The organism is Allobosea sp. BE125 (genome assembly GCF_031456075.1).
Lineage (GTDB): Bacteria > Pseudomonadota > Alphaproteobacteria > Rhizobiales > Beijerinckiaceae > Allobosea.
The window spans coordinates 167619-223195 of sequence record NZ_JAVDTY010000004.1; the positions used below are offsets into that span (position 1 = coordinate 167619).

52 protein-coding genes and 1 tRNA gene (2 of these 53 cut by a window edge) are annotated in these 55577 nt (G+C 66.4%); 24 read left to right on the top strand and 29 right to left on the bottom strand.

Features of this window, described 5'->3' with window-relative positions:
- A protein-coding gene (tcuC, locus tag J2Y55_RS11580; RefSeq protein ID WP_310152529.1) for an MFS transporter crosses the window boundary here: on the bottom strand, positions 1-497 show its start. The gene continues 826 nt to the left of window position 1, outside the view; the window shows 497 of its 1323 coding nt (coding positions 1-497); the start codon lies at positions 495-497; its stop codon lies beyond the left edge, outside the window.
- Between the two features lie 100 nt (positions 498-597).
- Positions 598-1638, bottom strand: a complete 1041-nt coding sequence (locus tag J2Y55_RS11585; protein WP_310152532.1) for a polyprenyl synthetase family protein — start codon at positions 1636-1638, stop codon at positions 598-600.
- A gap of 166 nt (positions 1639-1804) precedes the next feature.
- Between J2Y55_RS11585 and J2Y55_RS11590 the strand changes: the two genes are divergently transcribed.
- Both J2Y55_RS11590 and J2Y55_RS11595 read left to right on the top strand, forming a co-directional pair.
- Positions 1805-2029 carry a putative signal transducing protein gene (locus J2Y55_RS11590; protein ID WP_069690176.1) on the top strand — a complete coding sequence of 75 codons (225 nt, stop codon included), beginning with the start codon at positions 1805-1807 and terminating at the stop codon, positions 2027-2029.
- Positions 2022-2807 (top strand): tRNA1(Val) (adenine(37)-N6)-methyltransferase, encoded by a 786-nt coding sequence (locus J2Y55_RS11595; protein WP_310152537.1) that lies wholly within the window; start codon positions 2022-2024, stop codon positions 2805-2807. The genes J2Y55_RS11590 and J2Y55_RS11595 overlap by 8 nt, the downstream gene beginning before the upstream one ends.
- On the opposite strand, the gene J2Y55_RS11600 is transcribed toward J2Y55_RS11595, so the two are convergent.
- Both J2Y55_RS11600 and J2Y55_RS11605 read right to left on the bottom strand, forming a co-directional pair.
- Positions 2801-3112, bottom strand: a complete 312-nt coding sequence (locus J2Y55_RS11600; protein ID WP_310152540.1) for a hypothetical protein — start codon at positions 3110-3112, stop codon at positions 2801-2803. The two genes, J2Y55_RS11595 and J2Y55_RS11600, sit on opposite strands and share 7 nt — an antisense overlap.
- Before the next feature lie 156 nt (positions 3113-3268).
- Positions 3269-3586, bottom strand: coding sequence for a hypothetical protein (locus J2Y55_RS11605; protein WP_310152543.1), 318 nt, complete (start codon positions 3584-3586; stop codon positions 3269-3271).
- A gap of 337 nt (positions 3587-3923) precedes the next feature.
- Here J2Y55_RS11605 and J2Y55_RS11610 point away from each other — a divergent pair, with 337 nt between their 5' ends.
- The 6 genes from J2Y55_RS11610 to upp all read left to right on the top strand — a co-directional run bounded on the left by J2Y55_RS11610 (position 3924) and on the right by upp (position 11314).
- Positions 3924-4844, top strand: coding sequence for a glycine--tRNA ligase subunit alpha (locus J2Y55_RS11610; protein ID WP_404978899.1), 921 nt, complete (start codon positions 3924-3926; stop codon positions 4842-4844).
- Positions 4844-7303 (top strand): glycine--tRNA ligase subunit beta, encoded by a 2460-nt coding sequence (gene glyS / locus J2Y55_RS11615; protein WP_310152546.1) that lies wholly within the window; start codon positions 4844-4846, stop codon positions 7301-7303. The genes J2Y55_RS11610 and glyS overlap by 1 nt, the downstream gene beginning before the upstream one ends.
- Positions 7304-7672: 369 nt before the next feature.
- Positions 7673-7834, top strand: a complete 162-nt coding sequence (locus J2Y55_RS11620) for a Thivi_2564 family membrane protein (protein WP_092169472.1) — start codon at positions 7673-7675, stop codon at positions 7832-7834.
- 228 nt (positions 7835-8062) lie between these two features.
- Positions 8063-9325 (top strand): GTP cyclohydrolase II, encoded by a 1263-nt coding sequence (locus J2Y55_RS11625; protein ID WP_310152551.1) that lies wholly within the window; start codon positions 8063-8065, stop codon positions 9323-9325.
- Between the two features lie 8 nt (positions 9326-9333).
- A complete protein-coding gene (locus tag J2Y55_RS11630; RefSeq protein WP_310152553.1) occupies positions 9334-10551 on the top strand; it encodes a URC4/urg3 family protein in 1218 nt (405 codons plus the stop codon).
- Between the two features lie 121 nt (positions 10552-10672).
- Positions 10673-11314: a uracil phosphoribosyltransferase gene (upp, locus tag J2Y55_RS11635; RefSeq protein WP_310152556.1), complete on the top strand. Its 642-nt coding sequence runs from the start codon at positions 10673-10675 to the stop codon at positions 11312-11314.
- Positions 11315-11427: 113 nt separating this feature from the next.
- Here the strand turns inward: upp and J2Y55_RS11640 are convergent, their stop codons facing one another.
- The 7 genes from J2Y55_RS11640 to J2Y55_RS11670 all read right to left on the bottom strand — a co-directional run bounded on the left by J2Y55_RS11640 (position 11428) and on the right by J2Y55_RS11670 (position 17937).
- Positions 11428-11847 (bottom strand): DUF1236 domain-containing protein, encoded by a 420-nt coding sequence (locus J2Y55_RS11640; RefSeq protein ID WP_310152561.1) that lies wholly within the window; start codon positions 11845-11847, stop codon positions 11428-11430.
- A gap of 214 nt (positions 11848-12061) precedes the next feature.
- Positions 12062-13036: a tripartite tricarboxylate transporter substrate-binding protein gene (locus tag J2Y55_RS11645; RefSeq protein ID WP_310152563.1), complete on the bottom strand. Its 975-nt coding sequence runs from the start codon at positions 13034-13036 to the stop codon at positions 12062-12064.
- A gap of 64 nt (positions 13037-13100) precedes the next feature.
- Positions 13101-14600 (bottom strand): tripartite tricarboxylate transporter permease, encoded by a 1500-nt coding sequence (locus J2Y55_RS11650; protein ID WP_310152564.1) that lies wholly within the window; start codon positions 14598-14600, stop codon positions 13101-13103.
- 4 nt (positions 14601-14604) lie between these two features.
- Positions 14605-15123 (bottom strand): tripartite tricarboxylate transporter TctB family protein, encoded by a 519-nt coding sequence (locus J2Y55_RS11655; protein ID WP_310152566.1) that lies wholly within the window; start codon positions 15121-15123, stop codon positions 14605-14607.
- Positions 15123-16112, bottom strand: coding sequence for a LysR family transcriptional regulator (locus tag J2Y55_RS11660; RefSeq protein WP_310152569.1), 990 nt, complete (start codon positions 16110-16112; stop codon positions 15123-15125). The genes J2Y55_RS11655 and J2Y55_RS11660 overlap by 1 nt, the downstream gene beginning before the upstream one ends.
- Before the next feature lie 137 nt (positions 16113-16249).
- Positions 16250-17185 carry a DMT family transporter gene (locus J2Y55_RS11665; protein ID WP_310152573.1) on the bottom strand — a complete coding sequence of 312 codons (936 nt, stop codon included), beginning with the start codon at positions 17183-17185 and terminating at the stop codon, positions 16250-16252.
- 89 nt (positions 17186-17274) lie between these two features.
- Positions 17275-17937 carry a glutathione S-transferase family protein gene (locus tag J2Y55_RS11670; RefSeq protein ID WP_310152576.1) on the bottom strand — a complete coding sequence of 221 codons (663 nt, stop codon included), beginning with the start codon at positions 17935-17937 and terminating at the stop codon, positions 17275-17277.
- Between the two features lie 396 nt (positions 17938-18333).
- Between J2Y55_RS11670 and mgtE the strand changes: the two genes are divergently transcribed.
- Positions 18334-19737, top strand: coding sequence for a magnesium transporter (mgtE, locus tag J2Y55_RS11675; protein WP_310152579.1), 1404 nt, complete (start codon positions 18334-18336; stop codon positions 19735-19737).
- 36 nt (positions 19738-19773) lie between these two features.
- Here the strand turns inward: mgtE and J2Y55_RS11680 are convergent, their stop codons facing one another.
- Positions 19774-21732: a M23 family metallopeptidase gene (locus tag J2Y55_RS11680; RefSeq protein ID WP_310152582.1), complete on the bottom strand. Its 1959-nt coding sequence runs from the start codon at positions 21730-21732 to the stop codon at positions 19774-19776.
- A 107-nt stretch (positions 21733-21839) separates the two neighbouring features.
- Positions 21840-24983, bottom strand: a complete 3144-nt coding sequence (locus tag J2Y55_RS11685; protein WP_310152585.1) for an ATP-binding protein — start codon at positions 24981-24983, stop codon at positions 21840-21842.
- Between the two features lie 232 nt (positions 24984-25215).
- On the opposite strand from J2Y55_RS11685, the gene J2Y55_RS11690 reads away from it, so the two are divergent.
- From J2Y55_RS11690 to J2Y55_RS11710, 5 genes are all read left to right on the top strand, one after another.
- Positions 25216-25611: a phasin gene (locus J2Y55_RS11690; protein WP_310152588.1), complete on the top strand. Its 396-nt coding sequence runs from the start codon at positions 25216-25218 to the stop codon at positions 25609-25611.
- A gap of 162 nt (positions 25612-25773) precedes the next feature.
- Positions 25774-26919 (top strand): hypothetical protein, encoded by a 1146-nt coding sequence (locus J2Y55_RS11695; RefSeq protein ID WP_310152593.1) that lies wholly within the window; start codon positions 25774-25776, stop codon positions 26917-26919.
- Between the two features lie 149 nt (positions 26920-27068).
- Positions 27069-27145 (top strand) — tRNA-His (locus tag J2Y55_RS11700).
- 193 nt (positions 27146-27338) lie between these two features.
- A complete protein-coding gene (locus J2Y55_RS11705; RefSeq protein WP_310152596.1) occupies positions 27339-27767 on the top strand; it encodes an Hsp20 family protein in 429 nt (142 codons plus the stop codon).
- Positions 27768-27861: 94 nt separating this feature from the next.
- Positions 27862-28128 (top strand): BQ00720 family protein, encoded by a 267-nt coding sequence (locus J2Y55_RS11710; protein WP_244546373.1) that lies wholly within the window; start codon positions 27862-27864, stop codon positions 28126-28128.
- A gap of 41 nt (positions 28129-28169) precedes the next feature.
- On the opposite strand, the gene J2Y55_RS11715 is transcribed toward J2Y55_RS11710, so the two are convergent.
- Complete coding sequence (locus tag J2Y55_RS11715) at positions 28170-28946, bottom strand: alpha/beta hydrolase (protein ID WP_310152604.1); 777 nt, start codon at positions 28944-28946, stop codon at positions 28170-28172.
- Positions 28947-29055: 109 nt separating this feature from the next.
- On the opposite strand from J2Y55_RS11715, the gene J2Y55_RS11720 reads away from it, so the two are divergent.
- From J2Y55_RS11720 to J2Y55_RS11730, 3 genes are all read left to right on the top strand, one after another.
- Positions 29056-30273 carry a glycosyltransferase family 4 protein gene (locus J2Y55_RS11720; protein WP_310152607.1) on the top strand — a complete coding sequence of 406 codons (1218 nt, stop codon included), beginning with the start codon at positions 29056-29058 and terminating at the stop codon, positions 30271-30273.
- Between the two features lie 140 nt (positions 30274-30413).
- Entirely contained in the window at positions 30414-30956 is a 543-nt protein-coding gene (gene infC / locus J2Y55_RS11725) for a translation initiation factor IF-3 (protein WP_092171296.1), read from the top strand.
- Between the two features lie 117 nt (positions 30957-31073).
- On the top strand, positions 31074-31805 hold the full coding sequence (locus J2Y55_RS11730; RefSeq protein WP_310152610.1) for an aldolase: 732 nt from the start codon (positions 31074-31076) through the stop codon (positions 31803-31805).
- A gap of 8 nt (positions 31806-31813) precedes the next feature.
- On the opposite strand, the gene J2Y55_RS11735 is transcribed toward J2Y55_RS11730, so the two are convergent.
- From J2Y55_RS11735 to J2Y55_RS11760, 6 genes are all read right to left on the bottom strand, one after another.
- Positions 31814-32443: an aspartate/glutamate racemase family protein gene (locus J2Y55_RS11735; protein WP_310152613.1), complete on the bottom strand. Its 630-nt coding sequence runs from the start codon at positions 32441-32443 to the stop codon at positions 31814-31816.
- Between the two features lie 207 nt (positions 32444-32650).
- Positions 32651-33679, bottom strand: coding sequence for an amino acid ABC transporter substrate-binding protein (locus J2Y55_RS11740; RefSeq protein ID WP_310152617.1), 1029 nt, complete (start codon positions 33677-33679; stop codon positions 32651-32653).
- A 35-nt stretch (positions 33680-33714) separates the two neighbouring features.
- Positions 33715-34647, bottom strand: coding sequence for a LysR family transcriptional regulator (locus J2Y55_RS11745; RefSeq protein ID WP_310152619.1), 933 nt, complete (start codon positions 34645-34647; stop codon positions 33715-33717).
- A 1-nt stretch (position 34648) separates the two neighbouring features.
- A complete protein-coding gene (gene cuyB, locus J2Y55_RS11750; protein ID WP_310152624.1) occupies positions 34649-35362 on the bottom strand; it encodes a cysteate racemase in 714 nt (237 codons plus the stop codon).
- Positions 35363-35423: 61 nt separating this feature from the next.
- A complete protein-coding gene (locus J2Y55_RS11755) occupies positions 35424-36773 on the bottom strand; it encodes an aspartate aminotransferase family protein (RefSeq protein ID WP_310152627.1) in 1350 nt (449 codons plus the stop codon).
- The gene (locus J2Y55_RS11760) at positions 36770-37663 is read right to left on the bottom strand and encodes a MurR/RpiR family transcriptional regulator (RefSeq protein ID WP_310152630.1); all 894 of its coding nucleotides are present in this window, start codon (positions 37661-37663) and stop codon (positions 36770-36772) included. The genes J2Y55_RS11755 and J2Y55_RS11760 overlap by 4 nt, the downstream gene beginning before the upstream one ends.
- Positions 37664-38017: 354 nt before the next feature.
- Between J2Y55_RS11760 and J2Y55_RS11765 the strand changes: the two genes are divergently transcribed.
- Entirely contained in the window at positions 38018-40612 is a 2595-nt protein-coding gene (locus tag J2Y55_RS11765; protein ID WP_310152632.1) for a chemotaxis protein CheW, read from the top strand.
- 96 nt (positions 40613-40708) lie between these two features.
- Here the strand turns inward: J2Y55_RS11765 and J2Y55_RS11770 are convergent, their stop codons facing one another.
- The 4 genes from J2Y55_RS11770 to J2Y55_RS11785 all read right to left on the bottom strand — a co-directional run bounded on the left by J2Y55_RS11770 (position 40709) and on the right by J2Y55_RS11785 (position 46935).
- Positions 40709-43741, bottom strand: a complete 3033-nt coding sequence (locus J2Y55_RS11770; protein ID WP_310152634.1) for an autotransporter outer membrane beta-barrel domain-containing protein — start codon at positions 43739-43741, stop codon at positions 40709-40711.
- Positions 43742-44211: 470 nt separating this feature from the next.
- Positions 44212-45039 (bottom strand): 3-oxoadipate:acetyl-CoA acetyltransferase, encoded by an 828-nt coding sequence (locus J2Y55_RS11775; RefSeq protein WP_310152636.1) that lies wholly within the window; start codon positions 45037-45039, stop codon positions 44212-44214.
- A 36-nt stretch (positions 45040-45075) separates the two neighbouring features.
- Complete coding sequence (locus J2Y55_RS11780) at positions 45076-45702, bottom strand: LysE family translocator (protein WP_310152638.1); 627 nt, start codon at positions 45700-45702, stop codon at positions 45076-45078.
- 237 nt (positions 45703-45939) lie between these two features.
- Positions 45940-46935, bottom strand: coding sequence for an aldo/keto reductase (locus J2Y55_RS11785; protein ID WP_310152640.1), 996 nt, complete (start codon positions 46933-46935; stop codon positions 45940-45942).
- 96 nt (positions 46936-47031) lie between these two features.
- Between J2Y55_RS11785 and J2Y55_RS11790 the strand changes: the two genes are divergently transcribed.
- The gene (locus J2Y55_RS11790) at positions 47032-47925 is read left to right on the top strand and encodes a LysR family transcriptional regulator (RefSeq protein ID WP_310152641.1); all 894 of its coding nucleotides are present in this window, start codon (positions 47032-47034) and stop codon (positions 47923-47925) included.
- 95 nt (positions 47926-48020) lie between these two features.
- On the opposite strand, the gene J2Y55_RS11795 is transcribed toward J2Y55_RS11790, so the two are convergent.
- Complete coding sequence (locus J2Y55_RS11795; RefSeq protein ID WP_310152644.1) at positions 48021-49043, bottom strand: amino acid ABC transporter substrate-binding protein; 1023 nt, start codon at positions 49041-49043, stop codon at positions 48021-48023.
- A gap of 279 nt (positions 49044-49322) precedes the next feature.
- Between J2Y55_RS11795 and rpmI the strand changes: the two genes are divergently transcribed.
- From rpmI to J2Y55_RS11810, 3 genes are all read left to right on the top strand, one after another.
- The gene (gene rpmI, locus J2Y55_RS11800) at positions 49323-49523 is read left to right on the top strand and encodes a 50S ribosomal protein L35 (RefSeq protein WP_310152647.1); all 201 of its coding nucleotides are present in this window, start codon (positions 49323-49325) and stop codon (positions 49521-49523) included.
- A gap of 29 nt (positions 49524-49552) precedes the next feature.
- Positions 49553-49942 (top strand): 50S ribosomal protein L20, encoded by a 390-nt coding sequence (gene rplT / locus J2Y55_RS11805; RefSeq protein ID WP_069690216.1) that lies wholly within the window; start codon positions 49553-49555, stop codon positions 49940-49942.
- A gap of 195 nt (positions 49943-50137) precedes the next feature.
- Positions 50138-51361, top strand: a complete 1224-nt coding sequence (locus tag J2Y55_RS11810) for a M20/M25/M40 family metallo-hydrolase (protein ID WP_310152654.1) — start codon at positions 50138-50140, stop codon at positions 51359-51361.
- A gap of 229 nt (positions 51362-51590) precedes the next feature.
- On the opposite strand, the gene J2Y55_RS11815 is transcribed toward J2Y55_RS11810, so the two are convergent.
- Genes J2Y55_RS11815 through J2Y55_RS11830 form a run of 4 tightly spaced genes read right to left on the bottom strand, consistent with a single transcriptional unit; the run spans position 51591 to position 53992 of the window.
- Positions 51591-52352 (bottom strand): LOG family protein, encoded by a 762-nt coding sequence (locus tag J2Y55_RS11815; RefSeq protein WP_310152657.1) that lies wholly within the window; start codon positions 52350-52352, stop codon positions 51591-51593.
- A 55-nt stretch (positions 52353-52407) separates the two neighbouring features.
- Entirely contained in the window at positions 52408-53016 is a 609-nt protein-coding gene (locus J2Y55_RS11820) for an SCO family protein (RefSeq protein WP_310152660.1), read from the bottom strand.
- Positions 53017-53026: 10 nt separating this feature from the next.
- A complete protein-coding gene (locus J2Y55_RS11825) occupies positions 53027-53551 on the bottom strand; it encodes a hypothetical protein (protein ID WP_310152663.1) in 525 nt (174 codons plus the stop codon).
- A gap of 3 nt (positions 53552-53554) precedes the next feature.
- On the bottom strand, positions 53555-53992 hold the full coding sequence (locus J2Y55_RS11830) for a hypothetical protein (RefSeq protein ID WP_310152666.1): 438 nt from the start codon (positions 53990-53992) through the stop codon (positions 53555-53557).
- 128 nt (positions 53993-54120) lie between these two features.
- Here J2Y55_RS11830 and pheS point away from each other — a divergent pair, with 128 nt between their 5' ends.
- Together pheS and J2Y55_RS11840 are read left to right on the top strand one after the other, a co-directional pair.
- On the top strand, positions 54121-55203 hold the full coding sequence (gene pheS, locus J2Y55_RS11835; protein WP_310152669.1) for a phenylalanine--tRNA ligase subunit alpha: 1083 nt from the start codon (positions 54121-54123) through the stop codon (positions 55201-55203).
- 28 nt (positions 55204-55231) lie between these two features.
- Positions 55232-55577 carry the 5' portion of a ceramide glucosyltransferase gene (locus J2Y55_RS11840; protein WP_310152673.1) on the top strand. The gene runs 842 nt beyond the window's last position, so 346 of the gene's 1188 nt are visible here — the first part of the coding sequence; it begins with the start codon at positions 55232-55234; the stop codon falls past the right edge of the window.

The following is a 55577-nucleotide window of genomic DNA, read 5'->3' on the forward strand; positions in this document are numbered from 1 at the left end:
ACGAAGATCACGGCGATCTGCTGGCTGCCGGACTGCCAGCTGACATAGAAACCCTTGTTTCCGGGCGTCGCTATCTCCGACAGATAGACGGAGACGCCGCCAAGCTCGACGCCCGCTGAAAACCCCTGGACCAGTCGGCCGATCACGACGATGACCGGCGCGAGCAGGCCGATCGTCGCATAGGTCGGCACCAGCGCGATGGTGAGCGTGCCGAAGGCCATCAGCCCGAGTGTCAGGAGAAGCCCGGCGCGGCGGCCATGGTGGTCGATATAGGTGCCGAGCACGATGGCGCCGAGCGGCCGCATCAGGAAGCCGGCGCCGAAGGTCATCAGCGCCGCCATCAATTGGGCGAATTCGCTGCCTGACGGGAAGAAGGCCTTGCCGATCGCCGAGGCGTAATAGCCGAAGACGAAGAAATCGTACATTTCGAGGAAATTGCCACTCGATACGCGAATGACAGCCCCGATCTTCGACTGGCGATCCGATGATGCCGTCATGGCCCGCTCCACGCTTTCATGCGTCGTGGCAGGCAGCCTAGGCCCGTCCAGGCCGCTGTGGAAGCCTCTTTCGCGAGGACGCGTCCGTGGCAAAGGCGCTTCAGTGCGCCCGCGAAACGCAGAAATCGACGGTCTCGTTCAGCGCCTGCTTCATCGGGGAGGCGGGGAACAGGCCGAGCGCATCCTTGGCCATCTTGGCGTAGTGCTCGGCGCGCTCGATCGTGTCGTCGAGCGCGCGATGGCGACGCATGATGCTTTGGGCTTCTTCGAGATCGCCCTCATTGACCTCGCCATTCTGGAGCGTGCGGCGCCAGAAGGCGCGCTCGGTATCGGTGCCGCGCCGGAAGGAGAGCACGACCGGCAAGGTGATCTTGCCCTCGCGGAAATCGTCGCCGGTGTTCTTGCCGAGCTTGGAGGCGACACCGCCATAGTCGAGCGCGTCGTCGATGAGCTGGAAGGCGATGCCGAGATTGAGGCCGTAGCTGCGGCAGGCGGCGGCATTGGCCTTGCCAGCGCCAGCGATGACGGGGCCGACCTCGCAGGCGGCGGCGAAGAGCTCCGCGGTCTTGCCGCGAATCACGGCAAGATACTCGTCCTCGGTCGTCTCGGTGTTCTTGGCCACGGAAAGCTGCAGAACCTCGCCCTCGGCGATCACGGCCGCAGCGGTGGAGAGGATGTCGAGGGCGCGCAGCGAGCCGACCTCGACCATCATCTTGAAGGCCTGGCCGAGCAGGAAATCGCCGACGAGCACGCTCGCCTCATTGCCCCAGAGCATGCGCGCGGCGAGTTTGCCGCGGCGCATGTCGCTCTGGTCGACGACGTCGTCATGCAGCAATGTCGCGGTGTGCATGAACTCGACCGAGGCCGCGAGCTTGACATGGCCTTCGCCGCGATAATCGCACAGCGCCGCGGTCGCCAGCGTCAGCATCGGGCGCAGGCGCTTGCCGCCCGACGAGATCAGGTGGTTGGCGACCTCCGGGATCATGGTGACGTCGGAGCCGGTGCGCGACAGGATCATCGCATTGACGCGCTCCATGTCAGTGCGGGTCAGGCCGACCAGGGTCTCGATCCGGGCCTTGCCCGCATCCTGGCCGATTCCCTGGCCCGCTTCCTTGTCCTCGAACGCAACGACGACGCCCATCTCGATCACTCCGGCCGGCTTGCGCAGTTCGCGGCGCGCTGATGCCTTGCCACAACCGTCGCATGGGTGACCAGCCCCCGCAATTCGGCAATGACGCCGCACCTTGTCGCCGCACCTGCGCAAGCGAGGGCTTGCGCGCGGGCCACGGCTTCGGCTCCATGCGCCCATGCATGAACTCGTCCGCACCAACGACATCGTCCTGCTCGGAGCCATCGAGGCGCTGCTGGCTTCGGCCAATCTCGATTGCCTGATCGCCGATCAGCACATCAGCGCGCTGGAAGGCATGATCGGCGCCTTTCCGCGCCGGCTGCTGGTGCGCGAGGCCGACAAGATGCGGGCGCGGGCGCTGCTGGTCGATGCCGGCTTCGGAGCGGAACTGCGCGATGGCTGAGCAGCAATCGGCCTCGGCGCTCGGCGAAATCGGCGAGGATCGCCTGCTCGATGGCCGCCTGATCCTGCGCCAGCCGAAGAAGGGTCATCGCGCCGGCAGCGACGCGATCCTGCTCGCGGCGGCCTTGCCTGAACTGGGCGAGGGGCCTCTGCTCGACATGGGCGCGGGCGTCGGCACGGTCGGCCTTGCTGCTGCCCTTGCGCAGCCGCACCTGCGCGTGGTGCTGGTCGAGCGTGACCCGGAGCTTGCAGCCCTGGCGCGCGACAACATCGCCTCCAACGGCCTCGAGGCGCGCGTCGCGGCGCTGGCTGTGGATATCGCCGCGCCAGCCGCCGCCTTGGCCCAGGCCGGGCTGATCCCGGCGAGCTTCGCCTGTGTCGCGATGAATCCGCCCTTCTATGCGGCGCGGGAGACCAAGGCCTCACCGGTCCCGAATCGGCGCGCCGCCCATGTCGTCGAGGGTGGGTTGGGAGACTGGCTGAAGGCGGCGCGCCGCTTGCTCCGGCCTGGCGGGCGGATCGCGATCATCCACCGCGCCGAGGCGCTGGCCGAGATCCTGGCCGGGCTGGCGACTGGCTTCGGCGGGCTGGAAATCCGGCCGATCCATGCGCTGGCCACCCGGCCTGCCGTGCGCGTCCTCGTCACGGCCGTGCTGAACAGCAAAAAGCCGGCAGCGTTGCTGCCGGCTTTCATCCTCAATCGCCCCGAGGGCGGCTTCACTGAAGCGAGCGAAGCCCTGCATCGCGGATATGCGACGCTAGGTAGCCGCGATCAGTAGAAATAGCGCGGCCCGTAGAACGGCGGCGGCGCATAGACCGGCGGGCCGTAGAAGCGCGGGCCGTAATAGCGCCGGGGTCCGTAATAGCGCGGCGGTCCGTAGTAGCGGCGCGGTCCGTAATAGCGGCGCGGTCCGTAATAATACTGCGCCTGCTGGATCTGGGCGCCATCGACCTCGGCAGTCACAGCCAAGGCGGGCTGGACGGCTCCCGCCGCGATGGGGGCCGCCATGGCCGGGGCGGCTGCAAAGGACAGGCCGCCGAGTGTGGCTGCCGTCGCGATACCGAATGCGAGTTTGCGAAACATGATCCGATCCTCTTCAACTTGGCGCCTGCAGCCCCTGCCGCATGGTCGGTCGCCGTCTTCGAATGAAAGGGTACTGCGTTGGAGCTGAACGGCACTAAACCGTGTCGTTCAGCCTGTTTTCATCCTGCGGCCAGAGAACGGCCACATTTCGGCGGCTCAGCGGCAGACGCGCACGGGGCGGATGACCCAGCCATAGCCGGTCCAGACGCGCCGGTTGGTGACAAAGCAGCGCGGGCGATAGACCGGGCGGCCGTAGTAGCGGCGCGGTCCATAATAGCGACGCGGGCCGTAATACTGCGCCTGCTGGACGAGATCGCCTTGCGACGGCAAGGTTTGCGACGGCATGGTTTGCGCCGTGCCTGCCGAGACAGGAGCGGCCATCGCCGGTGCGACCGTGAAGGCTGCGACGATGAGGCCAAGCGCGCCGAACAGCGCAGCGACGATACGGGATGACGGCATACGCGATGACGACATGGGCTTCTCCTACCAAACGACCCCGCCGGTTCGGCATCAAGCGCTCGCCCCGAACGCCGCGAACCCTACGGGCAAAGAAATCCTAGCTCCTCCTGCATGAACGAAAGCTGTCTGTCGAGGTTCCCGCGCCATGCATGGGCGGAGCAGCGGATTCGGCGGAAAAATTGGTGCAAGCCAAAAGATTTTAGCCGGCGAATCCGTCTTTCGCCAATGAGTTAGGTCAAAACCTGCTCGAAAACCGCATTCCACTTTCACGGATCATGGTCTATGCACGCGCCGATCCACGATCTTTCGGAAGGCCCAAGCCTTGGCTGTTTCTGCCACTCTGCCCGATGCGATGAACCCGACCCGCTCCTTCCAGGGGCTGCTGCTGACCCTGCAGCGCTTCTGGGCCGAGCGCGGCTGCGTCATTCTCCAGCCCTATGACATGGAAGTCGGTGCCGGCACCTCCCATCCCGGCACGATGCTGCGCTCGCTCGGGCCGCGGCCCTGGCGCGCGGCTTATGTCCAGCCCTCGCGCCGGCCCAAGGATGGTCGCTATGGCGAGAACCCGAACCGGCTGCAGCATTACTACCAGTTCCAGGTCATCCTGAAGCCGAACCCGCCGAACCTGCAGGAGCTCTATCTGCAGTCGCTCGAGGCGATCGGCATCGACATGAAGCTGCACGATATCCGCTTCGTCGAGGATGATTGGGAGAACCCGACGCTCGGTGCCTGGGGGCTGGGCTGGGAATGCTGGTGCGACGGCATGGAGGTGAGCCAGTTCACCTATTTCCAGCAGGTCGCCGGCATCGAATGCGCGCCCGTCTCGGGCGAGCTCACCTACGGCCTCGAGCGCCTCGCCTGCTATCTGCAGAATGTCGAGAGCATCATGGAGCTCAATTTCAACGGGCTCGAAGGCGACGACAAGGTCACCTATCGCGAGGTCTTCCTCCAGGCCGAGCAGGAGTATTCGCGCTATAATTTCGAGCATGCCGACACGGCCGCCCTGTTCCGGCGCTTCGCCGAGGCCGAGGCCGAATGCCGGGCCCTGCTCGAAAAGGGCGAGAGCGGCGAGCGCCATCTCATGGTCCAGCCGGCCTATGACCAGTGCCTCAAGGCCGGCCACAGCTTCAATCTGCTCGATGCGCGCGGCGTGATCTCGGTCACCGAGCGCCAGAGCTACATCCTGCGTGTCCGCGAACTGGCGAAAGCCTGCGGCGCCGCCTGGCTGAAGACGGCCGGCGGGGGCGCCAACTCCGGCGTGGAAGCCAACTGATGCCTGATCTCCTGCTCGAACTCTTCTCCGAAGAGATCCCCGCCCGCATGCAGCGCAAGGCGGCCGAGGATCTGCGGAAGCTCGTCACCGATGCGCTGGTCGAGCGCGGCCTTGTTTATGAGGGTGCGAAAGCCTTCGCCACGCCGCGCCGGCTCGCGCTCCACATCGCCGGCCTGCCGGTGCGCGGCCGCGATGTCCGCGAGGAGCGCAAGGGGCCGCGCGTCGGCGCGCCCGAGGCCGCGATCCAGGGCTTCCTCAAGGCAGCTGGGCTTACCTCGCTCGATCAGGCGACGATCATCAGCGACCCCAAAAAGGGTGATTCCTACGTCGCCATCATCGAGAAGCCGGGGCAGGAGACGGTTGCGGCCATCGCCGAGATCGTGCCCGCGGTGATCCGCGGCTTCCCCTGGCCGAAATCGATGCGCTGGGGCGCTGCGTCGGCGGCCGGCGCGAGCCTGCGCTGGGTGCGCCCATTGCACGCGATTCTCTGCACCTTCGGGGCCGAGACCGAGGAGCCGGAGGTGGTTCCCTTCGAGGTCGACGGCATCGTCTCCTCCAACATCACTTACGGCCATCGCTTCCATGCGCCGGGTGCTATCACGGTCAAGCGCTTCGACGATTACGTGCCGAGCCTGGAGAAGGCGAAGGTCGTGCTCGATGCCGACCGGCGCAAGGAGATCATCCTCAACGACGCCCGCACGCTCGCCTTCGCGCAGGGGCTCGAACTGGTCGAGGATGAGGGTTTGCTGGAGGAGGTTGCCGGGCTGGTCGAATGGCCGGTCGTGCTGATGGGCTCCTTCGAGGAGCGCTTCCTCGAAATTCCCGGCGAGGCGATCCGCGCCACCATCCGCGCCAACCAGAAATGCTTCGTGCTTAGTTCTCCTTCCCCCCTCGGGGGGGAAGGTGGCATCGCGTCAGCGATGACGGATGAGGGGACGTCAGGCTCGTCCTTCCCTCATCCGTCTGCTTCGCAGACACCTTCTCCCCCGAGGGGAGAAGGAAAGCTCGCCAACCGCTTCCTGCTGACCGCGAATCTCGTCGCCAGCGATGGCGGCAAGGTCATCACCGCCGGCAATGAGCGCGTCGTGCGCGCCCGCCTCTCCGACGCCGCCTATTTCTTCGCGACCGACAAGGGCGATCTGCCCGATCTCGACACGCTGAAGGAGAGCGCCGAAAAACTCGGGCTCGAGCTGGCGAAGCCGCTCGACCAGCGCATGGCCAAGCTCGACAAGCTCGGCGTCGTCTTCCACGCAAAGCTTGGCACGCAAGGTGAGCGCGTCCAGCGCATCGCGGCGCTGGCGCGCGAGCTTGCGCCGATCGTCGGGGCCGATCCCGACCTCGCCGAGCGCGCGGCCAAGCTCGCCAAGGCCGATCTGCCGACCGAAATGGTCGGCGAATTCCCGGAATTGCAGGGTTTGATGGGCCGCAAATATGCGGAGCTCCAGGGCGAGCATCCCAGCGTCTGCGCCGCGATCGAGGAGCATTACAAGCCGCTCGGCCCCTCCGACCGCGTCCCGGCCGATCCGGTTTCGGTCGCAGTCGCGCTCGCCGACAAGCTCGACACGCTGGTCGGCTTCTGGGCGATCGACGAGAAGCCGACCGGAAGCAAGGACCCCTATGCGTTGCGTCGCGCGGCGCTGGGGGTGATCAGGCTGGTGGTTGAGAACGGGGTGCGGCTGCCATTGATCGACGCACTAGAACAGCAGGCAGGAAAGATCGACCAAAGGTCAAAACCGAAGGGCGGGATTCAAGCGCAAGGTGCAGCGATGCATTTGTTTGGCGAGCGCAGCGTGCGGGTGGAGACGATCGACCTCCTCTCCTTCTTCCACGACCGCCTGAAGGTCATGCTGCGCGACCAGGGCGCGCGGCATGATCTGGTCGATGCCGTGCTCGCTGGCTCCCCTTCCCCCCTCGGGGGGGAAGGTGGCATCGCGTCAGCGATGACGGATGAGGGGACGTCAGGCTCGTCCTTCCCTCATCCGTCTGCTTCGCAGACACCTTCTCCCCCAAGGGGAGAAGGAAGCGACGACCTCCTGCTCATCACTCATCGCGTCGCGGCGCTCGCCCGCTTCCTCGAGACGCAGGACGGCAAGAGCCTGCTCGCCGGCTACAAGCGCGCCGCCAACATCCTCAAGGCCGAGGAGAAGAAGGACGGCGAGGGGGCTTTCGCTGGCGCGGCCGATCTCCAGTTGATCGCGGGCGCCGGTCTGATCGAGGAGAAGGCGCTGGCCGTCGCTCTGGCGAACGCGACGCCCGCAGCCGCCGCTGCCGTGGCGAAGGAAGACTATGAGGGCGCGATGGCGGCGCTGGCCGAATTGCGCCCGGCGGTCGACGCCTTCTTCGACCAGGTCACGGTCAACGATCCCGACCCCGCCTTGCGCATCAACCGCCTGAAGCTGCTCAACCAGCTCCGCGTAGCGACCCGCGCGGTTGCGGATTTCGGGCGTATTGCCGGCTGAGTTCAGCGCGGGGAACCCCTCTCCTGAATCGAAGTCGGGTCTACCCGACTTCGACACTCTGAATGCTGAACCCGGGTATACCCGGGTTCAGTGAGAGGGGCAGGGGTGACGTGTAGGCCCCTGGACGTGATAGCCGAGACCCGCCCGCTGTATTGCCGAGCCCAACTGGTCGAACGGCCGACACCTCACCCTGCCCTCTCCTTACAGGAGAGGGTTCCCCGCGCCTGTCGGGAACGGGGATAACGGGCCAGGCGCTCGGGAACCTATTCCCACCCTGCGACGTTCTGTCATCGGGGCTGACGTGGCGCGAATGCGTCGTGGCACGGGCTCCGGGGGGCCAGTTTTCGGCCGCGACAAGGTATTTCAATCATGTCCATCCTTATTTCGCTGCTCATCACGGTGCTCGTCATCGGCCTTGTGCTCTATCTCGTGCGCATGCTGCCGCTCGATGCGCAGATCAAGAACGTCGTCCAGATCATCGTCATCGTCATCGGCATCATCTCGCTGCTGCGTTACCTCGCCATTTTCTGATCGTATCGCGTCATGCTCGGGTGAAGACCCGAGCATCTCTTGCCGGAGATTCCCGGGCTTCTGCGGAGCCTGTCCTTGGGCCGGCTAAAGGCTGGGCCCGAGGGCTCTGCCCGGGAATTACGCCCCGATTGACGCCGCGCTTGCGTTGAGCCACATTTTCATAGGTCCAGAGGGCCCCGGACGCATTGCGTCCCGGGGCCCTTTCCTATTTGCAGGGCGATACCCGCGATGAACTCGCAGAACCGCACGACCCATATCCGCCTGACCTCGCATCCCGAGCCCGGCAACGCCGCGACGCGCTTTCCGATCCAATGGGGCGCAGCCAGCCCGGCCGAGCGCGGCCCGGTCATCGCCTCGACCACGGCGCCGGGAGACCGCAACGTCATCGGCGCCCATGGCGGCTCCTATTCGGTCTATCGCGCGCTCGCCATTTCGGCCCGCGCCATGAACCCCTCGCAGCGCCCGGACCTGACCAACACCTATCCGACAGCCGAGATCGCGCCGCAGCCGCAATGGTTCGCGCCGGGTCGGATCGTCTCGATGGACCCGTTCGGCCATCGCGTCGCGCAGGATTTCGGCCAGTGGATCGGCGAGGGCATAGACATCCGTCCGACCATCGCCATCACCAAGGCGAGGCTCAACCTGCCCGAAATCCTCGCCGCGATGGCAGGACACAGGCTCAGCCCCGACGAGCACATCCTGCACAAATCCGGCGATATCAGCGTCACCAAGATCGCGATCGACCCCGTCTGGCATCTGCCGGGCATCGCCGAGCGCTTCGGCACCAGCGAGCAGGAGTTGCGCCGCACGCTCTTCGAGCAGACCGGCGGCATGTACCCGGAACTGGTGACACGGCCTGATCTGCGCGTCTTCCTGCCGCCGATCGGGTCGATCACCTGCTACATCATCGGTGAGGTCTCCGCGATCACCGACCCCAAGCGCAGCGTCGCCTGCCGCGTCCATGACGAGTGCAACGGCTCGGACGTCTTCGGCTCGGACATCTGCACCTGCAGGCCCTACCTCGTGCACGGCATCGAGGAGGCGGTGAAGGAGGCGCAGGGCGGCGGCGTCGGCCTGATCGTCTATAACCGCAAGGAGGGCCGGGCGCTGGGCGAGGTCACGAAATTCCTCGTCTACAACGCCCGCAAGCGCCAGGAGGGCGGCGATTCCGCTGCGACCTATTTCGAGCGCACCGAATGCGTCGCCGGCGTCCAGGACGCCCGCTTCCAGCAATTGATGCCCGATGTGCTGCACTGGCTCGGCGTCACCAGGATCGACCGGCTGATGTCGATGTCGAACATGAAATACGATGCCATGGTGGAGAGCGGCATCGAGATCGGCGAGCGCGTCGCGATCCCGCCCGAGCTCGTGCCGCCCGACGCCTCGGTCGAGATCGAGGCCAAGAAGGCGGCGGGCTATTATTCGCCCGACGGCGCGCCCGGCGACAACGCCCTGAAGGCGACGGTCGGTCGCGATCTCGACAAGTTCTGAGCCGCTCCATGTCTGACCAGAATACGGACGCCGTCCGCGCCTTGCTCAAGCCTGCTGCAGTCCGCGCCCGCGCGCAGGAGATGCTGGAGCTCGGCCTGGCCGGAAAGCTCCTGCATTTCAGCGTCGATGCGGCGCGGCTCGACGCCTGCGCCGACTATGTCCTCGACACGATCAAGGCGAATTACCCGACGCTCGACATCCCGTTCCATGCCCGCTGGCGGCATTTCAGCGTGGCCGGCGTCGATCGCTGGAGCGTGCTCGACCTGACCGCGCATTTTCGCGATGCCGGCGCGCGCGGTCGCGCGGCCTATGATCTCGCCGTGGTCAGCGCGCTGCTCGATGCAGGAGCCGGACCGGACTGGCGTTACCGCGATGCCGTCTCGGGGCAGTCGATCGGCCGCTCCGAGGGGCTGGCGCTGGCCTCGCTCGACATGTTTGCGGCTGGCCTGTTCTCCAGCGATCCGGCTGAGCCGCTGCGCGTCGACGCGGCCGCGCTGAAGCGGCTCGATGTCGCGGCGTTGGCGCAGGGCTTCCAGGCCGGCCCCGGCAATCCGCTGCTCGCGGTCGAGGGCCGCGCGGCCTTGATGAATCGTCTCGGCGAGGAGCTGGAGCGCCAGGGCCTGAAGCGTCCCGGCGATCTGTTCGACCGGCTCATTGGCGCCGCCGAGACCGGCACATTGCGCGCCGGGCATATCCTGACGGAGGTTCTCTCCACCTTCGGCGGCATCTGGCCGTCGCGTCTGACGGTCGCCGGCGTCGCGCTGGGCGACACCTGGCGACATCCGCTGATCGCGCAGGCCGAGCCGACGGCCGGGCTGGTGCCCTTCCATAAGCTCTCGCAATGGCTGTCCTATTCGTTGATCGAGCCCTTGCAATGGGCCGGGATCGCGGTGATCGACATCGATGACCTCACCGGCCTGCCCGAATATCGCAATGGCGGGCTGTTCCTGGATTGCGGCGTGATCGCGCTGAAGGACGAGAGCGATGCGACGCGCGCCCATGAGGTCGGCTCGGCGCTGGTCGTCGAATGGCGCGCGCTGACCGTGGCGCTGCTCGACGAGATCGGAATGCTGATCCGCAAGCGCCTGGGGCGCACGGCCGAGGAATTGCCGCTGGCTAAGGTGCTGGAGGGCGGCACCTGGGCCGCCGGCCGGCGCATCGCCCGCGAGAAGCGCGGGGATGGCGGTCCGCCCTTGACGATCATCAGCGACGGCACCGTATTTTGAACCAGGGAGCCGTCATTGCGAGCGTAGCGAAGCAATCCAGGAATCGTAGAGCACGGCCGCTCTGGATTGCTTCGCTACGCTCGCAATGACGGCTTGAGACGAGGCAATAGGGGCACACAGAATGACCAAAAGCCAGGACGGCGTCACCGTCGTCGACCACCCGCTGGTGCGGCACAAGCTGACGCTGATGCGCGAGAAGGATCGCTCGACCAAGAGCTTCCGCCAGCTCCTCAACGAGATCGGCATGCTGCTCTGCTACGAGGTCACGCGCGACCTGCCGATGGAGATGACCGAGATCGAGACGCCGTTGACGAAGTCGATGCAGCCGATCATCGCGGGCAAGAAGATGGTCTTCGCGCCGATCCTGCGCGCCGGCGTCGGCTTCCTCGACGGCATGCTGGAATTGGTGCCAGCTGCCCGCGTCGCCCATATCGGGCTCTACCGCGACCCCAACACGCTCCAGGCGGTCGAGTACTATTTCAAGGCCCCCTCCGACATCGCCGAGCGCATGGTGGTGGTGATGGACCCGATGCTGGCGACGGCGAATTCGGCGGTTGCGGCGATCGACCGGTTAAAGGAGCGCGGCGCCAAGGATCTGCGCTTCGTCTGCCTGCTGGCGGCGCCCGAAGGCATAGAACGCTTTCGCGGCGCCCATCCCGATGTCCGGATCTGGACGGCGGCGATCGATGAGAAGCTGAACGAACACGGCTATATCGTGCCGGGCCTGGGCGATGCCGGCGACCGGATGTTTGGCACGCGATAAGGTAAAATGGCTCTCAGACATGAAATTGGCCCGCCCCGTTTCCGGGGCGGGCCGACGATTCGTCATGACGATCAGGCCGGCAATGGCGCGATCGTCGAGCGGATCGCACTACATCATTCGATGACCTGCACGATGCGGCGTGTGCGCGGGTCGACCAGAACAGGGCGCTGGTTCACGACCGTGTAGCGATATTCGGTCGCACCATATTCGCGCGGCACCTCGCGGTAGACCACGCCATCCGACGGCAGGACCGTGCCGACGACGACCGGTTCATCATAGGTGTAGGACGGGACGCGTTGCTCCACGACATACTGCCGGAAGCGGGGAGTCTGGTCGCCGATGATCGCGCCGACCACGGCGCCACCGACGCCGCCGACAACCGCTCCGACCGGGCCGCCGACGATGGCTCCGCCGACCGCGCCGGTGGCGCCACCGCTAACAGCGCCACCCTGGGCGCCCTGCGGGTTCTGCTGGGCGAAAGCCACTGCGGGAGTGACGGCGATCGCGGCGATAAGAGCAAGCTTCTTGAACATGGTTTTTCTCCTTCCAAGAGAACGTTCGGGAAGGAAACGGGTGGCTCCCGGCGCGGTTCCGAAAAATCTGGGTAACAAGATATGAATATCCGCAACCGGAATGGCGAAAGCGCCATGATATCAATGCGTCACGGCGCTCACGAAAGGCTCTGGCACAAACGAAAAACGGCGGATCCGGGGATCCGCCGTTTCATATCTCGCCTGTTTCGGGCCGTTACTTCGGCGCGGCTGACAAGGCCGGGCTGAGCTTTTCGGCGTCGCGCTTGATCAGGGCGGCGAAACCGGCCGGGGTGCGTTCCTCGGCGGTCGGCATCACGGTGCCCAGCTCGAGCAGGCGCTTCTTGGTGCCTTCGTCGTTCAGTGCCTTGTCGAGGGCGGCGACCAGACGATCGACGACGTCCTTCGGGAGACCCTTGGGACCGGCGATGCCGTTCCAGGCCTCGATCTGGTACTCCGGCAACCCGGCTTCCGTAGTGGTGGGAACGTCGGGCAGGGCTGGCGAGCGCTGCTTCGAGGCGATCGCATAGGCCTTGATGTTGCCGGCCTTCACCTGTTCGGCGACGCTGACGATCTGGTCGCACATGAAGTCGACCTGGCCGGAGACGAGATCGTTCAGCGCCGGCCCGGTGCCGCGATAGGCGACGGCGTTGATCTTCGGCACGCCGAGCTGCGCCTTCAGCAGGGTGCAGGTCGTCCAGGAGACGGAGCCGAGGCCGGCATGGGCCTCGTTCACCTTCTCGGAGTTCGCCTTCACATAGGTCACGAACTCCTTCAGGTCCTTTGGCTCGAAAGTCTTGCGGGCGACGATCAGGATCGGCGTGCCGCCTGCGAGACCGATGGCCTGCATGCCGTTGATCGGGTCGTATTTCAGGCCGGGATAGGTCGCAGGCGCAGCCGAGAACGTGCCCAGATGCCCCATCGCGATGGTGTAGCCGTCGGGCGCAGCCGTAACCGCGCGGGCGATGCCGGTGGTGCCGCCGGCGCCGGCGACGTTCTCGATCACGAGCTGCTGGCCGAGCGTCTTCGACATATGGTCCGCGACGATGCGCGCAATGATGTCGGTCGGCCCGCCGGCGGCGAACGGCACGATCATGGTGACCGGGCGCGTCGGATAGGTTTGAGCCAGGGCACCGCCGGCGAGCGCCACGGTGATCGCGGCGGCCGCCAAGCCAAGTGTCAGTTTCTTCATGGATGATCCTCCCTTGAGATTCTTGCGTGGACGCTGGATTGAATGAGACGTTCCAGCAACCCCGTCATTCGGTGAAGACCTCGTCGCGCTTCTTCGAGATCGAAGGCAGCAGCGCGATCGCCAGGACCACCACGGCGACGATCAGCAAGCCGGCCGAGATCGGCCGCTCGACGAAGGTCATGAACGAGCCGCGCGAGATGATCAGCGCCTGGCGCATCTTCTCTTCGAGCAGCTTGCCCAGGACGAAGCCGAGCAGCATCGGCGCAGGCTCGAAGCCGAGCTTGATCAAGAGGTAGCCGAACAGGCCGAACATCGCGGTGAAGGCGACGTCCACCGGCTGGTTGTTCACCGAGTAGATGCCGATGCAGCAGAAGATCAGGATCGCCGGGAACATCAGGCGATAGGGCACCTGCAGCAGCTTCACCCAGACGCCGACCAGCGGCAGGTTGATGATGACCAGCATCAGGTTGCCGATCCACATCGAGGCGATCATGCCCCAGAACAGCTCCGGGTTCTTGGTCATGACCTGCGGGCCGGGAATGATGCCGTGGATGGTCATCGCGCCGACCATCAGCGCCATCACGGCGTTGGGCGGGATGCCGAGCGTCAGCAGCGGGATGAAGGCGGTCTGCGCGCCGGCGTTATTGGCCGATTCGGGACCGGCGACGCCCTCGATCGCGCCGCGCCCGAAGCGCGAGGGATCCTTGGCGAGCTTCTTCTCGATCGTGTAGCTCGCGAAGGGGCCAAGCACCGCGCCATTGCCCGGCAGGATGCCGAGGATGCCGCCGATGAAGGTGCCGCGCAGCACCGGGTTTATCGACTGCTTGATCTCGCTCCAGTCCGGGAGCAGCCGGCCGATCTTGGCCTTCACGACGTCGCGCGCCTCGGGGTTCTCCAGATTGCGCAGCACCTCGGCGAAGCCGAAGACGCCCATGGCGAGCACGGCGAAGTCGATGCCATCAGACAAGGGTGGGAAGCCGAAGGTCAGGCGTTCCTGCCCGGTTTCGAGGTCGGTGCCGACCGTCGAGAGCAGCAGGCCCAGCATGATCATGCAGAAGGCCTTGAGGATCGAGCCGCGCGCCAGCACGACGGCAAAGCACAGGCCCATCACCATCAGCGAGAAATATTCCGCCGGACCGAAGAGCAAAGCGAGCTTGGTCAGGGGCGCGCCGAGTGCGGCGATGAACAGGGTCGCGACGCAACCGGCGAAGAAGGAGCCGAGCGCGGCGACGCCGAGCGCGACGCCGGCGCGGCCCTGCTTGGCCATCTGGTGTCCGTCCAGCGTGGTGACGACGGAGGTCGCCTCGCCCGGGATGTTGACCAGGATCGCCGTGGTCGAGCCGCCATATTGCGCGCCGTAATAGATGCCGGCCAACATGATCAGCGCGCCGACGGGATCGACGCCGAAGGTGATCGGCAGCAGGATCGCGATGGTGGCGATCGGCCCGACGCCTGGCAGCACGCCGATCAGCGTGCCGATGAAGCAGCCGGCGAAGCACAGGGCCAGATTCTGCAGGGAGAGCGCGACGCCGAAGCCGAGCGTGAGATTGGCGATCATGTCCATCGTGTCAGATCCCCAGGAGCCAGGGCGCCAGCGGAATAGGCAGGCTGAGCGCGTATTTGAAGAGCAGGGCGCAGGCGGTCGTCATCGCGATGGCGAAGATGATCAGCTCCTTCCATTTCATGTCGTCGGCGGCGAGGCCGGAGACGAGGATGACCAGCGGTCCTGCGACGAGCAGCCCGAGCTGCGGGATATGGATCGGCCCGATGTCGAAGCCGCGGATGGCGAGCCCGAACAGGCAGGCTCCGCCGAGCACGAGGAAGACGCCACGCCAGGCCCAGCCCGTCAGCTTCTCACCGTTGTAGCGCAGCGAGGCGAGCGAGAGCATCAGGCCCAGCGCGGCGCAGATCACCGCAAAGGATTTCGGCAGCATGCCCGGCCCGATCTGGCGAAGGCTACCGAGAGGCAGGTCGCCGGACAGCAGGAAGGCGAAGACGCCAAGCGCGACCATGAACAGGCCGGCCGCCATGTCCTGCTGCGAGCGAATGCGCAGGCCCTGCGCCCGTTCGATAGGGTTCAAACTCATCAGGCTCCTCCGGTAGACGGCCCGACGGCGCGGGCGCTGCGTTTCATCTTGGGTGGCGATATGACGAACGGAAAAACATGCCGTTCGTCGATCAAGGTGACGCTCTCGCGAAGGATGGCGAGAAAGTCGTCGCGTGGGCTGAGCTTCTGCTGCGGCCGCCAGGCGACGCCGACCAGCGCGCCAGGTGGCGGCGGGTCGAGCAGCGCACCGCGCAGGCGGCGCATCGTGACGCCGGGAAAGCTCAGGCGCGAGACCCAGTCGGGCGCCAGCGCCATGCCGAGTCCGGCGGCCACGGCCGACATCATCGCCGGCTTTTCGGTGGCCTCGATCGAGACGTTGGGCACGGCCCCGACGCTCTCGAAATAGGCCATCACCAGATCATAGGCGAAGGGCCGGCTGCGCTTGGAGGGAACGATGAAGGGCTCGCCGACGAGGTCGAGCATCGTCAGATGGTCGCGCGCCGCCAGCGGGTGCTGCTCACTCAGGACGACGAGCGGCCGCTCGACGCGCAGGATCTCGAAGGCGCAGTCGGTGGGCTTGCGCGGCGGGCGGGTCAGAGCGAGATCGAGCTTGCCGGCCTCCAGCATCTGGATCAGCGGGGCGGTCATCGCTTCGACGAATTTGATCTCGACGCCGGGATGCTGCTCGCGGAAATAGGCCAGCGCCTCGGGCACGAAGCTCGACGAGGCGGCGTCGATCGCGCCGACGCGCAGGACCTTGCCCGAGGCGAGCGAGGCTCCACGCACGGCGCGCGAGGCGTGCTCCATCTTGACGAGGATGCCCTTGGCCTCCTCCAGCATGATCAGCCCGGCGCGCGTCATCGCGACCTGGCGCGTGGTGCGCGTGAACAGGGCGACCCCGAGACCATCTTCCAGTGCGCTGATCTGGCGGGAAAGAGCGGGTGGCGCGAGTCCAAGCCGTTCGGCTGCGCGACCGAAATGCAACTCCTCTGCCACCGCGATGAAACATCGCAGTTGCCTGACATCCATGGCGCTCGTCTGCTCCCCCTCTGGCGTATCGTTTTTCGATATCTTCCAGCCGCTATCCTCATGCCTCTAGCGGCTCTGGTCGCGAAAGCGACTCTAGAGGAATTCATAATCTTTCGGCAATAATACCTTGGCTGCAATCAGCGCGCTGCACCCAATTGCGGCCTGCGCCGGAAAAGCCGGCCGTCGATCAGGGCGAGACCGGCGAAGATCGCGGCCATGCCGGCGAGATGCCGCGGCAGCAGCGTCTCCCCGAGCAGGCCGACGCCGAGCATGATGGCGCTGACCGGCACCAGGAAGGTGACGAGCATGGCGTTGTTTCCGCCCGCCCGCCGCATGATCTGGAAGAAGATCACATAGGCGAGCGCAGTCGAGATCAAGGCGAGCCCGACCAGCGCGGCAGCGGCCGTCCAGGACGGCGTCGGCAGGCTCCAGGGCGGGGTGAAGATCAGGACGAGCGGGAGCGACATGACGGTTGTGGCGCTGAGCTGGCCCGCCGCCGTCACCAGCGGCGGCGTATCGCGAAAGCGCCGGCCATAGAGCCCGGCGAAACCATAGGACAGGGCGGCACCCAGGCAGGCGAGCTGCGGCAGGAGCGCGCCGCCCAGACCGCTGAGCGCATCGGGGCCCATCAGGATGCCGACGCCGACGAGCCCGGCCAGCACGCCGGCGAGCTTGAGCGGGGTCGCCTTCTCATTGCTGCCGAAGAGATGCGCGACGATGACGCCGAAGACCGGCGTGGTGGCGTTCAGGATCGCGGAGACGCCGCTCTGGAGCTGGGTCTGGCCCCAGAAGATCAGGCAGAACGGGATGAGGTTGTTGAGCAAGCCCATGACGAAGAAGGCGAGCCACATCCGGCGGCCGACCGCCATGTCGAGCCCGCGCATGCGCAAGACGAGATAGAGCACGGCCGCCGCCAGGCTGACGCGGGACAGCACGACGGCAAGAGGCGGCCACTCCGCCACGGCGATCTTGCCGAAGAAGAAGGAGCCGCCCCAGAGCAGCGAGAGCGCCAGCAGCAGGAGCCATTCGCGCGCACCCATCACGGGGCCGGAAGAGGTGGGGGCGGTGGTCATCTGGGCAGCCCTGTCCGCGGGAGCGCGCCAACGCTCCCTGTCGCGTTCTGGCTAGGCGTGTGCGCCGTGCGGCGCCACCCGTTTTCCGGTTAAGCGGCTTCGGCGTCGCGCGCCTGCCACATCGCCGTGAAGGCCGGGCGAGCCTGGCAGGCTTCGAGCCAGGCCTTGACGTGCGGCGCGGCCTCGAAGAGCTGTGTCGCCGGCTTGGCGTAGCGGATGACCTCGGCGAGGTTGATGTCGGCGACCGTGAAGCGTCCGCCCATGACGAAGCCGCCGCCCTGCGCCAGCGTCTGGTCGAGTACGGCAAACGGGGCTGCGAGCGCCGCCAGCGCCGCGGCGGCAATCTCGGGCTTGCGCTTCTCGGGCGGGAAGGCAGCGAGATGCTGCTGCAGGGTCAGCGCATGGGTCTCGCATTCGGTCGCGGCCCAGAGCGCCCACATCACGGCGAGCCCTTCCTCCTGCGCATCCTTGGGCGCGAGCGGGCCGCCATGCTTGCGCGCCAGATAGAGGTTGATCGCGAGCGATTCATGCAGCTTGAAGCCGTCATCGTCGATGCTCGGGACATGGCCGTTGGGGTTGACCTTGAGGAAATCGGCGCGGCGCGTGTGCAGCGGCGCGTCCGGCGCCTGCGGATCGGCCACGCGATAGGCCTGGATCACCGGCACATGGGTGAAGGCGAGGCCGAGCTCGTTGGCGAGCCAGATGTTGCGCGAGGCGCGCGAGCGGTAGCAGCCATAGATCGTCAGGGTCATGCGCGGAGGCTTTCGGCAGAGGGGCTGAGGGCAGCGCGCGCACCTTAGGGCGAGCCGCGCGGGCCAACAATCGCCGCTGCGAGGCGAGGGGCGTTGTCCTCAGAGCAGGATGCGAAAAAGTGGGAACCGGTCTTCACGTCGATCCTGCTCTACGGCTGGGCCCGGTCCCGGCCGCTCAATCCTTATGCAGATTTTATTTGACGCGCGGCGTGGCAGGGTGCACTTCGCCCACGCCGCCCGACCTTCGGGGAAGGCCGCAATCAGGAACCCCAATCGCAATGCCAACCGACAGTCCCAGCCGACAGTCGATGCCATCTGCCGCCGCCTCGCGCGCCTGACCGGGTAACCGGCTCGCCTGCGACCGGCCGATGACGGCCGATCGCAAGGAACAGAGCCATGAATGATATCGTCGCGCAGGACAGGGGCGCAGCAGCGCCGGATCTGCTGGCCAAGACCGATTTTCTCGCGAAGACCCTGGCCTGCACATTGGCGCAGGAACACATCGCCGACATCGTCGAGACGCTGAACGATCAGGACACGGCGACCATCGCCGAGGTCCTTGTCTCCCTGCCGTTCGAGCGCGCCGTCGAGGTCTTGGACCAGCCCGAATTGTTCGAGGCGCCCGCCGCGCTTTCGCTCCTCACAGATGAGCGCGCGGCAGCCTTCCTCTCCGCCATGTCGGCCGACCGCGTCGCCGACATCATCCGCGTGCTCGACGCGCCGGTGCGCGAGCGCCTCACCGCGCGGGTCGACCAGGAGACGCGCTCGGCCCTGACGCGGCTGCTCGCCTATCCCGAGCACAGCGCGGGCTCGATCATGACGACCGAGTTCGTCAGCGTGCCGGCGAACTGGACGGTGGCGCAGACGCTCGACCATATCCGCCATGTCGAGCGCTCGCGCGAGACGGTTTACGCCACCTATGTGCTCGATCCGGTGACGGGCGCGCTCATCTGCGCGGTGCCGCTGCGCCGGCTGATCAGCAGCGATTCCGATGCCGTGGTCACCTCCGTCGTGCCGGCGCACAAGCCGATCAGCGTCACGCCGGCGACGGATCGCGAGGACGTCGCCCGATTGATCTCGAAGTATAATCTGCTCGCCGTGCCCGTCGTCGATCCCGCCAATCGCGTCATCGGCATCGTCACCGTCGACGACGTCATCGACGCGATGATCGAGGAGACGACGGAGGACGTGCAAAAGCTCGGCGGCATGGAGGCGCTGGACGAGCCCTATAACGAGATCAGCTTCGCACGGATGATCCGCAAGCGCGCTGGCTGGCTCTCGATCCTGCTGCTCGGCGAGATGCTGACGGCCTCGGCCATGCAGTATTTCCAGGACGAGCTGGAAAAGGCGATCGTGCTGACGCTGTTCATCCCGCTGATCATGAGCTCAGGCGGCAATTCCGGTTCGCAGGCGACCTCGCTGATCATCCGGGCGCTCGCTCTGCGCGAGATCAGCCTGAAGGATTGGTGGCGGGTCGCGTTGCGCGAATTGCCGACCGGGTTGACGCTGGGCGCCATCCTCGGCGCCATCGGCGTCGCGCGTATCGTGCTCTGGCAGAAGCTCGGTATCTACAATTACGGCGAGCACTGGGCTCTGATCGCAGCAACTGTGGGCGGCGCGCTGATCGGCATCGTCACCTTCGGCTCGTTGATGGGCTCGATGCTGCCCTTCGTGCTGAAACGGCTCGGCTTCGACCCGGCCAGCGCCTCGGCGCCCTTCGTCGCGACGCTCGTCGATGTCACCGGCCTGGTGATCTATTTCGGCGTGGCGGCGGTGATCCTGAGCGGGACCTTGCTCTGACGCGCCGATGGCAGGCGTCGGGGCGGGGCTGCGCGATCAGGTCGGGTGTCCGCCCGGCGCCACCGCCACGGTGGCGTCGACATGGTGGCGCAAATCGTCGATCTGCTTCTTGTGCTCCTTGAACTCGGCCAGCGCCGTGCCCTGAAGGGCGCGGCTGCTTGGCAGCTTGACCTTCATGGGATCGACGAAGTGCCCGTTCGTGGTGACCTCGTAATGGACATGCGGGCCGGTCGAGAGGCCCGTCGTCCCGACATAACCGATGATCTCGCCCATATGGACGGAGGCGCCCGGCTTGATCCGGCCGGCGATGCTGGCCATGTGGTTATAGGCGCTGGCATAGCCATTGGCGTGCTCGAGCTCGACCCGGTTGCCGTAGCCGGAGTGAACTCCGGCGGCTGTCACCGTGCCGTCGCCTGCGGCCATGATCGGCGTGCCGCGCGGGGCGGCCCAGTCGACGCCGTTATGCAGCCGGGAATAATGCAGGATCGGGTGGTAGCGCATGCCGAAGGGCGAGCTGATCCGCCCTTCCTGCACCGGCTTTCGCATCAGCAGCTTCTTGAGCGAGACGCCGTCATCGTCGAGATAGTCGAGCTCGCCCGTTTCCGATGAGACATAGCGGTAGATCTGCTGCGTTTCGCCGCCGGTGGACAGCGCCGCATAGAGCAGTTCGCGATGGTTTGCCGGTGTGGGCTGGTCGTCGGTGAAGACCAGCTCAAGCCGGTCTCCGCTGCCGGCATGCTGCTTGAGGTCGAGGCCGGCCGCGAAGGCGCGGATGAAATCGTCGATCACCTCGCGCGGCACATCGCTCTTCAAGGCGCTGGCATAGGCGCTCTGGTAGAGCGTTGCGTTGTTGCCATCATCCTCCTCGTCATCCTGATCCGCCTTGCCGTCGGTGCCGTCATGGCCGCGTGTGGGCAGGGCGACGCTGACGAAGCGACCCTGATCGTTCAGGGCCACGACCTGTTGCGGGCCGCTCTCGTCGAACAGGGTGACGCGCTGGATCGTGCGGTCGCCGGCCTCGGGGCCGATCGTGACGCGCAGATGCAGGCCATCGGGCAAATCACCCCTGGCCCGTTTGCCGAGCGCGGCGAGGATCGCGGCGACGCGTTCGCCGGAGGCTCCGTTCGAGGCGAGCGCCGCGGCGAGCGTCTGCCCGCGCTCGAGCGTGATATCGACATCGCCGAAGCGTTCGCGGTTCTCGGCGCCAACAGAAACATCCGTGACATTCTCGGGGATGATCCGGACATCGAGCGAGCCGAAGCGGCCGGCATCCTCCGCATCGGCCTCGGCGCTGGCCGATTCGCCGACCATGCGCAGCGTCCGCGACAGGATGCGCTGATTCGAATAATCCGGCGGCAATTGCGGCGAACCGGCCGAGAGCCGGGCCATCTCGGCGATCTGTTCGTCGATCGCGGCGTCGGACAGGCCCGGAGCGGCCGGGTCGATGACGAGCGCCGCGAGATCCCGGCGCGTGACGGAGACATCCGCATCGGCGGGGTCGGTCGCGTCCTGGGGCGGCGCCTCACGCGTCGAGCCGGCGAGCAGCCGGGCGGGGTCGAAATCCGGGATGTCGAGATTGGCGGTGGGAAGCGGCGACAGGGCGACGGAGACATGCGCGAAGGCATGCACCTTGGTGATCTCGCGCCCGGCCGCGACTTCCGTCAATGGCGCACGGAAATGCTGCGTCGTGCTGATCGCGAAGCTGTGCTGGACCAGGCTGTCGCCCTTACGGGCCGTCTTGCCCGCAGCGGTTTCGTCATTATGCGCGGGCGCGGCCTTTTCCGGCCGCTGCGCCGTGACGTGGTCGCCCTCTGAGACATAAAGCGACGAGCCCATCAGGGCTGCGCCGAGCAGGCCGATCAAGGCGCAAGCCGAGAGCCAGCGCCAATTGACCGAGCGATGTTCGGAAACCGGCAACCCTGCCGGGGTGGCGAATGGATCGGCAAGAGGCTCGGCGCTGTCGTCGTAGAGGAAGTTCAACTCGGCTCTGCCCATCCCGCAAGGCTGCCGGGCCTTGGGGGGCAAGCGCCGGCGCGCCCCGTCTATGCGCCGCCCGAGACGGCGAAACTATGACCGCGCGCGAGCCTTGCCTTGCGAGAACCTTACCCGGCCAGAACCCGCTGAGGCGGGAAGGTGATCTCGACCAGCGTGCCTTCCTTCTTGACGCTGGTGATGCTCATCGCCGCACGGTTGGCCTCGACCAGCGCCTTGGTCAGCGGCAGCCCCAGGCCGGTGCCGCCCTTGCGGCGTGTCGTCGGCACCTGGCGGAAGGGTTCGAGCGCAAGCGCGAGCTCGTTATCGTCCATGCCGATGCCGGTGTCGCGCACCCGCAGGATCGCCTCGCCCTGGTCGCCGAGCGCCGTCGAGACGATGACCTGGCCGCCGGCATCGGTGAACTTCACCGCGTTGGAGAGCAAGTTGATGACGATCTGGCGAATCGAGCGCTGGTCGGCGACGACCGGCGGCAGCTTCGGCGCGAGGCCCGAGCGCAGCACCACGCGGCCGCGCTGCGCCTCCGGTTGCAGCAGGGCGACCGTCGAAAGCGCGATCTCGTTCAGATTGACGCTGACGAAGTCGAGATCGAGCTTGCCGGCCTCGATCTTGGCGAGGTCGAGCAGGTCGTTGACCAGGCTGATGACGTAGCCGCCCGACTGATGGATGTCGCGCAGATATTCCTTGTAGCGGTCGTTGCCGATCGGCCCGAAGCGCTCCTCCGCCATCACCTCGGCAAAGCCGATGATGGCGTTGAGCGGCGTGCGGATCTCGTGGCTGATCTTGGCGAGCACGTCGGATTTCTGGGCGCTGGCTTTCTCGGCCGCCTTGCGCGCCTCGACCAGCTCGCCCTCGGTCTTCTTCCAGGCAGTAATGTCGCGCAGCACGGCGCAGAAGCGGCGCTCGGAGCCTTCCGTGATCTGGCCCATGGTCATGAACAGCGGGATCTTGCCGCCCTGGCGCACCCGGCCGACGACTTCGCGCCCGTCATTCATCACCGAGGCGACGCCGCCGCCCTTCAGCCCTTCGAGATAGTCGAGTGCGGGAGCATGGCTCTCGGCCGCGAAGAGCAGCGTGAACAATTCGCCGGTGACCTCGCGCTGGTCGTAGCCGAACAGCGCCTCGGCAGTCTTGTTGAGCGAGAGCACGCGGCCGCGCTCATCGACCGTGACGACGCCGTCGGTCGCTGTGTCGAGCATCGCAACGAGTTCGCTGATGCGGGATTCGCGGGCGTCGACATCGAGCCGCAGGGCGTTGACGCGGGCAGCGCTCTCCTCGTCCTCGGCCGCGAACTCCGCCGCGAGTTCGGCTTCCTCGGCCTCCTCCGGCGTCAGCACCTTGACCTCGCCGCCGCTATCCGGGTGGCGGAAGGCCATCAGCGTCGCGGCTTCGCCCAGCCAGGACACGCTGGAGAGCACGGCGTTGACGCTGACGAGATGGTTGAGCCGGTCGATCAGGATCATCGCGCCGCCATCGGTGCGCGAGGCCTCCTTGATCAGGCGGCTGACATTGCCACCTGCCTTGAGATCGTCGAGATCGGCATAGTCGAGCAGGTCGAGCAGCGTGCGGTTGGCGTAGAGCGCCTCGTCGCCGCGATTGACCAGGACCGCGATCGGCAATTTGTCGAGCACGTCGGCATGGGAGTTGGGCTGCCGTTGCCGCGCGGTCTCGGAGCCGGACTCCACTGCGGCCTCAGTCGGCACACGCGTCGGGGCAGGCAGATCGGCTGGCGCCAGTTCGGCTAGGTGGCGGCCAAGGGCGTCGTCCTGGTCCCGCGGCTCGGCTGCAGGCGCGAGCGGCTGGTCGCCGCTCTCCTTCAGCCGCAACGGCGCGACGGGGGGCAGGCGCGGGCTGGTCTCGTCGTCGCCAGCGATGCGCGCGCCCAGCGCCTTGGCGATCTCGCGGAAGGCGTTGCGCTCGGCCGAGCTGAGATTGGGTTTTGAGGGCTCCAGCACCGGCCGGACGCTGGCGAGGTGGCCGTTGCGCAATGGCACGATATTGCCGCCGGGGGTGGGAGCCTCGGATACGGTCGGCGAGGCAGCTTCCGGAGCCCGGGCGTCTTCTGGAGTCTTGGAGTCTTCCGGAGCCTTGGTCTCGTCCGCGGCTGCGGGAACCGGTTCGGGCGCCTCCGCCGCGGCCTCGTTGTCTTCGCCTTCAAGCGCCGCCTCGTCCGCCTCCAGCGCGGCGCCGAACTCGGCCTCCGCCGGCTCGGTGGCGGGCGCTTCGATCTCTTCCACCTCTTCCACAGCCTCGGCCTCGGCGGCGGGCGGGACCGAGGCCTCGACCGTCACGGGCTCCATGGCAGCCGGGAGTTCCGCCGCGACCACGGGGCTTTGCTCCGCTTCAATGTGCTCGGCTTCAACCGGAGTGTTCGCAGCCTCGGGCGCGTCCGTGACCGCCGAATCGGGAAACGGCTCGCGCTCCGTCAGGCGCGCGAGGCCGAAGCCGCGGAAACCGGCGAACTGGCGTGCGGCATCGAGGAAAGGCGCGCCCGATAATTCGACGCGCGCACCCTCCTGCGGCAGCTCGGTGCGCCACAGCACATGGTGGCCGCTCCAGGTCGTGCCGCTGGCGAGACGCTGGGCGAGGCCGCCATCCCTGTCGATCAGGTCATGGCCGATGATCTGCGCCCAGTTCCGCCCGGGCAGAGCCGCCGCGGCTTGCGGCCCGGCGAGCTCAGCGAAATCGGGAGAAACGCTGGTCAGGCGCCCGGCGGCATCGCTGTTCCAGAGAAAGCGCAGCAGGGCGCGGCGCGGCGCAGCCGGCACGAGAGCTGGGGCAACGGGAGCCGGGGCAGGGGTGGCAGGCGCCACGGCTGATTCGGCGGCGGGTATGTCTTGTGCCTGGAGCGTGCTCTCGGCCGCAGGCACTGCGACGCCGAGCCGGCGCATTTCGTTGGCCGGGATGGCGATCGCCAGCACTTCGCCCCCATCGGGACCGGTCAACAGCCGGCAGCCGCAGGTGATCATGGTCGCGGAGAAGCCGGAGGTCAGCCGCAGCCGCTCGAGCCTGATGCCGTCGCGCGGCGCAAGGCCTCCAGCCAGCAAAGCGAGCCTCTGCCGCGTCGGCGCCGGGAGATTCGCGGAAAGGCCGTCGCCGCCCAGCAGCGCCCGGGCGCCGGCATTGGCGAAACCCGGCCGGCCGGCCTCGGCATCCCATAGCAGCACGGCCCCGCCATTCGCGAAGGACACAAGCCCGGCGTCCTGCGCCGCCGCAGCGCCTAGTCGCGCCCAGTCCTGTCCGGCTTCGCTCATGCTTGCCTGCTTGTTTCAGTCCACGCCTTTATGGCTAACAAACCTTTAATAGCGCCCAAATGCTAGCAAAGCCATGGAACTGAGACGGGCTCTCCCGCGTCTCGTACAAACAGCGTTAACGTGAGCGGGTGGGTAGAGCCGCGTGCCGTTGTCATTGCGGCGCAACAATGATATTGCACTGCACAATAGACCGCGCCTGCTCATGAGTCATTGCAACAGGAGGATGCCCCCGATGAACGGCAAGACACCGTACGAAGTGCCGACTGAAATGCGTGAATTCGCCGAGAAGAGCGTCGATCAGGCCCGCAAGGCTTTCGACGGTTTCATCGGCGCGGCTCAGAAGGCCGTGGATACCGCTCACGGTTCGGCCGAGTCGGCCCGCGCCAATGCGCAGGACGTGACCCGCAAGGCGATGAGCTATGCCGAGACCAATGTCGCGGCCGCCTTCGACCTCGCCCAGAAGCTGGTGAAGTCCAAGGACCTGACCGAGGTCATGCAGCACCAGTCCGAGTTCATGAAGTCGCAGATGGCCGCGCTCCAGAGCCAGCTCAAGGAGATGGGCTCGGCGGCGCAGGATGTCGCGAACAAGGTCGCCGAAACGGCCGCCAAGGCGACGAAGGCCAAGTAAAGGCCCAGGTGAGGGCCTAAGTGAGGCCCGACTGAGCCGCGACGGGCGCCCTGGCGGCGCCCGGAAGCGGACGAGATGAAGATCGAGCGGCCGGGCGATGAGTCCGGCATGCGTCGTTTTATCGTTTGCGCGCGTTGTTTTCTCTTTTGATGGAGGATCGCGATGGTCAAATCTGTCCCGACCAAGCCTACCCCGGCGAAGACGACTGCCCCGACAAAGACGACGGCCAAACCGTCGATCAGCCTGGCGCCGGTGAAGGCGTTGCCCCCCATCCCCGAGACGCCTGCCCCCGTCATGGCCAAGCCCGTCGAGGCCAAGCCTGTCGAAGCCAAGCCCGTTGCAGCCGTGGCTCCGGTGCCGCCGCTCGCCGCGCCAAAGGTCGAGGCGCCCACACCCGCCATCGTGCTGAAGCCGGAAGCTCCCAAGGCAGAGGCTCCCAAGGTTGCCGCTCCCACGCCGGAGGCTCCGAAGGTCGAGGCTGCCAAGCTCGCTGACAGCAAGGTCGAGACGCCCAAGGTCGAGACGCCCAGGGCCGAGACGCCCAAGGTCGCGGCTCCCGAGGTCGCTGTTGCCAAGCCGAGCGTCCCGTCGGCGAAGGCCGCAGAGCCGGTCGCGAAGGCTGCACCCAGCCCGGCTCCCGTGATCAAACCGGTTGCCCCGACGAAGCTCGCCGCGAAGGTGGTAAAGCCGGCTGCGATCCGCATCCCGCCGGCCAAGACGCGCATCGAGAAGGCGCCCGCGATCAAGGCGGCGGCCAAGAGCACCGCCAAGGCCGGGGCCAAGGTCGTGAGCCCGGTTGCGCCTGTCGCTCCTCCCAAGGCCGTGGCCTCCACGACCCTTGCTCCCAAGGTTGTGGCCCCCAAGGTTGCGGCCCCCGAGGTTGCCGCCCCCAAGACCGTGGCCCCCAAGCCTGCAGCCCCGAAGACCGTCGAGGCGGTGAAGCCGACTGTTGCCAAATCGGCCGAGATCGTGACGTTCACGGGTAAAATTGCACCCACTCCCGTGACCGCGCTGGTTCCCAAGCTGATCCCGAAGCCGCCGGAATTCGCTGTCGTCACGACCGCTACCGTGGTGACGCAGACGCTGGCTCTGGCGCGCACCTTCGGGGCGCTGCAGGCCCGCATGCTCGATTATGCCTGCGCGGAGTTGAAGGCGACGCTGGGCGAGGCCGAGACGCTGGCGCGCACCGACAGCGCGGCCGACGCCGTTGTGCTTCAGACCAAGGCCATCCGCCGCGGCTATGAGGCCTATTCGGCCCATCTCAACGACCTCGCGCAGATCGCGAGCACACCCCTGCGCAGGGGTTGAGGGCAAGGGCTGAGGGACACGCGAAGCAGCGCTCCAAAATCCATTGGGCGCGGCGTGAATTCGACGGTTGCAATCGGCTGGCGACCGCACTAGGTTCCGCGCCGCCGCCGATCGTGACTTTGCGACCGATCGCCAAGCGCCGGGTGCGGGCAGCCATAGCTCAGTTGGTTAGAGCGCTAGATTGTGGATCTAGAGGTCCCCCGTTCAAGCCGGGGTGGCTGTACCACCCGCACCATTGCCGGAAGTCCGGTTTCACAGCCGCACTTCGGACGCCACCTGAGACGCGCCGCCCGGCAGGCTCTTGAACCGGTCCGTTTCTCTCGCCATATCTTGATGGATGGGAGGGTTCGCCTCCCACCGGTGGGGTGCTGCGACCAGCGGGCCCCGCATGATCCAAGAGGGCGCCTTTCGAGGGCCGTATGACGCGTACGCCAAGTCTGTCGCATCCGTTCCTGCTGGGGTTCGATGATATCGAACGCGCGCTCGACCGGGTGACGAAGGGGGGCAGCGAAGGCTACCCGCCTTATAACATCGAGCGCATGCCGCGCTGCGACGACGAGCCGGACCGGCTCCGAATCACATTGGCGGTAGCGGGTTTCGCCCGCGAGCAGCTCGAGATCACGCTGGAAGAGAACCAGCTCACCATCCGGGGTCGCCAGAGCGACGACAAAAGCCGGCAATTCCTTCATCGCGGCATCGCGGCGCGCCAGTTTCAGCGCAGCTTCCTGCTGGCGGACGGAATGCAGGTGATGGGAGCCGATCTCTCCAACGGACTTCTCGCGATCGACTTGGTGAGGCCGGAACCTGAGCGCCTCATCCGGCGTATCGATATCGTGAGCCGGGATTGACCGGCAGGATGGATGCAGCGCGGTTTTGGCATCTGTTCATAATCTGAGGCGTACTCTGAAAACCGCTACTCGCACTGCTCTGAAGGAGGGCGCGATGAACGAAGATAGAACGATGATCCAGACCACTCCTCTGACCCAGGCCGAATTCGCGGCCCTCGGCACGGGCGAGGTCGCCTATCTGAAGCCGATGACCTCGGACGAGCTCCTGCGCATCTTCCCGCAGGCGCCCGAGATCCAGCCCGGCCTGCAGCTCTTCGCACTGCTCTCGGCCGATGGCGCGCCGATCCTGGTGACCGATTCGCGCGATGCCGCGACCGCCAACGCCTGGGAGCACGATCTCAGGATGGTCAGCGTCCATTGACGCTGCTTCAGGCCGGACGCTGCCTCAGGCCCAACGTTGATTCAGGCTTGGGCCGTGATCCCGGCGACCGCTGACGTCAGCCGGGCGATGTCGCCCGGCGTCGAGAGACGGTGATCGCCATCCTTGATCAGCGTCAGCAGGACGGGATCGCCGGCGAGATGCTCGACGAGCTTGACCGCTTGCCGCCACGGCACATCGGGATCGGCCATCCCTTGCAGGATATGCACCGGGCAGCCGGTCCTGATCTCGCTTCCGAACATCAGATGCCTGCGGCCGTCCTCGATCAGCGCGCGCGTGATCGGCGTCGGATCGGGCGAATATTCGGACGGTCTCAGCCAGACGCCGTCGCGCAGGATGGTGTGCCGGATCGCGTCGGGCATCTGCGCCCACATCAGATCCTCGGAGAAATCCACGGCCGGCGCGATCAGCACCAGCCCGGCCGGCGCGAGCGCCGTGCCCAGCAGCTTGCGGGCGGCGAGCAGGGCGATCCAGCCGCCCATCGACGAGCCGACCAGGATCGGGGGGCGGCCGCAGCGGGCCGCGATCATCGCCAGCGCGTCCTCGAGCCAATGCGACAAGGTCCAGCGCGCGAAATCGCCGCCGGTCTCGCCATGGCCGGCATAATCGAAACGCAGGAAGGCGCGTCCCGTCAGCCGCGCCCATTCCGCCAGCGCCTCGGCCTTGGTCGCGCGCATGTCGGAGCGGAAGCCGCCGAGCCAGAGCACGGGGGCGCCGTCGCCGGGCTGCGCGAGATAGGCGAGCTGGCGCCGTTCAGCGCCTTCGCCGAGGTCCAGCCATTGCGGCGCGTCTCGCTCCACGTCAAATCTCCTGTGACGAATCTGCCTGGCGAGGCGAATATAGGCTGCGCTCGCGCGGCGCACGTGGTCGTATCGCCGTTTGTAGAAAGAGTTCTCTGAAACTGTGAGCATGTCCTTCCAGCCCGGCGCGCATTTGTCGCTGCCCTCGACCGAGACGCACCCGCTCAGCGGCCGCACCATCCTGCAGATCATTCCCGATCTCGAGGCGGGCGGGGCCGAGCGCACGGCCGTCGATATCGCCAAGGGCCTGACCGATGTCGGCGCGCGCGCGCTCGTCGCGACCGAGGGCGGCCGCCTCGTCGCCGAATTGCAGGCCAAGGGCGGCGTCTGGCTGCCCTTTCCCGCAGCCACGAAAAATCCCTTCGCCATGGCGCTGAATGTCCGCCGCCTGGCGCTGCTCTGCCGGCATGAGGGCGTCGAGCTGATTCATGCCCGCTCGCGCGCGCCGGCCTGGGTCGCGCTCGCGGCGGCTCGCTCGCTGAAACTGCCTTTCGTCACGACCTATCACGGCTCCTATGCCAGCCGCTCGGTGGTGAAGACGCTCTATAATTCGGTGATGGCACGCGGCGACGTGGTGATCGCGAATTCGGGCTATACGGCCGACCTGATCCTGGCCAAGCATGGCTTTGCGCGCGACCGCATCCGGGTCGTCCATCGCGGCACCAATTTCTCGGCCTTCGCGCCCGCCGCCGTCGGGACGGAGCGCATCCAGGCCCTGCGCGCGGCCTGGAAGGTCGAGCCGCATCAGCGCATCGTGCTGCTGCCCGGCAGGCTCACCGGCTGGAAGGGGCATCGCGTCCTGATCGAGGCCGCCCGCATCCTGCGCGACGGTGGCGACGCCGAGACCGCCTTCATCATGGCCGGCGACCCGCAGGGGCGCGACGGTTATGTCAAGGAACTCGACCAGCTCATCGCCAAGGCGGGGCTGGAAGGCCGCGTCAAGCGCGTCGGCCATTGCACGGACATGCCGGCGGCGCTGCTCGCGGCGGCCGTGGTCACCGTGCCCTCGACCGAGCCCGAGGCCTTCGGCCGCGTCGCGGTCGAGGCGCAGGCAATGGGCGCGCCCGTCGTGGTGGCCGATCTCGGCGCCGTGCCCGAGACCGTCCTGGCACCGCCGCAGGTCACGCCGGCCGAGCGCACCGGTTGGCGCGTGCCGCCGGGCGATGCGGCGGCGCTCGCCGCCAGCCTCGCCGAGGCGCTGGCGCTGCGCCCTTCCGCGCGCGATGCCCTGGCGCGGCGTGCGCGCCAGCATGTCGAGCGGCATTTCTCGCTGGAGACGATGGTGGCGGAGACGCTCGACGTCTATTGCGCGCTGTTGGGTCGGTAAATGCATAACAGGGGTGTGGAATGCGGCAGGCGTATGCCTATTGCTGCGTCATTCCCCGCCTCCCACATTGACATCGCGCATCTTTGTGCAATGTGTCTGCTCAGCGGCGCTGCTTGCGCCTGAAACAGGAGAATACCCCCATTCGTCGTCCTTTCCGCGCTGCCCCGACCCCGACCAAAGACGGCCCGCGTTCGAACCGCGACATTCGTGGTGTCCGCGATGTCCAGCTCATCGACGATACCGGCGCCAATCGTGGCGTGGTGTCGTTCTTCGAGGCCTTGAAGATTGCCGAGGATGCCGGTCTCGACCTGGTCGAGATCGCCCCCAACTCCGAGCCTCCGGTCTGCAAGATCCTCGACTATGGCCGCTTCCGCTTTCTCGAGCAGAAGAAGGCGGCCGAGGCGCGCAAGAAGCAGCGCACCATCGAGATCAAGGAGATCAAGCTTCGGCCGGGCATCGACAAGCACGATTACGACGTCAAGATGAAGGCCATGCACGGCTTCTTCGATGAGGGCGACAAGGTCAAGGTGACCCTGCGCTTCCGCGGCCGTGAGATGGCTCACCAGGATCTCGGCGTGAAGGTGCTCGAGCGCGTCAAGGTCGACCTCGTCGACGTCGCCAAGGTCGAGAGCGACTGGCAGCTCGAAGGCCGCCAGATGGTCATGGTGCTCGCGCCCAAATAACGGGCGGTGTCCGTTATGCGATTTGGATCAGGCCCGGCCCTAGCGCCGGGCCTTGTCATATCCGGTGCCGCGATGTTTCGATCCGGTTCGCATCCGATAATCGAGAGATCTTGCCCCATGTCGTTGCCCAGCATCACGAACCAGCGCCGCGATCTTGCCGCCGCGCTCCGCCTTGCCGCGAAGTTCGAGCTGAACGAGGGCATCTGCAATCATTTCTCTGTCGCCTTGCCGAACGGCCCCGACGGCAAGCCGCGCTACCTGATCAACCCCTATGGCGTGCACTGGTCGGAGATGAAGCCCTCCGACCTGCTCTTGATCGACGACAAGGGTGAGGTGCTGGAAGGCGAGGGTGAGGTCGAGGCCACCGCCCGCAACATCCATGTCGCCGCCCACAAGGCCAATCTGCGCCATGTCGCGGTGCTGCATGTCCACATGCCCTATGCCACCGCTTTGACCATGGTCGAGGGCGGCAGGCTGGAGATGGCGCATCAGACCGCCTGCCGCTTCCATGGCCGCACGCATTATGTCGACCATTTCGGCGGGCTCGCGCTCGATGCGAGCGAGGGCGAGGCCATCATCGCCGCCAGCAAGGCTTACGAGCATGTCGACATCACCTTCCTCGCCCATCACGGCGTGACCATCGGCGGCCCCTCGGTCGCGGTCGCCTTCGACGATCTCTACTTCCTGGAGCGCGCCTGCCGGCAGCAGGTGCTGGCGATGTCGACCGGCCGGCCGCTGAAGCTCATTCCGCAGCAGCAGATCGAGGCAACCGCGCGCGACTGGCGCGACGTGCTGGTGTTTCAGTCGGAGAAGCATTTCGAGGCGCTGCGGCGCATCGAAGGGGCCTGACCGGCTTTTCAGCCGAGCAGGCGCCTCAGCTTCCTCACGGCACTCTCCGGCGTCGTCAGCACCGGCCTGCCGGTCGCGGCCATGACCGCGGGCGCTGACCGCGCCAGGCTGAACTGGGCGAGCGCGATCACGTCGCAGCCGGCGAGATCGCGCGCTGCTTCTGCGGCAAGCCGGTCGTGCTCGGCGCCGTCACCACGATCGAGGGCGGCGAGCGCCCCTTCCGCCAGCTTCGGCGTGATCGTCAATGCGGATGGAAACTCCGGCGGCATCGAGGCCAGCGTCGGCGCGAAGCTGGCGAGGAGGCCGATGCGCCCGCCCGTCTTTTCGGCCTCCTCGATCATCGCCTCATTCGGCTTCAGCACCGGCAGCGGTGCAAGCTCGCGCTGCACCGCCTCGATGCAGGGCCCGAAGGCCGAGCAGGTGAACAGGATGCCGTTGGCGCCGGTCGCCTTCGCATAGCGCGCGAGTTCCAGGAAGCGCCCTGTCATCGCCTCCGTGATCGTGCCGTCGCGGGCGAGATCGGCTGAGAGGCTGTCATCGAGCAGGTTCATCAGCCTGACTTGGGGCCAGAGCTCGGCGAATGCCGCCTCGATCGGAGGCGGCGAATGGCGCAGCGCATGGATCAGCGCGATCCGCATGGGGTGGGTCTCCTTCCTCGGCGTCAGAGCCAGATGATTCCAGCTGGGATCACAGGGTGATCTCAGCTGAGATGTGAATCCGTCTCTCATCTAAGAGTGAGAGCAGGATGCGAAAAACCGGTTCCCACTTTTTCGCATCCTGCTCGAGAGCGTTTTCAAGCGAAGTGGACACCGGTTCGCGTGAAGAAAACGCGTTAAAACAATGCTCTAGCGGACCGGATGCGGATATTGCAGCCCGCCCTGCGAGGCCAGCGCGTTGAGGCCGCGCTTGAGCTGCAGTTTCGAGCCCATGCCGACATTGCGCTCGAAGCTCTCGCCGTAATTGCCGACATGCTTGACGATGCGATAGGCCCAGTCGGTGGTCAGGCCGAGGCCTTCGCCGAACTTGCCCTCGACGCCAAGCAGGCGCTTGATCTCGGGGTTCGTCGATTTCAGCATCTCGTCGAGATTAGCCTTGGTCACGCCGAACTCCTCGGCATTGAGCATGGCGTAGTGCACCCATTTCACCAGCGCGACCCAGCTTTCGTCGCCGCGCTTGACGGCGGGGCCGAGCGGCTCGCGCGAGATCAGCGTCGGCAGGATGACGAAATCGTCCGGCTTGGAGAATTTCAGGCGCTCGGCGGCAAGCCCCGAGGAATCGGTGGTGAAGGCGTCGCAGCGCCCGGCCTCCAGCGCCTTGACGCCCTCCTCATTGGTGGAAAAGCCGATGATCTCGTATTTCAGGTTATTGGAGCGGAAGAAGTCGGCGAGGTTGAGCTCGGTCGTCGTGCCTTGCGTCACGCAGATCGAGGCGCCGTTCAGGCCCTTCGCCTCGGTGACGCCGAGCGCCTTCTTCACCATGAAGCCCTGGCCGTCGAAATAATTGATGATCGGCCAGGACATGCCCTGCGAGGTGTCGCGCGACATCGTGTAGGTGGCGTTGCGGGCGAGCATGTCGACCTCGCCGGCCTGCACCACGACGAAGCGCATCTGCGGCGTCGTCGGCACGAAGCGGACCTTGTTGGGGTCGTTGAAGATCGCTGCCGCGACGGCGCGGCAGAGGTCGATGTCGAGCCCGTCCCAGCGCCCGTCCGGCCCTTGCAGGCCGAAACCGGGCAGGGCGATGTGGTTGCCGCAGATCAATTCGCCGCGCGCCTTGACGCGCTCCAGCGTGGTCGTCTGGGCGAAGGCGGTGGTCGCGGCTGCGGCCGTGGCGAGGCCGAGCCCTGCCGCGAGAAGGCGTTTGAAGATTGTCATCGTAGTTCCCCTGTTTTTTGAGTGCTTTGTGGTGGTCAGGCGCCCTTGGCGCTCGCTTGGGCAGCTTGGCTCTGCTGCTCTTCGTGGTCTCCGGCGAGACCGGCCCAGAGCCGGTGCAGCGCGGGTTTGCGGTTGCTGCTGTCGCGATAGGCGACGAGCGAGAGCGGCATCGCCCAGGCCTCGCCGCCGGCCCGGACCAGTTTCGCTCCCGCCGCAGCCGCAGCACATTCCGGCAGCCAGGCGATGCCGTAGCCGGCGACGGCCATGTCGCGCAGGACATCGGCCATGTCGCTTTCGACCAGGCGATGGCCGACCAGCGGCTCCGGAGCGGCTTCGATGATGAGATCGACCATGCGGCCGAGATAGGCGCCGGCGGAATACATCAGCAGCGGCAGCGGTGCCTTGGCCTTGCCGGGCAGCGGCCAGCGTTCGGCGTGTTCGGCGGCGACATAGGGGCGCAGATGTTCGACCCCGATCACCAGCCGGTCATAGCGCTCGGCGTCGAGATGGATCGGTTGCTGCGCATGGTGGAAGCAGACCAGGAGATCGACGGCGCCGGAGACCAGCGCTGTCACGGTGTCGTGGACATTGCCGGGCGCGACCTTGCAGCTCAGCGCACGCCCCTGCGACCAGCTCGCCCACCAGCCGGGCAGGCGGCCCGTCGCGAGCGCATGCGGCAATGCGATCACGACCTGGTCGCGCTTCGCCGTAGGCTGGCCTGACAGGCCGGTCTTGGCATCGAGCAATTGATGCAGCGTCTCGGCCGCGGTTTCCCTGAAGCGTTCGCCTTCGGGCGTCAGGCGCGTCGGAAACACGCTGCGGTCGATCAGGGTGACGCCGAGCCAGGTTTCGAGCGCCTGGATCCGGCGGCTGAAGGCGGCTTGCGAGGCGTTTCGCTCTTCGGCGGCGCGGGTGAAGTTGCCACGCTCGGCGACGGTGAGGAAATCCTGGAGCCAGCGTATGTCCATCTCAGCGCACCTCGCCGAGCGAGGCGTTGACGCAGGCCCGCGCCAGGGCCTCGGTCGGGTCGATGCCGAGCGGCAGGAACGCGCTCTCCGCCAGGGCCAGGGGCAGCTCGGTGCAGGCCAGCAGCAATCGCTCCGCTCCGGCATCGAGCAGGCGGCGGCCTGCTTCCTCGGCCTGCTGACGCGCGAGCGCGCGCTGGCCGGCCTTCGTCGCGGCGATGGCACGGTCGACCAGGGCCTGCGCCGGCTCGTCGGGCAGGATGAGACGGGGGCGCTTAGTGCCGAAGCGCGACTGGTAGAGTCCGGCTGCGATGGTGCCGCGCGTCGCCATCAGGGCGACCGCGCCGATGGGCGGTTCGATCTCCGCAATCATCGCCATGACGGCGTCGGCGATGTGCAGCAGCGGCACACGGCTGCCGCGCGCCAGGCGTTCATGCCAGTAATGCGCGGTGTTGCAGGGGATGGCGATGAACTCCGCCCCGGCGCGCTCCAGTTGCATGATTCCCGCCGCCATCGGCAGGAAGGGCGCATCGCTGCCCGCGGCGATCGCAGCCGAGCGATCGGGAATCTGCGGCACGCCATGGACGAGCAGCGGCACATGGTCCTGATCGTGCTGCGCCGGCGTCAGCATCACCACCTTCGCCATGAAGTCGATCGTCGCGGCCGGCCCCATGCCGCCGAGAACGCCGATGAGCCGCCGATGTGGAATGTGCTGCATGACGCGTCTGTGCCGGTTCGCACAGCGCATGGCCAATGCAAATTTTGCATCGCCCTTTCGGTCAATGTCCGGCGCCATCGTGCAAGGCACCAGTGATCGCGGCGTCGACGGCTTCTCCGAGCCGTTCGACGATCATGTCCATCACCGCTGCGTCAGCGATGAAGGGCGGGGCCAGCAGCACATGGTCGCCGGCGGTTCCGTCGGCGGTTCCTCCCATCGGATAGACCATCAGGCCGCGCGCCATCGCCGCCTGCTTGATCCTGGCGTTGAGCTTGAGGCTGGCCTCGAAGGGCGTCTTCGAGGTGCGGTCGGCGACGAGTTCGATGCCCCAGAAATGGCCGCGCCCGCGCACGTCGCCGACATGGTGATGGTTGCCGAAGCGCTCCTTCAGCCGGCGTTCGAGATGGGCGCCCTGCAGGCGGACATTGGCGAGCAGGTCGTCGCGCTCGATCACCTTCTGCACCGCGAGCGCGGTCGCGCAGGCGAGCGGGTGGCCGTTATAGGTCTGGCTGTGCGGAAAGGCCCCGGAGCCTTGCCGAATCGCCGCGACGATCCGGCCCGAGGCCAGCATCGCGCCGATCGGCGCATAGCCGGCGCCCAGCCCCTTGGCGATCGCCATCAGATCGGGCGCGATGCCCTCCTGCTCGCAGGCATGCAGCGTGCCGGTGCGGCCCATGCCGCACATCACCTCGTCGAGGATCAGCAGCACGCCATGGCGGTCGCAGATCTCGCGGATGCGCTTGAAATAGCCGGGCGCGGGCGTGGCGGCCCCGAGCGTCGCGCCGACGACCGTCTCGGCGACGAAGGCCGCGACGGTGTCGGGCCCGAGCTCCAGGATCTTGGCCTCGAGCTCGTCGGCGACGCGCAGCCCGTATTGCTCCGGTGTCTCCTCAGTGCGCCGGTCGCGATAGGCGTAGCAGGGCGCGATATGGTGGCCGGTGAGCAGCATCTCCTTGAACGGCGCGCGATCCTTCATGCGGCCGCCGACCGAGAGCGCTCCGACCGTGATGCCGTGATAGCTCTGCCGGCGCGAGATGAAGTTGGTCCGCCGGCTCTCGCCCTTTTCGATGAAATAATGCCGCGCCAGCTTCAGGCAGGCCTCGATCGCCTCGGAGCCGCTGCTGCAGATGAAGACGTTGCTCAGCCCCTTCGGTGCGCGCGCGATGAGATGTTCCGCCAGCTCCTCGGCCGGCTGCGAGGTGAAGAAGCTGGTATGGGCATAGGCCAGCTTGTCGATCTGGGCATGCATCGCGGCTTGGATGTCGGGATGGCCATGACCGAGGCAGGAGACCGCCGCGCCGCCGCTGGCGTCGATATAGCTCTTGCCCTCGGCGTCGAAGAGCATGACGCCCTTGCCGCCGACGGCGACGGGATAGGTGCCGTTGACGCTGCGGTGAAGCAGATGGCTCATGATGGTCTCCGTTTGGCGCGGCGAGGGGTCTCGAAGGTCGAGAAGGCGTCGAGCTGGGCCTCGGAGGCGGCGATGGCGTCGAGCGCCGGCTTGCCGCGCCGCGCCGTCATCAGCGCCGCCAGGCATTCCACCGCCGCAAAGGCCGGCGTCATGCTGTGAAAGAAGGAGGGCGTCTCGGTGCGCACCAGCACTGTCTCGTCGGCGAGCGCGGCGAGCGGCGAATGCGCGCTGTCGGTCAGTGCGACGATCGACGCGCCCTTGTCGCGCGCATAGGCGGCGGCCTGGAGCGTCAGGCGCGTATAGGGCGAGACCGAGATGACGAAGAGCACGTCGCCCGGGCCGATCCGGCGCAAGGCATCGATGCCGCGCCCGCCGGCTGTGTCGGCGAGGACCGACTCCGCGCCGATCAGCGTGCGGATATAGTCGAGCATATAGACGGCCGGAAAGGCGGAGCGCAGCCCGAAGCAGAAGACGCCGCGCGCATTCGCCAGCAATTCGGCCGCGCGTTCGAGGCAGGCGACGGATTGCGGCTCCCGCAGGGCCCGGACATGCTCGGCCAAGGCCGCGAACATGTCCTGCGCGATGGCGCTGTCGCCCTCGTCGCCATGGCGTTCGAGCAATTCGGTTGCGCGGTTGGCGAAGCCGTCGGGGCGCTGGCGCAGCGAGGCCGCATAAGCCGTTCGCAGGGCGTCGTAACCGGGAAGGCCAAGGCGCTGCGCCAGCCGCGTGAAGGTCGCAGGAGCAAGCCCGGCGCGCCGCGCCTGCTCGCGCGTCGTCAGCAAGGCGACATCGGCGGGGTGATCGAGCACCCAGCGCGCGACCGCCTGCAGCTGCGGAGGCAGGTCATCGAATTGCGCATCCAGGGCGGTGGCGACGCCGATCTGATCCATGATGCGATCATAGCGGGACTCGTGATGGAATGAAACAGATGATTCTTATACTATAATATGAAACGAATGATGCATTTTGATGCAGGCCGCGGCGCATTTTTGATCTGAGGTGAGAGCAGCCCGGCGGTGGCTTCTTTCTGACGTTGCGGCGCGCTTTGCGCCCGGCCAATCCTGCGCCCTGTGAATGATCGTTGCATTTGCCGCAAATTTGAGCGCTGCGGGCAGGGGCAGGTTGGTGCGAATCGGCCGCTCAGGTGATTTGGTTCGATCCGGAACGGTTGCGTCGAGTTCAGTCTTTTCTCGGCCGCCGGGCCTCGTCCAGGCGGCTATTGGCGCGAATGGAAGAGCCCAACCTTGCAGACGCTTCACAAGGGAATCGCGATCGATCCTTCGCTGGCGGGCATCATCCGCCATATGCATGCGATCGACGACTATCGGCAGGTCTTCGATCGCTTGCAGGCGTCGTGGGACACGCTGACCCTGCTCGGCCAGCTCTCGGGCAACGCGACCGAGATGTCGGGCACGCGTTCCGCCTTCGAGGAATTGACGGGGAGCCTGCTCAACCATCTCGCCATCGAGACGCGCGACAAGGTCGTCAGCGATCTCAGGACCAAGGCGCAGAATGCCATCGATGTGCTGGTGCGCAATCTCTTCGAGCGCACGGCCGATATCGGCTTCCTCGCCGCCGACACCGATATCCGCGAGATGCTGGAGCAGCCGACGCCGACGCCCGCTGCCCGCGAGGCGATCGAGGCGCGCTTCCGCGACTATGTCGCGAAATATTCGGTCTATTCCGACATCGTCCTGGTCGATCGCGAGGGCGCGGTCCGGGCCAGGCTCCAGGCCCATCCCGCCGAGACGGCGCGGCACGCCATCCTCGAGGAGGCGCTGAGTTCAAGCGGCGCCTATGTCGAGCATTACGGCGTGGTCGATTTCGTCTCGGAGGCGCAGTCGCTGGTCTATGCCTGGCGCGTCGAGGATCGTGCCAAGCGCCCGCTCGGCGTACTCGTGCTGGTCTTCCGCCTCGCCGACGAGATGGCGGGGATCTTCCGCAAGCTGCTGCCGGAGGATGACTGGACGATCCTGGGCTGCGCCACGCCGCAGGGCGAGGTCATCGCCGGCTCCTGCGCCATTCAGGTGCCAGCGGGGCTTGCCCTGTCGCCGGCAGCGCTGCAGGGGCGCGACCCCGTGCTCAAGCTCGGCGGCCGGCAATATCTCGCTGTCGCTTGCCGCAGCTCCGGCTATCAGGGCTATATGGGACCGGGCTGGATCGGGCTCGGGCTGCTGCCGCTGGAGGCTGCCTTCGCTCAGGGCGACGGGGCGCTCAGTGCGCGGATCGACGATGGCCTGCTCGCGGCGGTGACCGGCCATTCCGACCTGTTCTCGGAGGACCTGCTCACGGTCTCGCGCCAGGCTGCGATGATCCAGCGCGACCTCAACCGCTCGGTCTGGAACGGCTCGATCCGCCAGGCCGGATCGACGGCGGCCAACGCCGCCTTCTCGAAAATCCTGCTCTGGGAAATCTCCAATGCCGGTCGCAGGACGCAGGCTGTCTTCGACGCCTCGATCGGCGACCTCCACCGTACCGTGGTCGCGGCGGTCATGGAGAAGTGCCGCTCGCGCGCGGCCTTCGCCATCGATGTCATGGATCGCAATCTCTATGAGCGCGCCAATGATTGCCGCTGGTGGGCGCTGAACGCGACCTTTGCACGCGTGCTGTCGGAGCCGACGCCGGAGGGCGCGCGGCATTGCGGCGAGATCCTGGCGACGATCAATTCGCTCTATACGGTCTACAGCAACCTGATCCTGTTCGACGCCAAGGGCGTCGTCGTCGCGGTCTCGCAGCCGGTTGAGGCGCATCTGGTCGGCGAGACGTTGGCAGCGGAATGGGTGCAACGGACCCTGGCGCTGCGCTCGGACCAGCATTATGCGGTGTCGGGCTTCGAGCCTTCGCCGCTTTATGGGGAGGCCTCGACCCTGATCTATACGGCCGCGGTCCAGGCTCCGGCAGGGAGCAGGATGGTTGGCGGCAAGGCGGTCGGCGGTATCGCGATCGTCTTCGACTCGACGCCGCAATTCGGCGCGATCCTGCAGGATTCCCTGCCGGTCGATGAAGCCGGCGCGGCGCTGCCCGGCGCCTTCACGCTGCTCGTCGCGGGCGATTGCCGCATCATCTCCTCGACCGATCCGCGCTTCGCGGTGGGCGCACCGAGCCCGATCGCCATCGACCCGCAAGGGTTGGCCAATGAGGGCGATCTCGCCGGTATCCGCTCATTCGAGGGCAAGCATGTCGCGGTCGGCGCGGCGCTGTCCAAGGGCTATCGCGAATACAAGACCAGCGATGGACACCATGCCGATGTGGTGGCGCTCTGCGTCGTGCCGCTCGGCGATATCGCGGCCGAGGCCGGAGCGCGGCCATCGAGCGCCGCGGCCAACGCCATTGCAGCGCGCAGGCTGCCAGACGGCGTCGAGGCCTTCGAGGCCGCGACCTTCCATATCGGCCGGCATTGGCTCGGCGTGAAGGCGCGCGACGTCGTCGAGGCTGTCGATCTCGCCGGCCTGAAGCCCTCGGCCAAGCAGGCGGGAGATGGGTTGCTCGCCGGCTACAAGCTGCACCAGGGCGACCCCGTGCCGGTGCTGCGCCTGGCGCGATTGCTCGGCATTCCCGACGGCCTGGCCGAGGATCAGCAGATCGTCATCGTGCGCGCAGCTGGCCGGACGCTCGGGCTCGTCGTCGATTCGCTCGGCCCGATACCGGAAATCCCGGTCTCGGAACTGCAGCCTTTGCGCGACCTGACCGCGAAGCTGGAAGTCCCCGCGCTCGGCGTTGTCGCCGCGCGCGATGCGCAAGGGGCGCCGGCAGGCATGCTGATGCTGCTCGACGTCGACAGGCTCGGCGCGAGGCTCGACGGCGAACCCGCTCCGACGCTGCTGCGCGCCGCCGAATAGCTGGGGATCGTCTTTCGACTGAGCACGCCGTCATCTCGGGCGGGCCCCCGGGGTCCGGCTTTCAGCCGGTCCCCGAAAACGCTCCGGGAGCCCGCTTCAGAACCTCACCGCCAGCACGCCCTTGAAGGCATGGTCCTGCGTGTCCTGAGCGAGCTGGCCGGTATAGGCTAGGCCGAGCGTGGCGCTTTTGCCGATAGCGAGGTCGAGCCCGGCTTCGACGATTGCCGCGTCCCTGGCGATCGGGATGCCGGCGATGCTGAAGGCGCTCGAGCCGGAGAAGGCGAGCGTCGTGGTCGGATCGACGTCGCCGAAGGCATGGCGCCAGGCGAGCCCGCCGCGCAGGGTCAGATCCATGCCCTGCAAGGCAAAGCTCGACGAGGCGCGCAGGCCCAGCGTGGAATAGCCGAGGCTGGTGTCGTCGCCGCGGGCGGTCAAGGCTGCAGCCCCGCCGGTCTCGCTGAAGCCGCTGCTATGCAAGTTGACATAGGCCAGGCCCGCGAAGGGCTCGAACGCCAGCTTGCCGACATCGACCCGGTAGCCGACCTCGCCGAAGATTTGGGCCGTTCCGGCGTCGTAACCGGCGCGCAGATTGCTGCCGAAGGCCGAGGAGACGACGGTGCGGCTGGTCTCGACATCGTGCCAGCTATAGCTCGCACCGGTCCTCAGGCTGAGCGCGCCCCAGCGCCCGCCGCCGTAGAGGCCGAGATGGTAATTGTCGCTCTCGCCCGATGAAAACCGGCTGTTCACGTCGAACACGCTGCGGCTGTAGCCTGCGACCGCACCTATGCGCAGCGTGTCGAACAGGGCGGCATCGGCACCGAGCAGGAAGCCGCCGGTCGAGTGCGTCAGCCTGGCGGCGTTGCCGTCGCTGCCGGTGCGGCCCCAGGCGCCATAGCCCTGGCCCCAGACCGCGAAGCGGTCGGCGTTCAGCGTCGGCATCGGCCCCTTCACGCTCGGGGCGAGGTCGGCGGTGAAGCCGTAATTCAGCGTCGCCATCGGCGCCGCGCCGACGCCTCCGAAGGCCGCGCGCAGCCGGTCGTTGACAGCGGCGCGCAGGAGCCAGCTCTCGTCGATCAGCGCGGTTTTGGCCGAGGCATGGATCTCGCCGGAAATCTGGTCGAGCGCGGTGCGGGCTGAATCAAGCGTCGGCTGGTTGAGCATGCCGGTTTGGATGGAATTGCCGCTGGGCAGGCTGTCGACGCCCCGGCCGACCTCGGCCTGGTTGCCCGTCGAGCCGGCGGAGGCGACGGTGCGGGTCTGGATCACCGTCAGATAGGCGTTGTTGGCGTCGTAGCTGTCGCGCAGGCTCAGGAAGGGCGTCATGGCGAAGTCGCCCGAGCCATAGCGTCCGGTCAGCCCGCCGCTCGAGGTCAGGATGGTGTAGCGCTGGCCGGCCCGCAGGGTGGCTCCGGTGTAATTGACGGCGGTGAACGCCGCGCCGCTCGCCAGCGTCGCCGCGCCGTTGACCCGGATCAGGTCGGAGGTCACGGTCGCCGGGTCGATCTCGACCTGATAGGTCGAGCCCGCCGCCTGCAGATAGGCCCCGTTGACGGTCAGCGTGCCGATCGAGTTGCCGGGCGCGACGGTGCCGCCGGCCGCGATCGTGGTCGCGCCGACCGTGCCGTTGCCCTGCAGCCGGCCGCCCAGCACCGTCACAGTGCCGCCCAGCACCCCGTTCACCGACAATGTGCCGGCCTCGACCAAGGTGGTGCCGGCGAAGGCGGCATTATTGGCGGTCAGGATCGTCGTGCCGCTGCCGATCTGGCGGAGCGTGCCGTTGCCCAGGATGAGATTGTCGAAGGCGAAGGCATCGGAGCGGTTGAAGGCGAGCGTGCCGGCGCTGCTGGTCGTGATGCTGCCGACGAGGCTGCCGCTGGTGCCGCCATTGCCGATCTGCAGCGTGCCCTCGGTGACCGTCCAGTTCGTGGTGGCCGTCCCGGTGCCGGTCAGGCTCCAGGTGCCGGCGCCGGTCTTTTCGAAGACGTCGAAGTTGCGGTATTGCGCGGCAGGGCCGATGGTTGAGACGTCGAAGCTGGCGCTGCCCGTCCCGCCGAGCCGGAAGGTGTCGTTGGTGGCTGAAGCGCTGGCCACGACGTTGCCTGTAATGATCGACCCGGCCTGGAGTTCGAGGGTGGACGTACTCGCCGCAGTTTGGCCGAACACAATCGCATTGCTCTGACCGGCGCCGGCGCGAATGGTGCCGTTGTTGACGATGGCGAGGTTCCACGTGCCATCTTCGCTAATCGCAGCCGCACCGTTGCCGCCTTCAAGCAGGCCGAAGTTGGTAAGGGATGACGTGCTGGCACTGCCGCTGAGACCTCGAACGGCCGCATTTCCCGCAACCGTGCCGGTCAGGTCCGAGCCGCCGCGGATCGTGCCATAGTTGGTCGCTGTGACAGCTCGCGCGGTCGCGTTCATATAGAGGCCCGCGCCGGCGCCGATCCCCTGGCTGTTCCCGCCCTGCACTGTGGCGCCGACGTTGTTGATCAATGTCGAGCCGTTGCCGAGGGAGACGCCGTTCCCCTGGATGCTGCCGATGGGGCGCAAATAGGCATTCGCAACTCCGCCTGAGATGCTGCCGTTGTTCACCAAGGTAGCGTCATTCAATATATTGACACCGACGCCGGCCGTTTTGGCGGTAACCAGTGCATTGCCTCCCGTGATCGAGCCATTGTTGGTGACCTGGCCTGCGCTGCCTACGGAAGATGAAATATTCAGGCCCGCTCCGGGAACGGCAATGCTCCCCGAATTGCCGCCCACGAAGGCGCCGTTCACGGTCAGCGCACCGGATAGGAGAACGTTATTACCGAAGTTGATGCCGTTGTTCCCACCACTGGTACTGCCGGACAGGACGAAACCTTGCGTGTCGATCGTGATCGACTTGGTCGGCATTGGGAGTGTGGTATTGCTCGGCAGCGTGAAGCTGTTGGTCAGCGTGATCGTGGAGCTCGGATCGGCGCTGGCGTTGGCCGCAGCGATGGCGTTGATCAATTGCGTTGAGTTGGCCACCGTATAGTTGGCGGCTGTGGCCTGCGTCGCCAGCGAGCAGGCGATGGCGAGAGCGGCGCAGGACGCGCCCGCGAGAAACCTCGCCTTTCCCAGATATTTCATCCCCGCAGCCCCGCTCACGCCCGCCTCCATCGTGACTTTTCCGGGAGAAATGCACCCCCCCCAGGTTGCAAGAGTTCCGGGATTCGGCCGTTGCGACAAGGCCGCATTGGCAACACACCGAACAGAGCGTTTACAAAGCAGCAAATATATCACAGGCCTGCGACAGGCGGTCGGCTCGGACATCAGCCGGAGCGCACCATGGGCGGCGGTGAGCGCTACGCCAGAGATATCCGCTCGTGGGAGGAAGGGTCCAGCCTGCGCAGTCGGCCCTCCAGCGGCCCTCCGAACGTCTGCAAGCGAGCAGGGCTGCGCCGCCTTTCCCCAAGCTGTGAGGACGGTCTCGGGCGAGTACTAAGCGTCCGATTCAATCCACTGGTGCCTCGGAATGGATTCCGGGTCTGCGCGGAGCCTGGCCTTGGACTGGCCAAAGGCCGAACCCGAGGGCTCCGCGCGGGATGACGCGGAGGTGCGGATTCAAGCTGTTGCTGTCAGGCCGCCAGTCCGAGCAGGGCACGCGCCTGGGCCACTGTCGCCGGACGACGGTCATATTCGGGGCAGAGATCGACAACGCGTTTCACCAAAGCGGCGTTGGACGGCGCGAGGGTGTCGCGGTCGAGGCGGACATTGTCCTCCAGCCCGGTGCGGCAATGGCCGCCGAGCTCCAGCGACCAGCGGTTGAGCGTGATCTGGTCGCGGCCGATGCCGGCGCCGGTCCAGGTCGCATCGGGCGCGAGCCGCTTCAGCGTCGCGATGTAGAATTCGAAGGCGGCGCGGTCGACCGGCATGGCGTTCTTCACGCCCATGACGAACTGCACATGCAGCGGCCCCTTGATCGCACCCGCGACGCCCATCTCGACCGCCTTGAAGATCATCGAGAGGTCGAAGGCCTCGATCTCGGGCTTGACGCCATGCTCAAGCATCTCGCTCGCCAGCCAGCCGACCAGCTCGGGGCTGTTCTCATAGACCCGCGTCGGGAAATTGCAGGAGCCGGTCGAGAGCGAGGCCATGTCGGGCTTCAGCGAGAGCATGCCGCCGCGCTCGCGCCCCGCGCCGGAGCGCCCGCCGGTCGAGAACTGCACGATCATGCCGGGGCAATGCCGGCGCAGGCCTTCCAGCAAACGGCCGAAGCGCTCGGGGTCGGAGGTCGGCGTGCCCTCGTCGCTGCGGACATGGCAATGCGCCAGGGTCGCGCCGGCCTCGAACGCGGCCTGCGTGGATTCGATCTGTTCGGAAATCGAGATCGGCACGGCCGGATTGTCGCGCTTGGTCGGCAGCGAGCCGGTGATGGCGACGGTGATGATGCAGGGCGTGGTCATGGCTTCTCCGGGCCTGAACGGTCGATGGTCGCAGACTTAGCCGAACACGGCCAGCCGCAGGCCAAGCGCAATCAAGACGACGCCCATGATCACGTCCAGCACCGGTTTGGCGCGGACATAGGCGCGGCTCACCGCGGGCACGGTGAAGAACAGCGTCACCGCGATCCACCAGGCCGCCGAGACCACGACGACAACCGCCACGGCCGACCAGAATAGCCAGCCTGGCGCGCCGGCCGGAATCATCACGCCGAACAGGCTGGCATAGTAGGCGACGACCTTGGGATTGGTGATGTTGGTGATGAAGCCGGCGCGGATCGCCTCCAGCCCCGACACCGGCTTGGAGGTGGCGTGAGGGGCTGCCGGGCCCTTCTGGCGCAGGATCCCGAGCAGCAGTTTTGCGCCGAGATAGATCAGATAGGCCGCGCCGATGAGTTGGAGGCCGCGATAGGCCAGCGGGAAGCTCGCCAGCAAGGTGCCGAGACCGGCCGCGGCGGCGAACGCCCAGGTCAGCGTCGCCAGCACGACACCGAAGCTCAGCAGCAGCCCGGCGCGGCGATCCCCTTTCACCGCATAGCTCATGACGACCGCAAAGGTCGGGCCGGGACTGGCGATCGCAAGCGCATGGATCGCGGCGATGCCCGCCAGAATGGTGACCTGATTCATCGACGTTTCCCCCCGCGCGCTGAAGTCACTGAACGATCCAGCTGGATCATTCAGTGACTTCAGATCTTTGTTTTAACGCGTTTTCTTCACGCGAACCGGTATCCACTTCGCTCGAAAACGCGATAATGGGGTGCCGTTCGCGTTCTTCGCCGCGAGACGGCACCCGGTCCCATCGATGGATGTGGCGTCGTGCGTGTCAAGCGCCGCGGCTCGGCCTTGCCGGTCGGCGCATCCGGCTCAGCCGTCGACCAGGGCGAGGGCGGCCTCGGTATAGCGACTGCCGACGACCCGCTCCGGCGACATCGCCTGGGCGATGTCTGCAAGCTCGGCCGCGCTGAGGCTGATTGCGGCCGCTGCCGCATTCTGCTCGAGGTTGGCGATCTTCCGCGCGCCGGGGATCGGCACGATGAAATCGCCCTGGTGCAGCACCCAGGCCAGCGCCAGCTGCGCTGTCGTCACGCCCTTTCGCGCCGCGATCGCCGCCAGCTCGTCGACGATGGCCGCATTGGCCGCCATCGCCTCGGCCTGGAAGCGGGGCAAAGTGTGGCGCCAGTCATCGGCGGTGAGCTGGCCGGGCTTGCTGATCGCGCCCGTCAGCAGGCCGCGACCGAGGGGGCTGTAAGGAACAAAGCCGATGCCGAGCTCGCGGCAGGTGGAGAACACCTGCGCCTCCGGCTCGCGGCTCCACAGCGAATACTCGCTCTGCACGGCGGCGATCGGGTGCACCGCATGCGCCCGCCGGATCGTCGCAGCGCTCGCTTCCGACAGGCCGAGCGCGCGGACCTTGCCCTCGCGGACCAGTTCCGCCATCGCGCCGACCGTTTCCTCGATCGGCACCGCAGGGTCGACGCGGTGCTGGTAGTAGAGGTCGATGACATCGACGCCGAGCCGCTTCAACGAGGCTTCAGCGACGGCCTTGAGGTGTTGTGGCCGGCTGTCGACGCCGGTCATGCGCGCCGGTCCCTCGCCATCCCGGCTGATCTTGAAGCCGAATTTCGTGGCGATCACGACCTTGTCCCGGACGGGCTTCAGCGCCTTGCCGAGCAGGATTTCGTTGTCGTAGGGGCCATAGACCTCGGCGGTGTCGAACAGGGTCACGCCAAGATCGACGGCGCGGCGCAAGGTGGTGATGGCGGCGCTCTCTTCCTGCCCGCCATAGGCGAAGCTCATTCCCATGCAGCCCAGGCCGACAGGATAGACACTCAGTTCAGTTCCAAGCTTGCGGGTTTTCATCACGGGCTCCTCTGCTGTGATGATGGTGAGATAGCGCCGCTGGCTTCGTTCGATAATCGGCTTGAGCTTGCACGGCTTGGTCGATTAAATAGAGCAATGAGCCGTAGTCATCTCTCGCAATTGGCCGTCCTGGCGGCGGTTGCCCGCAATGGCGGCTTTCGCGATGCGGCGAAGGAGCTCGGCATCGCCCCCTCCGCCGTCAGCCATGCGGTATCGGCGCTGGAGGCCGGCCTGGGCGTTCGCCTGCTGGCACGCAGCACGCGCAGCGTCGCGCCCACGGAGGCAGGCGCGCAGTTGCTGGAGCGGCTGGGCCCGGCGCTGTCGGAGATCGATCTCGCGCTGGAAGCGGCGGTCGCGTCCCGAGACGAGCCCGCCGGGAATCTCCGGCTGACCGTGCCGCGCACGGCGGCCCATACCGTGCTGGCGCCGAAGCTCGGCGCCTTTGCCGCAGCCTTTCCCGAGATCGTGCTGGAGATCGTCATCGAGGACCGGTTTTCCGACGTCGTCGAGGGCGGTTTCGACGCAGGCATCAGGCTCGGCGAAAGCCTGCAGCGCGATATGATCGCCGTTCGCATCGGGCCTTCGATGCGGGGGGCGGCGGTCGCTGCGCCCTCCTATTTCGAAGGCAGGCCCCGGCCGGAGCGTCCGCAGGACCTGTCCGCTCATCGCTGCATCCGCTTCCGCTTCTCCAGCGGCGTGATCTATCGCTGGGAGTTCGAGAAGGAGGGCGTCGCCATCGAGCCGCCGGTCGAAGGGCCTTTGATCCTGGGCGAGGATCACCTGATCGCGCAGGCCGCCATCGATGGAGCCGGCATCGCTTTCGTATTCGAGGACTATGTTCGCGATGCGCTCGCCGACGGCCGGCTGGTGCGCGTGCTGGAAGATTGGTGCCCGCCTTTCGACGGCTTCCACATCTACTATCCCAGCCGCCGCCAGATGCGGCCGGCGCTCAGGGCTTTCATCGATTTCTTTCGGGTCGAAAGCCGCTGAGGGGCCCGTTTGGGGGCCCTCAGGAGATGGCGAATAGCGAGTAGCGAATGGAAGCTTTACCTCGCCATTCGCTATTCGCTATCCTTGCCGTTGCGTCAGCGGATCGGCGGTGCGAATTGCAGCCCGCCATCGGTCCAGAGCTTGTTGACGCCGCGCGGCAGGTTGATGCCCGATTTTGCCCCGAAATTGCGCTCGAAGCTCTCGCCGTAATTGCCGACGGCCTTGATGATGCGCGCGACCCAGTCGTTGCTGAGCCCGAGCCCCTCGCCGAATCTGCCCTCGGCTCCAAGCAGGCGGCGAATTTCCGGGTTCTTGGAGTTGAGCATCTCGGCGAGATTGGCCTGGGTGACACCGAGCTCTTCGGCGTTCACCAGGGCAAATACCGTCCAGCGCACGATATCGAACCAGGCCTGATCGTTCTTGCGGACCCAGGGGCCGAGCGGCTCCTTCGAGATCACTTCGCCGAGCAGGATGTGTTCGTCGGGAGCCTTCAGGCGGCTGCGCGTTCCAGCCAGCGCCGAGAGATCGGTGGTGTAGGCGTCGCAGCGCCCGGCCTCATAGGCCTGCACGGTGTCTTCCAGCGTTGCGAAAGCGACGGTTTCGAATTTGATGCCGTGGGTGCGGCCGTAATCGGCGAGATTGAGCTCGGTCGTCGTGCCCTGGGCGACGCAGATCGAAGCGCCGTTGAGGTCCTTGACGCTGGCGACATTCAGCTTCTTGCGCAGGATGAAGCCCTGGCCGTCATAGTAGTTGACGGCAGTGAAGGTCAGGCCCTGGCCGACATCGCGCCCAAGGGTCCAGGTCGTCGTGCGCGCCAGCACATCGATCTCGCCGCTTTGCAAGGCCACCAGCCGGTTCTTGCTCGAGAGCGAGAGATAGGAGGCCTTGTCGGGGTCGTTGAAGATGGCGGCTGCGAGTGCGCGGCAGATATCGGTATCGAAGCCCTTCCAGGCGCCGTTGCCGTCCTGCAGCGAAAAGCCGGGAACGCCTTCGCTGGTGCCGCAGACGATCTGGCCGCGCGCCTTGATCTTGTCGAGCGTCGACTGGGCGAGGGCAGGGGCACTGGCCGCCGCGCTCAGGACGATGCCGGCCAGGAGTCCGACCAATGAAGTTCGCATGACGTTTCCTCTCGAGTAGTGTGGACTTCTTAGCGGCCAGCGTGAGACGCTGTCGTGACGTGTTGACGCGCCTTCCGCGGATATCGTCAAGCGGCTTGTCGCTGAGCCCTCGTCGCGTGCTTGCCATTGCGCGGCTTTTCTGTCATACGCGCGGCCTTCGATCGCCCGGCTGATAAGGGCTGCCGTGGCGGTCGATCTTTGCTTCCCCAAGAGCACTTCTTGAACAAGCAAAACTGAAAGCGGCGCAATTCGCGCGTCCGCGACCAATGAGGAGTTGAAATGCCCAAGATCAAGACGAAGTCGAGCGCCAAGAAGCGCTTCAAGATCACCGGAACCGGCAAGGTGCTCTACGCCCAGGCTGGCAAGCGTCACGGGATGATCAAGCGGACCAACAAGCAGCTCCGCAATCACCGCGGCACCAACGTCCTCTTCGAGGGCGATGCGGCCAACGTGAAGAAGTATTACCTCCCCAACGGCTGACGCCACCCTAACCTTCCGGAGATCATCACATGGCTCGCGTGAAACGGGGCGTAACGTCCCATGCCAAGCACAAGAAGACACTCAAGGCCGCCAAGGGCTTCTATGGCCGCCGCAAGAATACGATCCGCGCCGCCAAGGCGGCCGTCGATCGCTCGATGCAATACGCCTATCGCGATCGCAAGAACCGGAAGCGCTCGTTCCGCGCGCTCTGGATCCAGCGCCTGAACGCTGCGGTGCGTGAGCACGGCCTGGTCTACTCGATGTTCATCAACGGCCTGACCAAGGCCGGCATCGAGCTCGACCGCAAGACCCTCTCGGCCATGGCGATCGACGATGCGGCCTCGTTCACGGCCGTCGTCGAGCAGGTCAAGGCCGCTCTGGCCGCCGAGCCCAACGCCGGCGAGCGCAAGGCCGCCTGAGCGGTTTTGCCTGACTGATTTCGAAAAGGCCGGCAGCGATGCCGGCCTTTTTCTTTGTCTCGGTATGCGCGCTCGCTCCATCCTTGATGTGCGCTGCGGACTTCAATGTTCGCCACGAACCCTTGCGCTGCACCGAGGCTGACGGCACAGCTTGCGCCGTAGCAGGGCCACCGACCGCATAATGGGGAAATGCCAGTGCAGCGCGACCACGCCTCCGAAATCGCCGCGATCACCCGGCATCCGGCTTTCAAGGCGGCGGTCGAGGTGCTCGACGCCGATCACGACCGCACCATCGCCGACATCATCACGCTGACCGAGATTCCGTCCCCACCCTTCAAGGAGGACAGGCGCGCTGCCGCTTATCTGGAGATGCTGCGCGCGCATGGTCTCGAGGATGTCGAGCAGGACGAGATCGGGAATGTCATGGGCGTCAGGCGTGGCACCGGCAACGGTGGCTTGATCGTGGTCGCTGCGCATCTCGACACGGTTTTCCCGGAAGGAACCGACGTCACCGTGCGCCGCGAGGGCACCAGGCTCTATGCGCCGGGAATCGGTGACGACACCCGCAGCCTGGCCGTGCTGCTCGCTTTCATTCGCGCGCTCGACGCCGCCGGCATCCGAACCCGCAACGATATTCTGTTCGTCGGCGATGTCGGTGAGGAAGGGCTCGGCGACCTGCGCGGCGTGCGCCATCTCTTCACCAAAGGTCGGTATCGCGACCAGATCGAAGCCTTCATCACCGTCGATAGTCCGCCGGTGGACAATATCGTGGTTGGTGGCGTCGGTTCGAAACGCTATTCCGTCCGGTTCAAAGGACCGGGCGGGCACAGCTTCAAGGCGTTCGGGATCGTGAACCCGATCTATGCCATGGCCCAAGTGATCGTCGAACTCGGTCGCATCAAGGTGCCGGACACTCCTCGCACCACGTTCTGCGCCTCCATTGTCGGCGGCGGCACCTCGGTGAACGCGATCCCCGAGGAGGCGTGGATCGACATCGACCTCAGGTCGGAATCGGCAGAGCAGCTTGCCAGGCTGGACGCGCAGTGCCGCGCGATCGTGGCCGCAGCCGTGGAACAGGAGAACGCGATCCGCTCGACCAGCGAGGGGCCCATCACCGTCGACATCAGGACGCTGGGCGATCGCCCCGCCGGCAACACGGCCATGGACACCGACATCGTCCAGTTCGCGACGGCGGCCCTTCAGGCCCATGGCTTTGTGCCCACGCACGAGGCGTCCTCGACCGACGCGAATATTCCGATGAGCCTCGGTATCCCGGCGATCAAGATCGGTTCGGGCGGCACCGGCGGCAGGGCGCATTCTCTCGCCGAGTGGATCGATGTCGAGAAGACTGCCAGCCTATCCGGCATGACGGCCAGCCTTACGACCATCCTTGCCGTGGCTGGCTTCGTCGCTGCGTAAGCGGTCTTGTCGGCCGATGATTGTCATGGAGTCCGCTTGATATGACGGTGCCTTAGAGGCTGTTTGGAAACTCCAGCCCTCATCCTGAGGAGCTGCGGCACGCGGCGTCTCGAAGGATGCTCCAGCTTGCGCCGGAGCCTCCTGGAGCATCCTTCGAGACGCGCTCCTGCGGAGCGCTCCTCAGGATGAGGGCTCGCGGGTTTCCAAACGGGCTCTGACAAGCCAGGCCTCACGTCTGCACACTGTCCTTCGCCGCCGGCTCCCAGGCGTCGCCGGCGCCCGCGACGATGCGGGCATAGGCCTCGTCGGGGGTATCGGCATAGGAGAACAGCGAGAGATCCTCCGGTCGGATGAAGCCGGCCTCGCGCAGCGTGTCGAGGTTGAGCAGGCCTTTCCAGAAGGCGCTGTCATAGAGCACGATCGGCACCGGCGGCATCTTGCTGGTCTGGACCAGCGTCATCACCTCGAACAATTCGTCCAGCGTGCCAAACCCACCGGGGAAGGCGACGAGCGCGGCTGCCCGCATGGCGAAATGCATCTTGCGCATCGCGAAATAATGGAAGCGGAAGGTCAGGTCCGGCGTCGACCAGGCATTGGGTTCCTGCTCATGCGGCAAGGTGATGTTGAGGCCGATCGAGAGCGCCCCGGCCTCCGTCGCGCCGCGATTGGCCGCCTCCATGATGCCGGGCCCGCCGCCGGTGGCGATGACATGCCGGTGCTCATTGCCGGCCTGAGCCAGCGCGCCGCCGCGTTCAGAGGCGATCCGCGCGAATTCGCGCGCGGCCTCGTACCAGGGATTGCCCTCGCGCACCCGCGCCGAGCCGAAGACCACGATGGTCGAGGCGATGCCGCGTGCCCGCAGATTGTCCTCGGCCTTCTGGTATTCGAGCATGAAGCGCGCCCCGCGCGTGGAATCGCCGAGGATGAAATCGGGGTCGAGCGCGGCGAGGCGATAGGAGGGCGAGATTTTCTGGGCGTTGTTGTCAGGCATGGCATCGGTCCTGTGGGGCATGCCTTGCATAGCCATGCAGAGGCGGCCTGTCGCCTCAGGCGAGATATTTCCGCAGGATCGCGGCCAGCCGCTCGGCTCCCGAATTATGCGGCAGCAACGTCACGAAGCGCCCGTCCGGCCCCATCAGATAGGTCAGCGAGCCATGATCGACCGCATATTCGCCGGCGCCATGGTGAGGCTGTGTCAGCTTGCGGCGATGCACCTTGTAAGCTTTGGCCGTTGCCGCGATCTCCGCTTCGCTGCCGGTGAGCCCGATCAGGCGCGGGTGGAAGGCGGCGACATAGGTCGCCATGACCGGCGGCGTATCGTTGCCGGGGTCGACCGTGATGAAGAGCGGCACGAGCTTGTCTGCGAGCGGCCCGATCGAATCGAGCGCCTGGGCGATGATCGGCAGATCGATGGGGCAAGTGTCGGTGCAGCGCGTGAAGCCGAAATAGATCAGCGTGAAGCGGCCACGAAAGTCGCCGTCGCTGACGCGCCTGCCCGTGTGATCGGTGAGGGTGAAAGCTCCGCCGAACTGCGCGGCGAGCCGATCATGCTGGTGGCCGCCCTCTTGGCTGGCCTGATCCTGCGCGACAGCCCGTCCTGTGGCGAGCGCGGCGAGGCAGGCCAGCATGCCCCTGCGCGTGATGACGTCGGTCATCGCGGCTGCCTCAGGGCTTTGGCTTGGGCGCCAGGCCCTTGATGCCGAGCGGGCCGTCGGCCGCGATGATTCGATTCGCTTCCGGATCGGCACGCCACCACTCTTCTGCCTTGCCGTTGCGTGCCTCCCAATCCGTCTTGAAGCGCTCGGCGGGCGTGAAGGATCCAGCTGCATCGGCTCTGATGCCCTGCACGAAGAACAAGGTTATGGCCGGGTTCTCGATCAGGAGCCCGTCGGCCTCAATCTCCTTGCCGCAGAAGCCGATCAGATCGGGGATCGATCCGGCGAAATCGATGTTCGACTTGGCCACGAGCCGGAACGTGCCATCCGTCAGCAGCAGGCCGAGCTGCCGCTTGCCGCTGCCGCAATCGGGCGCGCAGCGGCCCTTGAGCTGGCACAGCGCGTCGACGACGCGTCCCTTCAGGACGACTGCCTTCTCGTGCGGGATATTCCAGGCTTCGGCGGCCAAGGAGGAGGTGGCGCTGGACACTGTAAAAATCATCAGCGCGAGGCGTATCGTGGAGAGAGCCTTCATCGCTCAGTTCCCGAACGGCTGGATGCCGTATTCCTCATGCGTCATGGTGATGACGCCCTTGTCGTCGGCGATGCGGTCGACGAGCAGGTATTTCACGCCGTCGCGCTCCAGCAATTCGCCATCGACGCTGACCTCGTGGGTCGCCATGCGCGCGACCCTGGGATTGGATGCGCTGTCGTCGTCGTCGCCGATCTTCAGGATGAGGTAGAGATTGCCCTTCGCATCACGGATGCTGACGGGAATGCCGCCAAGCGCGCACCAGATGGCGCATTGATGGTGAGCTGTTCCCTTGGCGAACATCAGCCCGCTGATCGTGCACCAGGTGTCGCTGATCTCGCCGGTGACGGTGACGCGCATGCCGTCCTGCGCTGCCGCCGGTACGGCCATGCCAATGAACGAGCTCACGATCAATGCCGCCCGCCATTGAGACATGATTGTCATGCGGCTGCCCTCATCGAGGTGAAACGGCCTGGATTTGCCGTCGCAGCGATGCTTTGCCAGCATGATTGCCTCTAGCCTCGCCGCTGGCGACACCCTAGAAGATGCCTCGCAAATGGACCAGAGCAGGCATGAACGAGATCGATAACTTGGGCGCGAGCCTCCTTGCCGACATTGCCGGCGCGCAGGACGAGACCGCCTTGGAGCAGGTCAGGATCGCAGCGCTGGGCAAGGCCGGCTCGATCTCGGCGCTGCTCAAGACGCTGGGCGCGATGACACCCGAGGAGCGCAAGGAAAAGGGGCCGCTGATCAACGGCCTGCGCGACAAGGTGCAAGGCGCGCTGGGCGCCCGCAAGGAAGCGCTGGGCGAGGCTGCGCTCGACGCCAGGCTTGCCTCCGAGACCGTGGACATCACCTTGCCGGTCCGCGAGGGGCCGGAGGCGCGCGGTCGCATCCACCCGATCAGCCAGGTCATCGACGAGATCACCGCGATCTTCGGCGATATGGGCTTCTCGGTGGCGGAAGGCCCGGACGTCGAGACCGACGACCTCAACTTCACCAAGTTGAACTTCCCCATCGGCCATCCCGCCCGCGAGATGCACGACACCTTCTTCTTCGCGCCCGATGCCAATGGCGAGCGCAAGCTGCTGCGCACCCATACCTCGCCGGTCCAGGTCCGCACCATGATGGCGCAGGAGCCGCCGATCCGGGTGATCTGCCCCGGCCGCACCTACCGGATGGATTCCGACCAGACCCACACCCCGATGTTCCATCAGGTCGAGGGGCTCGTCATCGATAAAAAGGCCCATATGGGCCACATGAAATGGGTGCTTGAGGAGTTCTGCAAGGCGTTCTTCGAGATCGACAACGTCAAGATGCGCTTCCGCCCCTCCTTCTTCCCCTTCACCGAGCCTTCGGTCGAGGTCGATATCCAATGCTCGCGCAAGGGCGGCGAGATCCGCTTCGGCGAGGGCGAGGACTGGCTCGAGATTCTCGGCTGCGGCATGGTCCACCCCAATGTCCTGAAGAATTGCGGGCTCGATCCGGATGTCTACCAGGGCTTCGCCTGGGGCATGGGCATCGACCGCATCGCCATGCTGAAATACGGCATGCCGGATCTGCGCCCCTTCTTCGAGGCGGATCTGCGCTGGCTCGCCCATTACGGCTTCCGGCCGCTCGACCTGCCGACCTTGACGGGCGGGCTGTCGTCGTGAGCGCGTCGCGGCATCAGGGGAGGTTGCGGTGAGCCTGGCGGCATCTGCTGGCCTGTTTGCGGCGCTCGCTCTCGCGATCAACCTGCTCTGCCAGGCGATCGCTCTGGTGCGCCTGCGCCGCAAGGATGCCGGCTGCGCTCTGCTCGACGCACAGCCCCCGGTGACGATCGTGCGCCCGGTGCGCGGCATCGAGGCCTTCAGCAGGGAGACGGCGACGTCTGGCCTCCTGCTCGACTATCCTCGCTATCAGACGATCTTCTGCGTCGCCGATGGCGATGATCCGATCGTGCCGTTGGTCGCCGAGCTGATCGGCCACTTCGGCGCCGAGCGGGTCAGCCTGATCACCGGCGATGTCGCCGTCAGCGCCAATCCCA

What these genes read in the sequence shown, in the direction of transcription:
- J2Y55_RS11585 (WP_310152532.1), bottom strand. Translation starts at nt 1,638, where the DNA reads ATGGGCGTCGTCGTTGCGTTCGAGGACAAGGAAGCGGGCCAGGGAATC.
- J2Y55_RS11590 (WP_069690176.1), top strand. Translation starts at nt 1,805, where the DNA reads ATGCATGAACTCGTCCGCACCAACGACATCGTCCTGCTCGGAGCCATC.
- J2Y55_RS11595 (WP_310152537.1), top strand. Translation starts at nt 2,022, where the DNA reads ATGGCTGAGCAGCAATCGGCCTCGGCGCTCGGCGAAATCGGCGAGGAT.
- J2Y55_RS11600 (WP_310152540.1), bottom strand. Translation starts at nt 3,112, where the DNA reads ATGTTTCGCAAACTCGCATTCGGTATCGCGACGGCAGCCACACTCGGC.
- J2Y55_RS11605 (WP_310152543.1), bottom strand. Translation starts at nt 3,586, where the DNA reads ATGTCGTCATCGCGTATGCCGTCATCCCGTATCGTCGCTGCGCTGTTC.
- J2Y55_RS11610 (WP_404978899.1), top strand. Translation starts at nt 3,924, where the DNA reads ATGAACCCGACCCGCTCCTTCCAGGGGCTGCTGCTGACCCTGCAGCGC.
- glyS (WP_310152546.1), top strand. Translation starts at nt 4,844, where the DNA reads ATGCCTGATCTCCTGCTCGAACTCTTCTCCGAAGAGATCCCCGCCCGC.
- J2Y55_RS11620 (WP_092169472.1), top strand. Translation starts at nt 7,673, where the DNA reads ATGTCCATCCTTATTTCGCTGCTCATCACGGTGCTCGTCATCGGCCTT.
- J2Y55_RS11625 (WP_310152551.1), top strand. Translation starts at nt 8,063, where the DNA reads ATGAACTCGCAGAACCGCACGACCCATATCCGCCTGACCTCGCATCCC.
- J2Y55_RS11630 (WP_310152553.1), top strand. Translation starts at nt 9,334, where the DNA reads ATGTCTGACCAGAATACGGACGCCGTCCGCGCCTTGCTCAAGCCTGCT.
- upp (WP_310152556.1), top strand. Translation starts at nt 10,673, where the DNA reads ATGACCAAAAGCCAGGACGGCGTCACCGTCGTCGACCACCCGCTGGTG.
- J2Y55_RS11640 (WP_310152561.1), bottom strand. Translation starts at nt 11,847, where the DNA reads ATGTTCAAGAAGCTTGCTCTTATCGCCGCGATCGCCGTCACTCCCGCA.
- J2Y55_RS11645 (WP_310152563.1), bottom strand. Translation starts at nt 13,036, where the DNA reads ATGAAGAAACTGACACTTGGCTTGGCGGCCGCCGCGATCACCGTGGCG.
- J2Y55_RS11650 (WP_310152564.1), bottom strand. Translation starts at nt 14,600, where the DNA reads ATGGACATGATCGCCAATCTCACGCTCGGCTTCGGCGTCGCGCTCTCC.
- J2Y55_RS11655 (WP_310152566.1), bottom strand. Translation starts at nt 15,123, where the DNA reads ATGAGTTTGAACCCTATCGAACGGGCGCAGGGCCTGCGCATTCGCTCG.
- J2Y55_RS11660 (WP_310152569.1), bottom strand. Translation starts at nt 16,112, where the DNA reads ATGGATGTCAGGCAACTGCGATGTTTCATCGCGGTGGCAGAGGAGTTG.
- J2Y55_RS11665 (WP_310152573.1), bottom strand. Translation starts at nt 17,185, where the DNA reads ATGACCACCGCCCCCACCTCTTCCGGCCCCGTGATGGGTGCGCGCGAA.
- J2Y55_RS11670 (WP_310152576.1), bottom strand. Translation starts at nt 17,937, where the DNA reads ATGACCCTGACGATCTATGGCTGCTACCGCTCGCGCGCCTCGCGCAAC.
- mgtE (WP_310152579.1), top strand. Translation starts at nt 18,334, where the DNA reads ATGAATGATATCGTCGCGCAGGACAGGGGCGCAGCAGCGCCGGATCTG.
- J2Y55_RS11680 (WP_310152582.1), bottom strand. Translation starts at nt 21,732, where the DNA reads ATGGGCAGAGCCGAGTTGAACTTCCTCTACGACGACAGCGCCGAGCCT.
- J2Y55_RS11685 (WP_310152585.1), bottom strand. Translation starts at nt 24,983, where the DNA reads ATGAGCGAAGCCGGACAGGACTGGGCGCGACTAGGCGCTGCGGCGGCG.
- J2Y55_RS11690 (WP_310152588.1), top strand. Translation starts at nt 25,216, where the DNA reads ATGAACGGCAAGACACCGTACGAAGTGCCGACTGAAATGCGTGAATTC.
- J2Y55_RS11695 (WP_310152593.1), top strand. Translation starts at nt 25,774, where the DNA reads ATGGTCAAATCTGTCCCGACCAAGCCTACCCCGGCGAAGACGACTGCC.
- J2Y55_RS11705 (WP_310152596.1), top strand. Translation starts at nt 27,339, where the DNA reads ATGACGCGTACGCCAAGTCTGTCGCATCCGTTCCTGCTGGGGTTCGAT.
- J2Y55_RS11710 (WP_244546373.1), top strand. Translation starts at nt 27,862, where the DNA reads ATGAACGAAGATAGAACGATGATCCAGACCACTCCTCTGACCCAGGCC.
- J2Y55_RS11720 (WP_310152607.1), top strand. Translation starts at nt 29,056, where the DNA reads ATGTCCTTCCAGCCCGGCGCGCATTTGTCGCTGCCCTCGACCGAGACG.
- J2Y55_RS11730 (WP_310152610.1), top strand. Translation starts at nt 31,074, where the DNA reads ATGTCGTTGCCCAGCATCACGAACCAGCGCCGCGATCTTGCCGCCGCG.
- J2Y55_RS11735 (WP_310152613.1), bottom strand. Translation starts at nt 32,443, where the DNA reads ATGCGGATCGCGCTGATCCATGCGCTGCGCCATTCGCCGCCTCCGATC.
- J2Y55_RS11740 (WP_310152617.1), bottom strand. Translation starts at nt 33,679, where the DNA reads ATGACAATCTTCAAACGCCTTCTCGCGGCAGGGCTCGGCCTCGCCACG.
- J2Y55_RS11745 (WP_310152619.1), bottom strand. Translation starts at nt 34,647, where the DNA reads ATGGACATACGCTGGCTCCAGGATTTCCTCACCGTCGCCGAGCGTGGC.
- cuyB (WP_310152624.1), bottom strand. Translation starts at nt 35,362, where the DNA reads ATGCAGCACATTCCACATCGGCGGCTCATCGGCGTTCTCGGCGGCATG.
- J2Y55_RS11755 (WP_310152627.1), bottom strand. Translation starts at nt 36,773, where the DNA reads ATGAGCCATCTGCTTCACCGCAGCGTCAACGGCACCTATCCCGTCGCC.
- J2Y55_RS11760 (WP_310152630.1), bottom strand. Translation starts at nt 37,663, where the DNA reads ATGGATCAGATCGGCGTCGCCACCGCCCTGGATGCGCAATTCGATGAC.
- J2Y55_RS11775 (WP_310152636.1), bottom strand. Translation starts at nt 45,039, where the DNA reads ATGACCACGCCCTGCATCATCACCGTCGCCATCACCGGCTCGCTGCCG.
- J2Y55_RS11780 (WP_310152638.1), bottom strand. Translation starts at nt 45,702, where the DNA reads ATGAATCAGGTCACCATTCTGGCGGGCATCGCCGCGATCCATGCGCTT.
- J2Y55_RS11785 (WP_310152640.1), bottom strand. Translation starts at nt 46,935, where the DNA reads ATGAAAACCCGCAAGCTTGGAACTGAACTGAGTGTCTATCCTGTCGGC.
- J2Y55_RS11790 (WP_310152641.1), top strand. Translation starts at nt 47,032, where the DNA reads ATGAGCCGTAGTCATCTCTCGCAATTGGCCGTCCTGGCGGCGGTTGCC.
- J2Y55_RS11795 (WP_310152644.1), bottom strand. Translation starts at nt 49,043, where the DNA reads ATGCGAACTTCATTGGTCGGACTCCTGGCCGGCATCGTCCTGAGCGCG.
- rpmI (WP_310152647.1), top strand. Translation starts at nt 49,323, where the DNA reads ATGCCCAAGATCAAGACGAAGTCGAGCGCCAAGAAGCGCTTCAAGATC.
- rplT (WP_069690216.1), top strand. Translation starts at nt 49,553, where the DNA reads ATGGCTCGCGTGAAACGGGGCGTAACGTCCCATGCCAAGCACAAGAAG.
- J2Y55_RS11815 (WP_310152657.1), bottom strand. Translation starts at nt 52,352, where the DNA reads ATGCCTGACAACAACGCCCAGAAAATCTCGCCCTCCTATCGCCTCGCC.
- J2Y55_RS11820 (WP_310152660.1), bottom strand. Translation starts at nt 53,016, where the DNA reads ATGACCGACGTCATCACGCGCAGGGGCATGCTGGCCTGCCTCGCCGCG.
- J2Y55_RS11825 (WP_310152663.1), bottom strand. Translation starts at nt 53,551, where the DNA reads ATGAAGGCTCTCTCCACGATACGCCTCGCGCTGATGATTTTTACAGTG.
- J2Y55_RS11830 (WP_310152666.1), bottom strand. Translation starts at nt 53,992, where the DNA reads ATGACAATCATGTCTCAATGGCGGGCGGCATTGATCGTGAGCTCGTTC.
- pheS (WP_310152669.1), top strand. Translation starts at nt 54,121, where the DNA reads ATGAACGAGATCGATAACTTGGGCGCGAGCCTCCTTGCCGACATTGCC.